The following is a 57,497-nucleotide window of genomic DNA, read 5'->3' as shown; positions in this document are numbered from 1 at the left end:
CACAAGCCCTGCACGCTGCTCCTGCATTGCCTTTCAGGCAGGCGAAGAATTTGACGAAGACGTGCGTGACCATTTCGTCGCTTTCTGCAACCGATACAGTTTGACGCCGCCGGCTGCCGATCAAAAATACTTTGAGGCGGCCTGTGACGGGTTCTCGGTGATCTGGGAACGTCACGCGGAATTCACGGTCTATGTGTTTAAACGCATGGAGCCGTTTGATAACCCGTTCGAAGACCCTGTGATTAATCTGGTGCCGCAGGACTGGCTGTCGGAAACCCCGGGGCAATTAATGGTCGGGCTGCATATCGTGGTCGAAACAGCCGAGCGAAGTGCAGATGAAATTTCACGCCTGTTTGATCACAACGGCCTGACGGGCAGCCGGGTTCTGGGCGGAACCGCACAGGTCTGGACCGATTTTCGTCTGCATGGCGACGGGTTTGGCCGCATTCTGATCAAGGATCAGGGGATGGAGCAGCTTCAGGCTGGTCGCCTTGTTCAGCGGCTTAAGGAAATTGAAGTTTACCGGATGATGGCCTTGCTGGCCTTCCCACTGGCCCATTGCGCGACGCCAAAGGTTTCGGAAATTGATACGCGTCTGTCGGACATCACCGCCGAAATGGCCAGCAAGACACAAACCAATGACGAAGAAACCCTGTCAAAACTGACCGACCTTGCTGCCCAGACCGAAGAAATGGCCGCATCCCTGAATTATCGGTTCAGTGCAGCACGCGCCTATTACCGCATCGTGCAGGCCCGCCTGACCGAACTTCGTGAAGAACGTGTTGAAGGCGTTCAGACCATCACCGAGTTTATGGAACGCCGTTTGGCACCCGCCATGCGAACCTGTCAGAATATCGGGGATCGGCTGGAAGTTCTGTCAAAGCGTGTTGCACGGGCCAATAACCTGCTCCGCACGCGGGTTGACATCCTGCTTGAAGCACAGAACCGCGATCTGCTTGCCAGTATGGATCGCCGGGTCAAATTGCAACTTCGCCTGCAACAAACCGTCGAAGGATTGTCGGTTGCTGCCATTACGTATTATGCGGTCGGTTTGCTGGGCTATCTGTTCAAGGCGGTGAAGGATGCCGGTGTCCCGATCAATGATCGGGTGGCAACCGGGATTGCGGTGCCGGTTGTTCTTACCACGATCTGGCTTGCCATGCGCCGGGTCCGCAAGGCACTGCACCGCGCAGACGATTAGAATTTGCCAATTGGCGCACGGTTGCGTGCCTACGCCACCGTGCGCAATTTATATGCGGCGTAGGTCATTGTACCCACAAGCACAACCGCCCCGGCCTGATGGGCAACACCTAGCGGCAACCAGATCACGCTGAGCAATGTGGAAATTCCAAGGGCGACCTGAAGACAGGCGGCTGACAAAACAAGATGTGTGGCAAAACGCTGGTCTTTTGTCAGGGGCCATTTTCCTGCGCGCCACCAAAATACCAAGACCATGACAAAGGTCAGTTTCGCCAACCAGCGATGATCCCATTGGACGGTCATGTGATCTTCAAACGGGGCCAGCCAGGTCGGGTCAAAGACAAAAAGCCCATCGGGGATCAGTTGACTATCCATCAAGGGGAAAGTGTTAAAGGCATAACCGGCATCAAGCCCGGCAACGAAGCCGCCGGAAAGCGCGGTAAAGACGATCAGGCCAAGCAATTGCCAACTGCGTTTAGACGCAATTGTTCCGGTTGTGCGCGGTGCGCTCTGCTGCAAGCCCACCCAAACAAGGGCGATGAAAATCACAAGTGCCAGACCAAAATGTGCGGTCAGGCGATATTGGCTGACATCGGGGCGATCGACCAGTCCGCTCATCACCATATACCAGCCCATCAATCCCTGAAGCCCGCCCAGAATGAACAGCCCCCAAAGTTTCCATTTGGTCGCACGATCAATCGATTTTTTGGCCAGAAACCAGACAAACGGAATAAAGAACACAATCCCGATCAATCGCCCCCAAAGACGATGAATAAATTCCAGCCAGAAGATGGATTTAAAATCATCAACCGACATCCAGGCATTGACCTTCTGGAATTCGGGATACTGGCTGTATTTCTGATAAAGGGCGCTCCAGTCAGCTTCTGTCAGGGGCGGGATAATGCCGGTAAAGGGCCGCCATTCAACAATCGAAAGCCCCGATTCCGTCAGGCGGGTCAATCCGCCAATCACCACCATGATGAACACCATCGCAGCACAGGAAAATAGCCAGATCGCGACATTTTTGTGGGCAACGGGGGAAATAGTGGGGTGGCCTGAGGCGACAGGGGCGGCACTGCTGGGCATCTGGAAGCTCTCTTATCGTTCGGATCGGCAGCATTATTGATGCTGAAATTTGGCCCAATATAGGGCGATTTTTCAAAAAGTGCAGGAAAAGCTTTACGTCATGAGCAGTTTGGATGGATCACTTGCTGTTTCATTTAATAAACACAGTAATAAGTGTTGTATATGTATAAAACACATAAAAAATGTATTGAATATTTTAATTTCCACACTCATAGTCATGGACAACAGAGAGAAACCCGCATTAGAGGATCGACGATGTTTCCCATCAATCTGGACCTGACGCGACTTTCAGTCGCTTTGGTCGGCAACGGTCAGGCTACCCTGAACCGGTTGCGCCAGTTTGACGGTGATGGGGCAAAGTACGTCACCGTCTATTCAGAACACCCGATGCCCGAACTGGTTGACCAGGCCGGGGATCGTCTGCATCGGTATTTGCCAAATTCCGCAGATGTCAACGCGGCATCCATCATGTTTATTGTCGACCTTGACGAAGACAAGGCCGCCGAACTTGCCGCCATCGCCAAGGCGGTTGGCACCATCGCCAATGTCGAAGATATCAAGGCGTATTGTGATTTTTTCTCGCCAGCCCGCGTTCAGCGCGGTGATTTAATGATCACGGTTTCGACCAATGGTCATAGCCCAAGACTGGCTGGTCGTATTCGCCGTGCGCTTGAAAACTGGCTTGTCCCGACATGGGATAAACGCCTGCGCGAGCTTTCTGATCAGCGCGAAAAATGGAAAGCAGGCGGTGCTGACATGCCAACATTGCTGAAAAAAACCGACGAATATATTGATCGTCGTGGATGGTTGCCATGAATGTAATGCGTGAAGAAGATATCGTTACCGGCGGCTCCATGTCGGTTGAAGAAGCAACAGATCGCGCCGCCGATTTGATGAGCCGCTATGGCCATCTCCAGGGTGTGTCGCTGATCGAGCCCATGGTGCATGAAGAATTCAACGGCAAGATCACAATGACCTCCTCCTTCGGGACAGAGGCAGCAGCGCTGCTTGCACTGGTCGCCGAGGTTGATGCCAATCTGCCGATCATTTTTCTTGATACCCGCAAATTGTTTGGTGAAACCCATACATACCGCGAAACGCTGGTCAACCAGCTTGGTCTGACCAATATCAAGATCATGCGCCCTGACGAGGAAAAGCTCAAAGCAGATGATCCCAACGGGATGCTGTTTGCTTCTGATGTTGCGAAATGCTGCTATTTGCGCAAGGTCGAACCGCTCCAGCGTGCGCTTACGGGCTATGATGCTTGGCTGACAGGGCGCAAACGTTTCCATGGTGGGGAGCGTGATGCGCTTCCGGCAATCGAAACCGCAGGTACGCGGATCAAGATCAACCCGCTGGCTGGCTACGCGCGCGGCGATATCGACGATATTTTCGAACACCGCGCCTTGCCTCGCCATCCGCTGGAGGCCGAAGGTTTCCTGTCGATTGGCTGCATGCCCTGCACCGACCGGGTTGATCCCAGTTCCACGGATGTCCGTGCAGGCCGCTGGGCCGGACAGGACAAAACCGAATGCGGCATTCACTATATTATCTAAGCTCAAAGTAGCTTTTACGAAAAACCCGGCCAACTGGCCGGGTTTTTTGGTTTAGATCGTAATGCCTTGAAGCTTCCTAAACAGCGTCACCGCATAACGGTCCGTCATGCCCGAAATATAATCCATGACCCGCATCAGGCGGCTATACAGGTCGGGCGCGTCTGAAATTTTGCCCGAAAGAAGCTTATCTATCCGATCTGCCTGTGGCGGCAGGCGCCGGCCGTGATTGATATGTTCGTCAATATCGATTGCCGCCCGGACAAAGCTGTTGAGCAGGCCGTTAACCACCTCGAACCCGGCCATCTCAATCGGCAGGACATGGGGGGCATTATAAATCTTTTGAACGGCGAGTTTTTTGCACGCCTTGGCATCGAGGCCAAGCGGGGTATTGGCCAGCAAGTCGCCTTGGATGGTGCCGGTCAAAAGGGCGTCTTCATTTTCAATGAATGCATCAACTGCAGCCTTGACCAGATTGCCAATTGCCTTGCCACGCAGGAACCCGATTCGGTCATTTTCGGATTTCTCGGCGTACCAGCCCTCGGCGCGTAAATCGTTCCAGCGTTGATCCGCATCGCCGTCATATTTATCAGGGTTCCGGGCAATCGGGGCCAGCGCGCGTTCGACTTCTTCAAACGTCACACAGCCCAGTTCCCAGCCATCTTCAAGATCGACCACGGAATAGCAAATATCATCTGCTGCCTCGACCAGATAAACCAGCGGATGGCGGCGCCATGCCCCGTCAAATCCTTCAAGCGGGGATAGGCCACAGGCCTTTGCAATCGCATAGGCAATATCGCGTTCGGCCTGATAATATCCGGGTTTTTTAAGGCCGGTATATGCGCCGCGTTTACTATCAGGGACCGATGTGCTGCGGGGATATTTAATGAAGCTTCCAAGCGTGCCGTAAGTCAGGTTCAACCCACCGTCAAACCGCTTCATTTCAAGCTGGCTTATGATCCGCAACCCTTGGGCGTTGCCTTCAAAATGGCGCAGGTCTTCAAGTTCCGGCCCCGAAAGGCGCGATGTCAGCTCATCTTTGGCAAGCTTCGATGTCGTAAACCATTCATTGATCGCATCTTCGCCGGAATGACCAAAGGGCGGGTTACCAATATCATGCGCAAGGCATGCCGCCTGAACCATATATCCAATATCAGCGACCGTTGTTTCAGACCCTTTTGGCAGGTTCTTGACGATATGCGCACCTGCCATCAGGCCAAGCGACTGCCCAACCGATCCGACTTCAATCGTGTGGGTCAGGCGGGTATGGACGTGATCGTTTTCCGATAGCGGATGAACTTGGGTTTTGTTTTGAAGGCGCCGGAAGGAAGATGAAAAAATCACCCGGTCCACATCGATTTGGAACGGGCTTCTGCCATCTGGCGTTGGATAGGGCGCACCTTCGGGCAGCCGGATTTTGCCGCCTTTAAATTCAAGCCGATGAGATGAAAGAAGATCTTCCCAGCGCATTTTTTCGCCGGGGGCTTGCGACGCCAATGTCATGGCGGTGCGACTCCCTGTCCGTGTCATTTGTTTTACGTGCTGATGACTTTAACGGTCCGGGGAGTCCGGTGCAATCGGACAAAACAGCGTCCAGCCGATTGCACCGCTAAATTTAGTTGATTTTATAGGGCTTAGCCAAAGAACCAGCTTTGCGGATTATCAATCGGGCGGCCATTAACGGCGCATAAAAGACCAATCACATTGCGTCCGATGAACCACGCAGTGGTGTAAAGCCCCATCAGGCCGACAATCGCCCAGCCCAAAAGCGGCACCCAGCCGATCATGAACGTAAAGAACCCGAAAATGATCGCATACAGGATGCTGATCCAAAAAGTTCGGATAACGAAAACGTAATGGCTGTTGGTCCAGTGATTGTCTTCTTCACGCGCAATATAAGACACAATCAGCGCAATAAGCCCGGTGGCAAAGGCCGTAAACAGGGTCGCGATCATAAGGCCATAGCACACAAGCGCTGTGTTGCCGCCGCGTTCATCTGCATGATGCGGTGCCGGGTCAAAAGACGCGTCCTGACCGTGAATATGGTCGTTCATAAACATGATCCTATCAAAGTTATCGCAATCCCCATCGCGTCTGACCCATCATATAGCGCGAAAGTTTAAAAATGCTATCTCTGGTTGGTCAAGTTGGCGCCCAGGTGTGATCTTCACGCCTGATCACATGAATTTTACGCTCAAGTTGCTTGGTTTTGCCTCGACTCTTGAAAATATCGCCCTACATTTGGCGCCATATCGTCAATTGACCGAAAATAAGGATTTCCGCATGTCGGATTATGATTTTGATTTATTTGTTATTGGTGCTGGTTCGGGTGGTGTGCGTGCGGCCCGTGTGGCTTCGGGATACGGTGCAAAGGTCGCCATTGCTGAAGAAAGCCGGGTTGGCGGCACCTGCGTTATTCGCGGTTGCGTGCCGAAAAAACTTCTGGTCTATGGCGCACATTTTGCCGAAGATTTCGAAGACGCATCTGCCTATGGCTGGACCCTTCCGGGCGAACCAAGCTTTAGCTGGAAAACCCTGATTGCCAATAAAGACAAAGAAATTGAACGCCTTAATGGCATTTACAAAAAACTTCTGGCCGGATCAAATATTGAGCTGTTTGAAAATCGCGCGGTCCTAAAAGACGCCCATACCATCGCGGTGGGGGATAAAACGGTAACGGCGGATCGTATCTTGATCGCTGTTGGTGGCACGCCGACCCTGCCTGATATTCCGGGCATCGAACATGCGATTTCATCGAACGAAGCATTCCACCTTGAAGACTTGCCAGAACGGATTGCCGTTGTTGGTGGTGGCTATATCGCGGTTGAGTTCGCCGGGATTTTTGCCGGCCTTGGATCAAACGTGACGGAGTTCTATCGCGGGGAGCAAATCCTGCGCGGTTTTGATGATGATATCCGCAATCATCTTGCCGAAGAAATCGTCAAAAAGGGCATTGATCTTAAACTGCATACCAATGTCACAGCGATTGCAAAGAACGATGATGGCACCTTGTCCCTGACCCTGACGGGCGGCGGCCATCAAACCGTTGATGCCATCATGTTTGCCACCGGTCGGCAGCCTAAAACCCATGGAATGGGCCTGGAACAGGTTGGGGTGGAACTTAAAAATAACAGTGCCATCATCACCAATGCCGCACTTCAAACCAGTGTGCCCAATATCTATGCCGTTGGCGATGTGCGCGATCATGTTCAACTAACCCCGGTCGCGATCAAAGAAGGCATGGCCTTCGCCGATAGCGTCTTTGGCGGCAAGCCATGGTCAATGTCCTATCAGGCCATCCCAACCGCAGTCTTTAGCCAGCCACCAGTTGGCACCGTCGGCCTGTCCGAAGAAGAAGCCCGTGCCAAAGGCGGTGAAGTGGTGATTTACAAATCCACCTTCAAACCGATGCGCCATACCCTTTCGGGCCGCGATGAAAAAACGCTGATGAAACTGATCGTCGATAAAACCACCGATGTGGTCCTTGGCGCCCATATGGTTGGCCCGGATGCCGCCGAAATCATTCAGGGCATTGGCATTGCAGTCCGCATGGGTGCAACCAAAGCCCAGTTTGATCAAACCGTGGCAGTCCATCCGTCAGCCGCCGAAGAATTCGTCACCATGCGGTTCCCGGTTGGGGGGTGAAAATAGATTTCTTGATTTGAGGAAGGTGGCTTCTGAAGTAATCACCTTCCTCGAGAATGAAACTGTCCCATTTTGCCTTTTCCGACTAAAGAAAATTAAGAGCTGGGGTCGTTTCGAACTTTTGCAGAAAAGTCGCGCAGACGCTGAAGTTCAGTAAGGATTCTATCCATAGTTTCCCATAATGCTTCGCCGTCGTTTTTTTGCTGTATGATTTCGTGGTAGGCGTTCATGCCCACATTGATCGTACGCCTAGTCGGTCGGACTGTAGGTGTTCTCATTGAGGCGAGTGCAAGCTGTACTATTTCGACAGCGACACCAAGCTGTTCAGCTATGTCTTGCTCACTCTCCCCGTCCCGCCTCAGGCGTCGCGCCGTTGTAATCTCGTCTTCGTTTAGCCCGACTTCAGGGCGAAGGGCTTGAGTAAGAGGAGCAGGGCCGAACTTCCCCCCTGGCGGTTGGCTTGTAACCATGGCTCAAATTTTCCGTCAAAGTTGTGATATGGCGTGAATAATACAAATTTTATATGAAAATATCACCTAAAAGTTGAAAATTATTCAGGAATAAACTTGCTAGTGGGGCTTTGTTTTTAGTCGGCAGTTCCTTTGTCACAGGAATGATTGCTCTTGCCGCAGACCGCTGGCAATCGACGGATTTCAAGGTGATAATCAAAACCTCCGACGTTTCACGACGAAGGGGAAGCCGTTGCCAGCTTCCCCTTATCATGCAAAACACCACTATTCTGGGGCTTATCCCCCTGCAAGGCCGGGGAAGATGATCAGAAGGGCGACGGCCAAAATTTGCAAGCAGATGAAGGGCAGCAACGCCTTGAAGATATCTCCCAATGATATGTCGGGAGGGGCCACAGATTTTAAATAGAAGGCCGCAGGTCCAAACGGTGGGGACAGGAAGCTTACCTGCATATTCATGGCAAACAGAACGCCAAACCAGACCGGGTCCAAGCCAAGGTCTTTCACGATCGGGACAAAGATTGGCATGGTCAGAAGGGCAATGCCGACCCAGTCAAGGAACATGCCAAGGATAAACAGGATCAGCATCATGAACAGGATGATGGTGGTTGGATCATCCGAAATACCCGTGATCAGGGCGGATACAAATTTGATCCCGCCCATCAGGTTGAACACGCCAACAAGGGCTGATGCGCCAATCCCGATCCAGACAATCATGCCGCAGGTCGAAAGTGTTTGAAGCGCAGCACTTTTAAGCATCGCGAGCGAAAATTCACGCCGCACAATGGTCGATGCGATAACCCCGGCAACACCAACCGCCGATGCCTCGGTGACTGACGCGATCCCACCATAGATCGAGCCAAGAACACAGAACACGACCAGCATCGGCAAGAACAGGCCCTTAAGCAGACGCAGTTTTTCTGCGCGCGGGATATGCTCGGTACGGGGCGGTGGGGCAATGTTTTTGCCGGTATAAGAACGGAACAGGATATAGGCGACATAAAAGCCCGCCAGCATGAAGCCCGGAAGAAAGGCCGAGGTAAACAGATCGCCAATCGATACGTTTGCCGTCAGACCATAAATGATCAGGACAATAGATGGCGGTACCATGGTGCCAAGCGACCCACCGGCACAGACCACACCGATGGCCAAATTCTTATCGTACCCCTGACGCAACATCTGGGGCAGGGCCAGCATGCCAAGCAACACAATCTCGCCGCCGATAATGCCGCTCATGGCAGCAAGGATGACAGCAACAAAGATCGTCTGAACCGCAACGCCGCCCTTAAGCCGACCGCCAAACAGGCGCATGGCATCAAACAGATCGCGGGCAATTCCCGATCGATCCAGAATGGCCGCCATCATGACGAACATCGGGACGGAAACAAAAACAAAGGACGAAACAAATGAAAAAACCCGACTGGTGATCAATGGCACGGCCATCGGGCCAAACCAGCCAAGGGTGAAAATAAGCGCGATCAGCAGGGTTACGAACGCAAGCGGCATGCCTGTCAGAAGAAAACCAAGCAGCAGGACGAACATGGCAAGTGTGCCGTATTCAATGCCTAGGGACTGTAATTCAAACATTTAATCTATCCTGTCGCGCCGATCAGATGGGTGACCGTGCAATGACTGTGGGGGTATCAACTTGAAACGGGGGTCATTCTTTCCCGGTCGTGGGCATGACAGGCGCTTTGCGGGCATACTTGATGGCCTGTATCAGAAACTGCACCACCAACAGGATCAGGATCACGAGTAGAAAGAGCTTCAGGATACCCGGATAGGGTGCGTTAAACGCACTGCCTGTTGTTTCAAAGTGAATGTCACCGGTCGGCGTGAGTGTTGCGCGTTTGACCATAAGCCACGCCGCCCAGGCAAAGAAACCCGATGCAGTCATGCAGACAATCGAAATGCCGACATCAAGGGCTTTGCGGATTTTCGGCCCTACAATGTCGTAGAAAATAACAACCCGGATATGTTTGTCGCGCGCGGCACAATAAAGCCCGCCAAACACAAAGCCGACGGCAGACAGGAAGGTCGTGGTTTCATGGACCCAAAGAGTGGGGCTGTTGAAAACATGACGCATGAAAATTTCAAAAATCAGAATACCCATGGCAAATATAAAGCCAAAGGCAAAAACCGGACTTACCTTATCCACGGCACGGCCCATTAGGCCGGAAACTGCCGGGACCTGTTCTGGAAGTGCATCAGGGACGATGCTTGCGGGGAGATCACTTTGGTTCGGGTCTACAGGGCTGATAGCCATATTCAGCATTCCTTGCGATGCGGGGAATACAATCCGGCAACAGGGAGGACCTCGTCACCCGGTATCGTCTCTTATGCCGGGTGCGGCCGGATTGTATTCAAGTCGTTACCGGCGGACATGATCCAGCCGCCGGTAAACCATCGTGCGATCAAAAGATCAGATCAAGCCCTGTGCGGTCAGGTATTTGACCAAGGTGTCATAAACGCGCTGTGCGTCTTCTGAACGTGCCGCCACTTTTTCCCACTGGCTGGTGGCAATCTGACGGAATTTGGCACGCTCTTCGGCGGACCAGTTATGGATGGTGACACCACCGTCTTTACGGGCGGCAGCAACAGCTTCCATGTCTTTCATCGCAAGACGTGCATCCATGTCATGGGCCAGATCACGGACCGACATTTCCAGAATGGTCTGGATGTCTGCGGGCATGGAATCCCATTTGGTCTTGTTGATCGAAACTTCTAGCATTGGCATGGAATGGAAGCCCGGATAGACCGGATGTTTGGCAATGTCATGCAGGCCCATTGCCTGGTTGGTCGAGAACACGGTCGCATCGGCCGCATCGATCACTTTTTTATCAAGCGAGGTAAAGACTTCGGACTGCGGGATATTCACAGGGGCTGCACCCGCTGCGGCAAATACCTGCTGTACCATGCCTTCTGGCGCGCGCATTTTAAGACCTTTAAGATCGGCAACACCATCAAGCGGTACGGACGATACAAAGGCTTCGAGGCCCGGGGTAACGGCACCGATGAACTGCAAACCACGTGGGTTCAAAAGGCTGTTCATCAGTTCTTTGCCACCGCCATATTCAACGAAACGCAGCATTTCAGATGGTGCGGACCATGCACCGACCGGGTTTGCGATCAGGCCGAAGGCCGGATCTTTACCGGTGAAATAGCTGGTGTCGGTGATGTGGCCGTCAAGAATGCCCGCAGCGATGGCATCTTGTGTTTCGGCATGTTCAACGATCGAATTGACCGGAAGAATTTCAACTTCAACACGGCCGCCGGTCATCACGCCAACGCGTTTTGCCCAGTCCTGCTCCAATTCAAAGTTTGGAACGCCAGCAGAGTCACTCGACTGCATTTTAAGGGTGAATTCCTGCGCATTGGCCGAAAACGGCGCAACTGCGATCAGGCTGGCAATAAAGGTTGCTCCTGCGAGCGATTTAAGGGTCTTGGTCATTTGTCTTCTCCCTGGAATGCCGGTTGTCCGGCGGTCTTATCTTTAGTGATGGAAGATACGTGGTTTCCCTTGGCTGCCAAGCGGGCGGCAACCGTGGACGCCACGACGTCGATTGGGGCGTCAATCGAGACAGACACGCAGTTCTCGTCCGGCCCCGGCGGTTCGAGGTCTGCAAGTTGGCTGTCAAGCAGTGTGGAGGGCATGAAATGCCCGACCCGGTTTTCAAGCCGTGTCAGAATCACTTCACGTGTGCCATCCAGATATACAAAAGTCACCGGATCGAGTTTCCGGCTTAAAAAATCGCGATAGCTGCGCTTAAGGGCAGAACAGGCAATAAAAACAGTATCTGCACCTTGACCATTGTGGCCATTGGCACGTGATGCGGCTTTTTGATGTGCGGCATCGGCAACGGCATCAAGCCAGGGCCAGCGCATGTCATCATTTAGCGGCTGGCCGCGGCGCATGTGTTCGACATTTTGAATGGGATGGTGATCGTCGGCGTCAAGCCAAAGCGCGTTTGTGGCGTCTGCAACACTGCGAACGATTTCGGTCTTTCCCGAACCCGAGACGCCCATAACCACGACATATCCGACCTGCCGGCTCATAAAGATATTTCCACCCGTCTGTTTTTTTCAGGGCTGCTTTACGCTTTATTTCGCCCTGTTATTGTCGATGTTAGCGCTAACATAATGTTAGCGCTAACATCGAGTCAACAGCCTAATTCACAAGGGACTTGTCCATAAGGAGAAGACGTAATAAATGTAAAGGCATGAGGAAACGCAAAGGGGCCGGGCGGCCGACCATTTCTGACGTTGCCGACAAGGCAGGAGTCAGTACCATTACGGTTTCACGTGCGTTGCGCGATCCGTCCAAGGTGTCTGATCACCTGCGCCGAAAAATCAACAATGCCGTGCGCAAACTTAATTATGTGCCGCATTCCCATGCAAGCGCACTGGCTTCAACGCGCTCCAACATTGTTGGTGTGATTGTGCCGTCGCTAACCAACAACGTGTTTGCCGACACGTTGCGCGCCATCTATGACGATTTCGATCAGGGGTTGTTTCAGGTCCAGTTGGGCAATTCGCGCTATGTCGCGGATGAAGAAGAACGTCTGGTGCGTTCCTTCCTTGGTCAGGGCCCGTCGGCAATGATTGTTGCCGGAACAGATCAGACCGATGCCACCCGCGAATTGCTTGAAAATGCGGAATGCCCGGTCGTGCAGATCATGGATATTGGCGATGATCCGATTGATATGATGGTCGGGTTTTCTCATTACGATGGTGGGCGTGCCGCAGGGCATCACTTGGTGCAAAAGGGCTATAAACGCATCGGGTTTCTTGGCGCGCGAATGGATCCGCGATCCCATCGCCGTCTTGAAGGCTTCAAAGAGGCAATGCGATCTGGCGGTCGCTATGACCCGGATTTGATCATGACAACCACCATTTCTTCTAGCGTGTCACTTGGCGCGGAACTGATCGGGCAATTGCGCAAACGCCGCCCTGATCTGGATGCCGTATTCTGCAACAATGATGACATGGCGCTTGGTGCCTTGTTCGGCTGTCAAAAGGCCGGGCTTTCTATCCCGGAAGATATGGGCATTGTCGGGTTTAACGATCTTGAGATGATGGCAGCAGCTTATCCGTCGCTGACCTCTATCCGGACTGATCGCTATGCGATTGGCAAACGCGCAGTTGAAATGATCCGTGCTGTGCTGGATGGCGAAATCCTTGATGACAAAATTGTCGATCTTGGCTTTGAGCTTCAGCAACGTGAAAGCACAACCCGCGCTCGCTAGGTCTTGGTCCGAACTAATCGGTTTCTGGAACTGGAAAACGTTCGGAAAGATCGGTCAAAATGTCGCGTGGTCCGGCAATTTTGATGCGTGTACCCGCGGTATCAAATTGTCGATCAAGGACATCAATTCCGTCCTGACCACAGGCCTGCTCAAGCGTTCCGGCATCGGAAAAGCTTGCAAATAATTCAGCTTCGCCTTGCGGGATATAATCAATGATTTCCGCAAGATTGCAGACGGCATTGGCCGCCCCACTATAGGCCCGTACCAACCCGCCGGTTCCCAGTTTTGTACCGCCGAAATACCGCGTCACAATCACCGCGACATTGATAAGATCACGACCCTGAAGAACTTTCAGGCACGGGACGCCTGATGTTCCCGATGGTTCGCCGTCATCCTTGCCATGTTCGATCAACTGGTCCTGATCATTGAGGTAACGATAGGCGGTGACGTGATGATTGGCCTTGGGATGAAGGACGCGCAGTTCGCTAACCCGCTGTGCCAGATCGTCGTGAAAAACGAGCTCGGCCAGAAATCGCGATTTCTTTTCTTCGGTTTCGGCACATACGGGGCGGGCGATGGTTTTCATGATTGGGTGATAGCAAAGCTTTGATTGCAACGCTAGTCAGTCACTGTTGGTTTACGTGGGTGTGTGCTTAAAGGGCTGCGAATTTTACCACAAGGATCACGCCAAAAATAATCAGCATGATCAGGACCACCTTGCGGAAGGTTTCGGCATCCATGCGGTTGCGGATATTGCTGCCAAGCTTGGTGCCCAGATAAACCGGGACCAGTCCGGCAAGTGATATCCAGACAGTTTCCCATGTCATCAATCCCATGCGCGTCAGGCCAAAGGCCATAACGATGCTTGAAAGACTAAACGAGATATTGATCGCCTGAATGAACCGTTTGGGATCAAGCCGCATGGACAACAAGAACGGCAGAACCGGCATGACTTGCGATCCGGTGATGCCATTGATCAGACCGGTGGCAAAGCCTGAAACCGGGGCGATGCGCCGGGCGATCTTGTCCGAAATTGGCTTGCCATGGCGAAACAGCGTGATCGCGCCGTAATTCATCAAAACCAGACCCAGAACCGCACCGGCCAGAAGGCTGTCGACCATTTTAAGAACGGCAAGGCCGATCAGAAGGCCGGGAATGGTTGCTACAAACATCGGCCAGAACCGGTTGACGGTTTCGCGGAAATGCCCGGCCTGCACCATGATAATCGAATTACTCACAAGTGACGGAATGATCACAAGCGGCATGCCTTCCTTTAATCCCAATCCAAGGGCAAGGATCGGCAAGGCCGATGTGGAAAATCCCAAGCCGGTTGCACCTTTGACAAAAGCGGCAACGAAATAGGCGCAGGCAATGATGGCAAGGGTTTCAATCGACATCGGGGTTCCGGGGCGGTGATGGTGGGCGGGCGCAGTGTGCCTGCAAACAATCGATTGCGCAAATGGTCTGATGATTGTGCGGTCCCGGATTCGCACGTACTTATTTAGTATGAGGATTTAACGATCCCGGCACGGAAAGACGTAAAGGGGGCGCTTGGGGTTGAATTTTGCGTGTAATTTTGGGTGTTTGGCAAAAATTTGCGGGTTTTTCTTATCCATAAGTCGAGAAGGGGTGGAAATGCGTTTGTAAAACCCGTATCAAGTTTGGCCCGGTTAAAAGACGGGACGTGCGGCGGGAGTCCGCTGTAGAACTGGATTTGTGTTATAATGGCGGCATGATGATCAACATGCCGGATTGAGAGGAAGCAAATGAGCAAGAGCTGGAGCACTGATAGTTGGCGCAAACTGCCTGTAAAGCAGATGCCGACTTATCCGGATGCACAGGCCTTAAAGGCCGTAGAGCAAGAGCTCGGCAGCTATCCTCCTTTGGTGTTTGCTGGCGAGGCGCGTGCGCTTAAAGAAAAACTTGGTGCTGTTGCAGATGGCAAAGCCTTCCTGTTGCAGGGGGGCGATTGCGCCGAGAGCTTTAAAGAATTTCATCCCAACAACATCCGCGACACCTTTAAGGTGATGTTGCAGATGGCTGTTGTTTTGACCTATGGCGCAGCATGCCCGGTGGTCAAAGTCGGTCGTATGGCCGGTCAGTTTGCCAAACCACGTTCATCTGATACCGAAACCATTGGCGGTGTCGAACTGCCAAGCTATCGCGGTGATAACATCAACGGGATCGAGTTTACCTCGGAAGCCCGTATTCCGGATCCGCAGCGCCAGATCCGTGCCTATAACCAGTCGGCATCGACGCTGAACCTTCTGCGTGCCTTTGCCCAAGGTGGTTTTGCTGATCTGAGCAAAATCCATCGCTGGAACCTGTCATTTGTCGATGGTAGCCCGGCCGGTGAGCGTTACAGCAAAATGACGACCCAGATTGATGAAGCGGTTGCCTTCATGCAGGCCTGTGGCATCACTGCTGAAACCGCACCACAAATGCGCGAGACCGATTTCTATACTTCGCACGAGGCGCTTTTGCTTGGATACGAGCAGGCCCTGACCCGTCAGGACAGCTTGACCGGCGAATGGTATGACTGTTCGGCGCATATGCTTTGGATTGGCGATCGTACCCGTAATCTCGATGGTGCCCATGTTGAATTCATGCGCGGGGTTAAAAACCCGATTGGCATGAAATGTGGCCCGACCATGGATGAAGACGATCTGATCCGTCTGATCGATGCGCTCAACCCGGCCAACGAAGCAGGTCGTTTGACCCTGATTGCCCGTATGGGGGCAGACAAGGTCATGGATCATCTTCCGCGTCTGGTGCGTCGCGTCAAAGAAGAAGGCCGCAAGGTGGTCTGGTCTTGTGATCCGATGCATGGCAACACGATCAAGGCAACCAACGGGTATAAAACCCGACCGTTTGATGCGATCCTGTCGGAAGTCAAAACCTTCTTTGATGTCCATAAGGCCGAAGGTACCCATGCCGGTGGCGTCCATTTCGAGATGACCGGTACGGATGTGACCGAATGCATCGGCGGGGCACGTGAAGTGACCGAAGATGCGCTGTCGGATCGTTATCATACCCATTGCGACCCGCGCCTGAATGGCGGGCAGGCACTTGAGCTTGCCTTCCTGATGGCGGAAATGATCAAAAAAGAACGCGACAGCGTTCGGGCAGAGCAAATGGCTGCTTCTGCGTGATTGTTTTCGCGATGGCGAAGAATTGATACCAAGGCGTCCGGTTCATTCCGGGCGCCTTTGTTCTTCTTGGCGCAACCAGAAACGGGACTGTTTTCGAAAAAATATCGATTAGATCACGCGAGCATTGATTGCATGATCTGGCATGGTGCGGAGATGGTTTTAAACATGGCCAATGGTAGTATTTGACCGTCATTGGAGGTGTTCGGGCATGCTTTCCCGTACATTCAAGGTCGCTTGATGTAAAAAACCTCTACCAAAGGGGACAAAATATTCTTAAGTATAAATAATTGCAGAGCATTCCCGCGTAAGCATGAAGGATATGAGGTCGCACGACGAATGGTGGACGAAGCAGATTTCTCTGAATGGCAAAAGAAGGTAGAGGGAACCAATATTTCCTCGACCACGCTATTGGCGACGGATTATCTGAACCATTTCAATGAGATCGTCATGCTTCTCGAGATGGTGCCCGACATGCCCGACATGATCGAGGATTGTAAGGAATGGGCCCCGAAAACCTATCAGGACCATTTCCGCGACAGTGCGTTTTCGGACAAAGAACTGGCGATTGAGGCGTATGAACATGTTCCACCCCGATTCCGTCAGCCGTTTGAGGAAACGATAAACCACCTCAATACCATTGTTGCTCACGCAAATACGCAGCTTGAAGCCGTCATTGCCGAAGGGAATGAGGAACTGCTGCGTGAAACGGCGCATGCCATCACGGTGTCGCTGCAAAAGTTCATGGATGTGGCCAGCGGGATTATTCACGGTTCAGCCAAAACCATGAGCCAGGAAGAAATTGATGCGGCACTTGCGCTGTAATTCGGATTTATTTCCAAAATCACATGCCCTGAACAAATCAAAGCCGGGACCATAATTGTAGCCCCGGCTTATCTGTTTTACGGATTGGCGGATGATTTCCGCACTAGTGCGTCAAATCGGCCAGCTCTTCATCCAGACGATTGATTTCCGATTGTATCAGCGGCAAAACATCTGCACGCGCCGTTGAAACGATTTCTTGCATCTTTTTCATGGCATTGCGGGCATATCCGTTGGCGTTTTGCTGCATGAACAAAATGGTCATCTGTGACTGGATGTCACCATAGAAACGGCGCACACCGGTGATGATCTTTGGATTGACTTCAAAGGTGCGCTGGGAATAACGCATGGTTTCCCAAACCATATCGTCGAGTTTATGGGCTTCACGTGGGGCGAGAACGTTGGCATGCCAAGTCATTGGCGCCTCGGGATAGGCGGCAATCCATGCATCAACTTTGTCGAGATTGTCGCTAAATTCAGCTTCGAGGGATCGTTCCAGATTATTGACGTCTGACATACTTTGATAGCGGTCAAAATCAACGGCGATCTGAAAACCGGCGAAGCTCGCAAGATAGACACCCAAAACAGTCGATGCCAAAATCATGCACTGGGTAAACCAAAATTCGGTATTTGGACGGTCGCTTACGCTCAGAAACCGGAAGGGAAGAAAAAATCCACGCATGGGTGTCAGTCTTTCGGAGTTGTGAGGCTAAAATTGCGGGCTTCCTCAGGCGCGCTTGCCGGGATTTCACCGGTACGTACAAGGAAGTCTTCAAAGGCAGCTTGCAGGTTGACAGGTTCCCCCACCGGAAGGTTTTGGGCATTGGCCATGTTATAAAGCCGTTTAACCCGGTCTTCGGGATGGGGATGGGTTGCCAGATAATCCATCACGCTGTGTCCGCCCTGCATCTGGTGGAACTTTTCAAAGGTCGTTGCGACTTCACCGACATGACCATATTTCGCCATCAGGATCTTGAGACTCCATTCATCGGCATCGAGTTCCTGACTGCGTGAATAATCAAGGTCTGACAGCAATTTAGGCCAACCGGCAATCCACGTGGTCAAAACCGCATCGGATTGAAACATCATGGCGGATAAGGCAACGCCGACAACTTCTCGACCCAAGCCTTCGAGGTGATCACGCCCGTTATAGTGGCCGATTTCATGACCAAGAATCGAAAGCAGTTCATTTTCACTTTCGACCAAGTCAATCATGCCCGAATGAACAAGCATCAATCCCCCCGGAAGGGCGGCGGCGTTTGGTGTCGGGTCGGGAACAATGACAATGTCAAAGTCATAAGCCGCTGCGGGTCCAAGCGCCTCTTTGGGGACGGAATTGACCAGATCGACCAGATAATTCTCGGCCAAGCTGCGATCATTCGCTGTGCGATGACCATTGATCAACTCGGGTTCAAGTTGTGACCAGATAGCGACTTCGTCTTCGACAGAGATTGCATGGCTTGCCCATTCGACCAGAAGGCCGCTCGTTGCATAGACAGCCCAACAAATCAGAAGGAATGCAGTGCTGGCGGACAAAAACTCGGCCAAAAGGTTTCGATGGCTGATATTGACCCCGTCATCGGGCAGTGCTGATGGAAAGCCACCCTTTGGCCGGTGGTCCGTATAAAGGGCAGTGCCAGACACGATCATTTCGATCATGCCTCGGCCAATCTGGGCGGAATCAAAGCGAATGCCGATTATGTGGCTGGCACCTTTGGCGTTGGTACGAAGGCGTAGCATGACTTCGCGTTTTGCGCGGGTGATGGATGCTTCATGCGCACCAAGACGTCCGCCGACGAAAATCCGCAGGCGTGCAAGAAGGTTGCGAAAACGATCTTCGGCAATGACGACCTTTCCGGTGACCAAAGCAGTATCATGAAGGATGATGTCATCGGGAATAGTGCTTCCTGAATCAAGAACCTGCCGGGGGAGAAACGACTCATCTCGTTTGAGTGCGCGTTCATGGACCCCATCGGCCACACGGCCGGTGAGATAGGCAATTCCAATCAGGATGGTCAGCAAAATCCCCGGAAGAATGATTTCTTCCATTTGGGAGAACCTAACCGTTAGTTCAGACGAACAGCAGTGCCATACGCAAAGATTTCGGCCGCCTTATAGGCAACCTGCGAAGTGGCAAAATGCACATCAACAACGGCATCTGCATCGAGTTTCTTTGCCTGTTCGAGCATACGGCTCGTGGCTTCGCTTTGGGCGTCTTCCAAAAGACGGGTATATGACCGCACTTCGCCACCGAACAGATTTTTAAAGGCGGCGAAAATATCAAACAGGAAATTGCGGCTTCGGACCGAACTACCAAAAACAATGCCAAGATTTTCGGAGGCTTCGCGCCCAGGGATATAGGAGATGGTAACGGCAGGCATTGTTGCCGTTGTATTTTTGGTGGTGCTCATGAGATTGCTCGTGCCTAAAGTTTTTGATTTTTTGTGTGTTGCATTTTACAGCGCGGGCAATAGAGCGATGTTTGAACGATTTTGCAAGTGATTATCAATTAGAAATTTCTGAACCAAAGTGCTTAAATACAGTGACTTACCGCGATTTTGAACGAAAATTAGTCGGCATTGCAAGTTTGGAACAGGCGATATTCGTTATTCGGCAATTGACACCGCGCGGGGGGGCTCCTATTCCAACATCATGACAAAAATGCTTGCCATTGCGATTGCCCAACTTAACCCGATTGTCGGCGATGTAACCGGGAACCGGGACAAGGTTGTGGCTGCCTGGGAATCTGCGGCTGATCGGGCTGCGGATATCGTATTGTATTCTGAACTGGTTCTGTCTGGCTATCCGCCAGAAGACCTTGTGATGAAGCCTGCCTTCATGCGCCATCTGCATGAAGCGGTTGCTGTGATTTGCGAACATACCGCCAAACGCGATAATGGTCCGGCTTTGCTGTTGACCACGCCGTGGGAAATTGATGGCATTCGCCACAATGCGGTTCTGTTGATTGAACAGGGCAAAATCGTATCTGTTCGTGCCAAGCAGGATTTGCCAAATTACGGCGTGTTTGATGAAAAGCGCGTTTTTGCTGCCGGTCCGATGCCCGACCCGATTTCATTTAAAGGGGTCAAGATTGGCGTTCCGATTTGTGAAGATGTCTGGACACCGAACGTGGTAGCCCATCTTGCCAATGCCGGGACCGAGATTTTCCTTGTCCCCAACGGATCACCGTTTGAGGCCGACAAGGGTGTTCTGCGCCGCAAGCTGATCGAAGATCGTGTGCGCGAGTCCAAAATACCGATGGTGTATTGCAACGAAGTTGGCGGTCAGGACGAGCTTGTCTTTGATGGCGGGTCGTTTGGCCTGAATGGCGATGGATCGCTTGCCGTGGCCTTGCCGGCCTTTGCCGAAGACGTGGTTGTGACCAACTGGGTTCAGGGTGATGCAGGTAAGTGGATGTGTGCATCGGACGCGCCGAAGATCGATTATCCGTCCGGGCTTGATGCGATCTATCAAACGCTTGTTCTGGGTTTGCGCGACTATGTGAACAAAAACGGTTTCCCCGGTGTTGTCATTGGCATGTCGGGCGGGATCGATAGTGCACTGTCGGCGGCGGTTGCCGTTGATGCGCTGGGATCGGATCGTGTGCGTCTGGTGATGATGCCATCGCCATATACCTCGGCCGAAAGCCTTGAGGATGCGCAGATTTGTGCTGATATGCTTGAAACCGGTATTGAAAGCATCAATATCGGCCCGGCCATGGCGGCATTTGATCAGATGCTTGCCCCGGCCTTTGCCGGTCGTGATGCCGATATAGCTGAAGAAAACATTCAGGCCCGTTCGCGCGGGATTATCCTGATGGGGCTTTCAAACAAGTTTGGCCACATGGTCCTGACCACCGGCAATAAATCGGAAATGTCGGTTGGCTATGCGACGCTGTATGGCGATATGTGCGGTGGCTATTCGGTTCTGAAAGACCTTTACAAGACGACTGTGTTCAACCTGTGCCATTGGCGCAATGAACATAAACCTGCCGGTGCCATGGGGCCCGATGGTATGGTGATCCCGGAACGTATTATCACCAAGCCACCCTCGGCTGAATTGCGCCCGGATCAGAAAGACGAAGATAGCCTGCCGCCTTATGACGTTCTTGATGATATTCTTCATCAGATGATTGAAGGCGAGCGGTCTGTTCGCGACATCGTGGATAGCGGTCATGATGAGGCCACGGTTCGCCGGGTCTGGCGTTTGCTGGACCGGGCAGAATATAAACGCCGTCAGGCGCCTCCCGGGGTTAAGATTACCCCGCGTGCCTTTGGCCGTGACCGTCGCTATCCGATTACCAATGGCTTCACGAATTTAGTGACCTGAAAAATATAGATATGACAAAACCTGTTCTTCGATTTGCGCCCAGCCCGACCGGGCTTCTTCACGTTGGTAACGCCCGTGTGGCCCTGATGAACTGGCTGTATGCCCGTAAATCGGGTGGCGAGTTTATCTTGCGCTTTGACGATACCGATCCGGTACGCTCCAAAGACGAATATGTTGATGCCATTCGCGAAGACCTTGAATGGCTTGGCATTGATTGGGATCGCGAAGAACGTCAGTCGCTGCGTCAGGAAAAATATGATGCGGCGATTGCGGGTCTGAAAAAGCGTGAATTGCTGTATCCATGCTATGAAACCGAAGGTGAATTGAACTGGAAACGCAAGGCGGCCCGCCAGCGTCACCAGCCTTTCATCTATGACCGTAAGGCCTTGACCCTTTCAGATGATGAAATCGCCGCCCTTGAGGCCGAAGGCCGCAAGCCGCATTGGCGTTTCCTTCTCACCGATGGCCTGGTTGAATGGGATGACCTTTCGCGCGGTGTATGCTCGTTCGATACCGAACATGTGTCTGATCCGGTTTTGATCCGTGAAGATGGATCACTGCTTTATATGCTGGGCTCGGTTGTTGATGATCTTGAAATGGGTGTGACCCATATCATCCGCGGCGAAGATCATGTCACCAACACGGTTTCGCAGATCCTTTTGTATCTTGCGCTTGGCGGGAAACCCGGTGCGCTTGAATTTGCCCATATGCCGCTTTTGGCGGGTCCGGGTGGATCGCAGCTTTCCAAACGTCTGGGCAGTCTTTCTTTGCGTGAATTGCGCAATGACGGGTTCGAAGTCGAAGCACTGGTTGGTCTTCTGACCGGTCTTGGCGCGTCCGATAAAATCGAACCGGCCAGCCTTTCGGATGTTTTGGCGAAGTTTGATCTGGATCATTATGGCCGTTCGACGCCGAAATTCGATCCGGCCGAACTTGCCAGCCTGAATGAAAAAGTCGTTCATGAAATGTCGTTCGAAGCTGCCCAGCCCAAGCTGATTGCAGCAGGCATGGCAGATGCGGATGAGATGTTCTGGAACGCGGTACGCGGCAATTGCTGGCGCGCATCCGAGGCACTGGAATGGTGGGATGTTATCCATCAGGCCGTGAACCCGGAAATTGACGACGAAGATGCCGAATTCCTGAAACAGGCTGCTGAATTGTTGCCAGAAGGTGATTTGGACGGAACCAGTTGGAAATCCTGGACCGGGGCGGTTAAGGACGCGACCGGTCGCAAAGGCAAGCAGCTTTTCATGCCGCTTCGCAAGGCGTTGACGGCGCGTGAACATGGCCCGGAAATGTCGACCATGCTGGTTCTGATTGGTGGGGATAAGGCCCGTAATCGGCTGTGTGGGAAGGCGGTCTAAGCATATCTGTTTTGATCGCCGAAAAATGCCTGCATCAATCCCATATCACAGCCAAACGGACAGTTATAATGAACAAGACCCTTCGTATATTTGACACGCTCACCCGCGAAAAGCAGGTGTTTGAGCCGATCAATTTTGATGACGTCCGCCTCTATGTCTGCGGGCCGACGGTCTATGACTATGCCCATGTTGGCAATGCACGTCCTGTTGTCGTGTTTGATACGCTGGTCCGCGTTCTGCGCCATATCTATCCAAATGTGACCTATGTGCGCAACGTCACGGATGTTGATGACAAGATCAATGCCCGCGCCAAGGAAAGCGGCGAGCCGATTTCCGAAATCACCAAACGCACCCATCAGGCTTATCTTGATGACATGGGGGCGTTGAACGCGATTAAACCGGATATCGAACCGCGTGCGACCGACCATATTCCTGAAATGATCGCCATGTGCGAAAGCCTGATCGAACAGGGTTTTGCCTATGCCGCCGAAGGCCACGTTTTGTTTGCCGTCGAAAAATTCGATGAATACGGCAAATTGTCGCGCCGTGATCGCAAGGAAATGATTGCCGGTGCGCGGGTTGAAGTGGCCCCGTATAAAAAAGACCCGGCGGACTTCGTTCTGTGGAAACCGGCCGAAGATGACATGCCCGGTTGGGACAGTCCGTGGGGCCGTGGTCGTCCGGGTTGGCATATTGAATGCTCGGCCATGTCGACGCGTTATCTGGGCGAGAATTTTGACATTCATGGTGGCGGTTCGGATTTGGTGTTCCCGCACCATGAAAATGAACTGGCGCAAAGCTGCTGTGCCAATCAGGGGTCAAGTTATGCCAAATACTGGATGCATAACGGTCATCTGATGGTTGAAGGCGAAAAAATGTCCAAGTCCTTGGGCAATTTCGTCACCGTGCATGCCTTGCTGGAAAACTGGTCGGGCGAGGCGATCCGTCTTGCGATGCTGGGCACCCATTATCATCAGCCGATCAACTGGACGGAAGATAACCTGCGTCAGGCTAAAGAGTCGCTTGACCGGTTTTATACCGCCCTTCGTCAAAGTGCCGATGTGACCCCGGAAAACGTTCCGGCGCCGCGGGCGGTTCTTGAAGCATTGTGTGATGACCTTAATACGCCATTGGCGATTGCGGAATTCCACAATCTGGTGACGCGCCTGAACAAGTCTGAAAAGAAATACGAGCGTGCCGAAGCCAAGGGCGAAATTCTCGCTGCGGCCAAGCTGCTTGGCATTCTTGAAGCCGATCCGGAAGCATGGTTCACCGGCAGTGCCGATGAAGATGAAGCCGCCGAGATCGATGATTTGATCATGCAGCGTGCCGATGCCAAAAAGAACAAGGATTTCGCAACGGCGGACAAAATCCGCAATGATCTTTTGGCCCGTGGCATCCTGCTTGAAGACTTCAAAGAAGGTACGAGCTGGAAGCGCGTTTAAGCATCCGCTTTGCATTTGAATTTAAAAGGGCTGCAAGTGTTTTGCTTGCGGCCCTTTTTGTGTCTATGTCTCGTGATTTCATCCAAGATACACCAAAGGTTGCGCATGGGCAGATTTCTGCCCAATTCTTAATGGACTATCGATGACCATTGGCAAGACACAACAACCAGAGTGCTCTCGATCATGTCTGACATTGACCGGCGAAAATTTTTGCAAACCATGGCGGCACTTGGCGCATTGGCAAGTTTTGGTTTGGGGCGGGCTGTATCGGCACAAGCCAAGTCGCCGGGGGATTTCCCCGATATTCTGCGCAAACCGATCCCATCGACGGGAGAAGAAATTCCGGCCATCGGGCTTGGCAGTTGGATCACGTTTAATGTCGGCAACGATCTGGTGTTAAGGGATCAATGTGCCGATGTGATTTCGGCGTTTTTTGCGGCTGGCGGGCGGATGATTGATAGCTCCCCGATGTATGGTTCGGCGCAAGAAGTCATTGGCTATTGTCTTGATAAGCTTGGCGCCCGTAATCAGGTGTTTTCAACCGACAAGGTTTGGACATCCGGTGACGGGATGGCGCAGATTGATCAGACACTTGCGCGGTGGCATACGAAAAAGTTTGATTTGTTGCAGGTCCATAATCTTTTGGGGATTACGGATAACTTGCGGCTGTTGTTCCGTCTGAAAGACGAGGGTTTGCTGCGCTATGTCGGGGTGACCACATCGCACGGGCGACGCACCGATGATTTGATTGCGGTGATGAAAAACGAACGGCTTGATTTTGTTCAGGTCACTTACAATCCGATTGATCGTAAGGTCGAAGAATATCTGTTGCCGATGGCCTATGATCGCGGCATTGCCGTGATTGTGAACCGACCATTTCGCGGGGGCAGTCTGACCGAACGGTTGGAAGGCGAACCATTGCCAGAATTTGCTTCTGATTTGGAAGTGGAAAGCTGGGCGCAGCTTATTTTGAAATATCTGATTGCCCATCCATCGGTGACCTGTCCCATCCCGGCAACAACCAATCCCGGTCATGCGGCCGAAAACATGCGCGCGGCAACCGGATTACTGCCCGATGATAAAATGCGTGAACAGATTGCCGCCGTGATTGGCGTTCTGGTTTAGGCGAAGCGATATGGGAAATCAGGCATGAGTGAATGGTGGGATTACGGGCTGGCAGATTTACTGCTGTTCTCGCCACGGGTTTATTACCGGCTGTTTGAAACGCTTAACACCACATGGTGGCTGGTGGTGGCCAGTGCCTTTGTTGCCGGGCTGATTGCCTTTGGTCTGGCTTTGCGCCACGGGCATCGCGGCAACCGGGTGATTTTGGTGTTGCTGTCCCTGATCTGGGGGTGGGTGAGTTACGGTTTTCTGTGGCAATATTATATGCCGATCAATTGGGCGGTGCCCTATTTCCTGCCGGGGTTTGTTGCCGAAAGTGTCTTGCTTGCTGTGTTTGCCGCACGCCCCTTGCCACTTCGGTTTGGCTGGCGGGGGGATCTTTCATCCTATGTCGGTGTGGGATTAATGGTCTGCGCCTTTGTCCTCTATCCGTTCGCCGGATTGATTGAAGGCCGCAGTTTGATCCAGGCCGAATTGTTTGGCAGTGCAGCCGATCCGACAGCCCTTGGTACATTGGGCTTTGTTTTGATGGCGCGGGGTACTTGGCGTTGGTTGCTGTTACCCGTCCCTTTGATCTGGTGCGTTCTTAGCAGTGCGACCTTGTGGGTGATGGATCAGAATATCGCATTGGTGCCGTTGATTGCGGTTTGGGTAACGGTATTTTGCGGGTGGCTTGATCTTAAGAACGGCGTTACGACGCGGAAGCTTACCGAAGCTGAATTGGCGGATTAAGCGAATTGCCAAGGTTCAGGTACATTGCGCGAAATTTCCCTGTTATTTGGCATCCAAAACCCCACCTATGGTCTGGGCGCGCCTTCTTAAGGGCAGCGGAATTTCTGCTTTTGTCTAAAAAGTAGTGGAAACCCATCTGAATCAATGGTTTCGTGAATTTGCCAGCATATGTTTTCATCCGGCTTGATCACTGTGCAGCAAGTGAATTCATATCGTAGTGCTGTCGTGCATGAAAGGGCGGTCGATGATTAAGGTCTTGTCCAGTGTCTGGGCGCTTTTGCTGGGCATCGTCCTGATCATGCTGGGCAATGGCATGCACTTTACCCTGATCGGTTTGCGCGGCGGGATCGAAGGATTTTCACCGACTGCATTGGCAATCGTAACATCGGGTTATTTCGTTGGTTTTCTATCTGGCGCACGTTTGACACCGGTCATGATCCGGCGCGTTGGCCATGTGCGCGTTTTCGCAGCCCTTGGCAGCTTTACCTCGGCAGGGTTGATAGCTCTTCCCCTTGTTGCGGAGCCGTGGGCGTGGACAATTCTACGTGTCCTTCTGGGCTTTTGTATGTCGGGTATTTATGTCACCGCGGAAAGTTGGTTGAACGATGCCTCGACGAATGAAACGCGTGGGAAGGTCCTGTCGGCCTATATGATTGCGCAGACGCTTGGCATTATCGGTGCGCAGGGGCTTCTGACCTTTGGCGATGCCGCGACTTCGGGATTGTTTATCGTTGCGTCCATTTTGGTGTCGATTTCTTTTGCGCCGATCCTGCTTTCGGCGACTTCGGTTCCGATGACCGAAACGGCCCGCCCGATGCCGCTCAAGGAATTGTTCAGCGGATCCCCTTTAAGTACCGTGGGTATCTTCCTGTTGGGCTGCGTCTATGCGACCCAAACGGGTATGGCCGCTGTTTTTGGCACCCAGATTGAAATGACAACCGGACAAATCGCGACCTTTGTCGCCATGCTGTTTGGCGGAGCTTTGATTTTCCAATACCCGATTGGTTGGTTGTCTGATCGTATGGACCGTCGCAAGCTCATCTTTGGGGCGGCGATGGTGGCGATGGGGGCCTGCACGCTTGGCTGGGTTGCGGGAGACAATTTGCTATTCCTGATGTGTGCAGCATTTGTGGCAGGTGGTATGACGACGCCGCTATACGCCTTGTTTCTGGCTTACACCAACGACTTTTTGTCACTTGAAGATATGCCTGCCGCATCGGGCGGACTGGTCTTAACCTTTGGTATCGGGGCCATTTTGGGGCCGCTGTTGGCTGGCTGGTCGATGGAACAACTGGGCCCACAGTCTTTCTGGCTTGTGCTTGCCTGGACATTTGCGGTGATTGCCGTTTATGCACTTTATCGCATGACATGCCGCGAACCACTACCGGTCGAAGAAACCGAAAGCTATCTTGGTGTCTTGCCAACCGCATCGCCCATGGCAGTTGAAACTGCCGGTGTTTGGGCTGCTGAACAGGCCGAAGCAGCAGCTGAAGAAGAAGCTGTCGAAGCAGCGGAAACTGAAGCCAAAGCAGATTTCGAAGATGAAACCAAGTCATGAGCGGATATTGCCAGCCTAACGGTTAAACAGCAACCTGATCCCGATGACGGTAAAGAACACACCAAGCACACCATTGATCCAACCTGCCGCCCGGCGATAAATCGAAATGGCCGGGGCGGTGGAAAAAGCTGTGGCATAAAGCAGATGAATGGACGTTGAAATTATTCCGCAACCAATCACAATCGCAGCCCCGACCCAAAGTGGTGCACCATCGCTAAACCCGATTGAAATGATCGCAATCCAGGTCAGGATGGCTTTTGGGTTTGTCAGATGGAGCGCAAGGCCGCGTAGGTAATAACCGGGGCCGGTGATTTGGCGGGCGTTTTCGGCGATAGCAGTGCTGTTGACTGCCGGGGCCTTGCGAAAGGCAGTACGAAACGCCCGATATGCCATCCATAATAAATATAGCCCGCCAAAAATCCGAATGGCGGTCATGGCATCGGCATAGGTGGCAAGAACGGCCGACAGTCCGGTCAGGGTTAAAAGACCGATGGAAAAAGATCCTGTGCCGATCCCCAAGGCAAAGCTTTGTCCGGCCAGTCGTCCGCGATCAAGTGATACGCCCATCAACCCCAAAAGAGCCGGTCCGGGGCTGATCAACCCGACAAGCAGGGCGGCATAGGACAGTAGAATTCCGGGTAGGTATTGTGTGAATTCGGCAAAGGGGATCATGGGGCGTTCCTGTCAGAGTTTGGTCGCGGTCAAAGACTATGCCGGTCACGCCCAGCTGTCGAGCAGGCAAAAAAGAACCCCTGCCAAAGGCAGGGGCAAGGGAGCTTGCTAAGTTTCGGTGTGGAACGAAGGGAAAAACACTGAAACCGCAGGGAGTTACTTCTTTTGAAGTTTTGCCTGTTCAAGTGACCAGTATTCCATGTCAAACAAATCGGCATCGTTGATCGGCTGGAACGTTCCGACTTCTTCGGCGGCATTGATGATGCGAGCGGTTTGTTCGCCAAGGTCGCTAGCGATGCGCGCTGCTTTGTCATTAGCACCAAGCCCGACAAGACCAAGACCCTTGATCAGGACCATCCGCGGCCATGCATCAAGCATGACTTTCTCTTCGCTGGCATTTGGCGCATTGCGTTCAAAATAGGCGCGATAGCGGGCTTTGTAATCCTCAAGTGCTGATGCGATATCCTCAAGGCTGGCATCAGCGTCAATAATTAGCGGGAACGGCTTAATGCGGATGACGTGGTCCGGTGTTGCTGTGCCACGCACCGCAATGGTTTCAAGCGCGTCATTTGAAAGATATGTACGGATTGACGGGGTGCTGCGAAAATCCATCGCAAAGGCGTCTGAGAATGGCGAGGTGTCGCTGCTAAGCGCGGTTCTAAGTTTGTCGGCAATGGCTGGGTCAATATCGCGATTCGATGTTTCTGGCCCCGGAAGGGTAATGCCCTTGGCTGCCAGGTAGTTTTCCGCATCGGTCACGAAATCAATCATGCGGTCATAGGATTGTTTAGCCGTGGTGCCAAAGGTGAACAATCCATGGTTTTTAAGCCACAGACCTTCGCAATTGGGGAAGCGATCATAAAGATCAGCACCGGCAATCGACAGGTCATAGCCTGGCATAACATAGGGCAAGAATGCCAAACGGTCGCCGTAGATTTCACGCATGATGTCTTCGGATTTGTCTTGGTTGGCAAGGGCCAAGACAGCGGTGGAGTGGGTGTGATCGACAAAATCAAACGGCAGATACGCATGCAGTAAGGCTTCGACCGACGGGTTTGGCGCGGAGGGGTCAAGCAGGTTGCTGCGCAAAAGCGCAACCATTTCAGGGTCAGACAGCTTTTTTTCTTTGCGTGCGGCGTGAAGTGGGGCGAGCTTCACAGCAGGCAAGCCGGGGGCTTCGATGGTTTCAAGATCCCAGCCGCTGCCTTTGACATGCATGATGGCGTCGCCATCAGGGCAGGTGACTTTGACTGATGTGTTGCCACCGCCATGCAAAACAAGATCGGCAACTTGGCCGATGATGCGCGATGTATAGACGCGCAAGCCCAATGCTTCGGGTTGACCGGCTGTTTTGGCGTCATTGGCATAGCGTGCCGCGTCGTTATCGTTCCAAAGGTTTTCCATCGGGCTTTATCCGTAAATCCATCAAAAAATCAGCAAGAAAATCCGGGTACGGCCCACCCCCAGGAGAGCCGTACCCGTTCATCCAAAGATCAGAAATCGAAATCGTCGATATTGTCTTTGGTAAAGACAGCACGGTTCGGCAGCAAGATGATGCCGTTGCCTTCTGCTTCGTAGTCGTAGCCCTGAACACTGTTCGGGGAGACTTCAACGGTGCCAACACCCGGAATGTCGAGCGTATCGCCAACATTCATCGGGCCGTTATCAAGAACGTGGTTGGCAACATAGACCGAAATTTTACCCTGTTCGGTGACGTCCCAAAGGCCAAAACGCTCGACAGTGCCGCGTTTGACATAAGGGCGCATTACATTCGGGGTCGAGAAACCGACGATGGCGACTTTGCCAGCGCGGTCAAGGTTTTCAGCAGCCTGTGCGGCGGCCGGAAGGGCATTGGCATCCGGTGCGATAATCGCATCAAGATCCGGATAAGCTTTGAGGATGCTTTCGGCTGTCTGAAGCGATTTCTGTGCATCGTTATAGCCATACTGGGTGGTGACAACTTCCCAGTTTGGATGTTCAGCTTCGATTTTGGCCTTGGCAGCATTCGCCCAGGCGTTCTGATCGGTCACGGTCGGACTGGAATAGAAGAAGGCTACTTTTGCCTTTTCTTTGGTGATGCCGTCATTGGCCATATCGACCAGAAGTCCACCTAGCTGTTCCGGCGTGCCTTGGTTGATATAGTAGCTGCGGCATTCCGGTTTTACGTCGCTGTCCCAGGTCATGACCAGAACATCGCGTTTCATCGCACGTTCCAGAGCCGGGCATAGGCCATCGGGGGATACGGACGACAAAATGATGCCATTATAACCCTGATTGACAAAGTTGTTCACGAACTGGACCTGACCGGAAACGCTTGGTTCGGTCGGGCCGTCATAGGTGACATCGATACCCAGTTCCTTGCCCGCAGTGGTCGCACCATTACCACCACTGGTGAAAAAGCCAACGCCAACCAGTTTCGGGATAAACGCGATCTGGTTTTCGGCAAAGGCTGGAGCTGCCGCAAGAAGCGAGCCTGCAAAGGCCGCAGCAGTCATCCATTTAAAAGTTTTTCCTGACATTTCTTTCCTCCTCATGATGCTGCGCGTTTGCGGTTCGTCGCCATTATTCGCGCAGCTATAAAATCGGACAACACTGCGCTTCCGTGGCGCAATGCGACCGCAACCACCAGCAACGCACCGGAGAGCGCACTGGAAATCTGACTGGGAACACCGCTCATTTGCAGGCCTTGCTGCAGATAACCGATGACCAGGGTGGCCAGAAGGGTGCCGATGATCGACCCCTGCCCACCGTAAATAGATGCCCCACCAAGAACGGCGGCCGTGATCGCGGGCAACAATGTTGCCGTGCCAAGATCAACACGTGCCGATCCAAAGTAGGATGACAAAACAAGCCCTGCGACAGCGGCGAAAACGCCGGTCATGACATAGGTGATGGTCTGGATCGTTTTGATGCGAAGGCCGCTATAGCGTGCGGCGTGTTCGCTCAGCCCGCACATAAAGACCGACCGGCCAAAGCGCGAGTAATGCAAAACGATAAACAAGATCAATGCTTCGACCAGCAGCACCAAGAACGGTGCGGGCAGACCTGCCAGTTCAATATAGGCAAAGGATGTAAAGACATCGGGGAAATTGCCGATCCCTTCATAGCCGCCCGCCCCGACAACGCCGGAAAGAACCGTTGCTGCTCCGCCAAACAGATACAGACTGCCAAGGGTGACAACCAGCGGCTGGATGCGTGACACATGGATCATGGTGGCGTTAAACAGGCCCGCCATCGCCCCGGTCAAAAGGGATGCCAGAATGGAAATCGGCAGCGGCATGCCAAAGAAGTTGGCAATGCCAAACACAATCGCGCACAACCCAACGGCAGACGCAAAAGACACATCAATCCCGCCCGCAATGATCACAATGGTCAGCGGCAAGGCAACGATGCCGATCTGGGCAAAGTCGCTGGTGCTGTAGAGCAGGTTAGAAAGATTAAGGAAGCGCGGGTTGATCATGCCAAAGATCGCAAATTCAGCAATCAGCATGAACAGAAGGGCTGTTTCCCAACGCAGAAGATAACGTTTCATTATTCACCTGCCTCCTGCGGGCGCGGCGCGGATGCGCCATCGCGTTTTGATGTGTTGGATTGGTCGGGTTGGTTCGTGTTGCTGTTGTGGTGAACGGCATAGCGTTTGGCACGGATGGCGCGGTCAACAGCCATGCGTACACGTCCATCAAGCAAAAGCACCAAAAGTAAAACCGCACCAGCAATGAAGTCATTCCAAAACGCAGGGATCTTCAGGAAGACCAACGCACTATCGATTGAGGTTAAGAAAATCACTCCAACAAAAATGCCCGGAACAGTACCCGTGCCGCCCAGAAGGCTGACCCCACCCAGAACGTTTGCGGCAATGGCCTTTAGTTCCAGGCCGTTGCCGGCCTGATTGGGGATAAAGCCGATCTGCGCGGCGAAGATAATCCCGGCGATGGCGGCCAACACGCCTGCTGCCACAAAGGCGACGATTTGCACGAGTTTTACCGGGATACCCAAATGGCGCGATGCTTCGCGGTTATCGCCAACCGCATAGAAATAGCGTCCGAAACGCGTCTGGCGGACACAAATTCCGACAATAATCAGCGCAAGAACGACAATTACTGTCAGGATGGAAATGCCCATGGTGCCGTTGATGGCCAAGCCTTTAAGCGATTGTGGTAATTCTTCGATCCAGTTTCCGCCCGTAAGGATCAACATCACGCCACGAAACAGGCCAAGAGTGCCCAGTGTTGCAATGATGGACGGCACGTTGAGCATGGTGACCAAAAGACCATTGATCAGCCCGGCAACTGCACCCGTCACTAGGCAGGCGGCAATCGCAACGCCAAGGCTGTGACCATCATTGAGCATGATGCCAAGCATGACAGCACTGAGCCCAAGAACCGATCCGCTTGAAACGTCAATATTACGGGTCAGGATCACCAGCATGGTGCCAAGAGAGACTGACATCAAAACAAGGCTGTTGGACATTACAACAGACGCGGTCGAGAGCGACAAATATCCAGGTGCCGCCGCCCCGATCAGAAGGAACGCCAGAACGGTGACAGCACACAGGGTCGCCACGCGGTTGCGTGCGAAGAAATCAAGCATGTGAAGGACTCCCGGACTCGAAGGCAAGATGGGCAATGGCATCAACCGTGACAGCATCGCGTTCGAGTGCGCCGCATTGGATGCCATGCGCCATCACGACAACCCGGTCGGCAAGCTGTTCGATTTCGTCAAAATCAGATGAAATCAGAACAACCCCAAGCCCCTTGGCAGCCAATTTGTGGATCAGTCGGTAAATATCGTTACGTGCCGCAACGTCCACACCGCGCGTTGGTTCATCCAAAATCAGAACCTTGGGATCGGCAGCCAGACACTTGGCCATTAAGATTTTTTGCTGATTACCGCCCGAAAGACGGCCTGCGGACTGATCTTCGCCTTCACATTTGATGCCAAGGCTGTCTCGGAACGTGTCAAATGCGGCCGTTTCGGCTCGGCGTTTTGGGAAGAACCCAAGGCGATGCATGGTGTAGCCTGACATGTTCCATGCAAGGGATGCTTCAAGAAATAATCCGTTTTGCTGACGGTCTTCGGGCAAATAGACAAGCCCTGCATCGACACAGTTACGCGGGGAGCGTTTGGTTAGCGGCGCACCATGCAGATATAGTGTGCCACTGCGGGCATCGCGCAAGCCAAACAGGGTTTCAGCCAGTTCTGAACGGCCCGCACCGACAACACCCGCCAGCCCTACGATCTCACCAGCCCGGACATTGAAGGAAATATCGCGAAATCCTTCGCCACTGAAGTTGTTGATTTCAAGAACAACGTCGCGCGTCTCAAAATCGACTTCTGTGTTGGTACGTGTGGAGGGGGCTGCTGACTGCACGGTTTTGGTCATGGCTTCGACGATGTGATTGTCGTCGTAATCGGAAAGCGCACCGGAAAGAACAATCGCACCATCGCGCAAAACGCTGATGACGCTGCATATTTCCCGGATTTCGCGCAGCTTGTGGGAAATAAAGAAGATGCCGACACCTTGTGCCTGTAATTGACGTACACGATCAAAAAGTGCGCCCGCTTCATGCGGGGTCAGGGCCGAGGTCGGCTCATCAAGAATAAGGATACTGGCTTTGCGAATCAGACCGCGCATGATTTCAACAATCTGACGGTCGGCAATTTCAAGAGTTGCGGCCTGCGCATCTAGATCAAGGGAAACGGCAAGATCGCGGAGCAGGGCTTCTGCCTGTTCGCGAAGCGCGCGTGGTTTGGCCTTCAGGCCAAGGCAGATATTTTCCAAGACAGATTGATTGGGCAGAATGTGCGCTTCTTGCGGCACAAGATAGAGACCAAGCGCCTGAGCAGCAGCCGGGGAGGCTGACCCCAGAGCCTGTTCATTGATTACCACCGATCCCTGATCGGCGCTGACCAGACCGGCAATTGTTTTCATCAAGGTTGATTTTCCGGCACCATTCCCGCCCAAAAGCGCGTGAACTTGGCCCGCGAGCAGCTCAATGTTGATTCCCTTAAGGACCGCCGTGCCGCCATAGGATTTCCATATGTCGGTAACACGGACCGATGTCCGGGCTGTTATGTTGTTTTCCATCCCTAGAGGCCTGTTCATTTGTTCTTGTAAAAAACATTTGATCATATGATTTCGGATCCGTCAATAACCATGATTCTAGTGATGGGTAGTGTTTTCGTATATAAATAGTCAACTAATGCACTGCACCGCAGTAAATATAGTGCGGTTTGATGTAGTGCTGACAATGGTTGACGTGATCATTTGTTTTATGAATAATCAAATGAACGATAAATCAAAATACAGGGATATGGAAATGGCGTCGGAAGGAAGTGACTGGAGCTATGCGGACGCGGAGGAGGAAACTCTAACCCGTATTGCATGGTACTACTATAACGACGGCATGACCCAGGGTGAGATCGGCGACAAACTTGGCCTATCGCGGATCAAGGTTTCGCGCATGCTCGAAAGCGGTCGACGCACCGGCATCATTCAGGTGCGGATTAACTCGCGCCATCAAGGATGTCTTGAATACGAGCAGCGTCTTCAGGATGTTTGGGGACTACGAGAGGTGCGCGTGGTGCCAAATCTAGAAAATGGCGATCTGAATGAACGTCTGGGCCAAGCAGCATCGCAGTTCCTGATGCAGCGGCTGGGCAGTGATGATTTATTGGCCGTTGGGTGGGGTTCGACGGTTAGTCACACCATCCAGCGTCTTGGCCATATGGCAAATGAACGCAATGTGTCACTGGTCAGCCTGACAGGTGGTGTTGCAACCTATGTCGATGGGATGCGGACAGCTAACTGGGGCAGCAGTGTGCATCTTTTGCCTGCCCCTCTGGTGGTATCTGACGCATCGGTGGCGTCTGCCCTAATGGGGGAGCCTGGCATTTCCAATGTTCTCGAAATGGCGATGAATGCTGCTTATCAACTGGTGGGGATTGGCGAGCTTAATAGTGATTCGACCGTTGTGCGCAGCGGCTATGTCACGCCCGACGAGGTTGAGCCACTGCGTCGCAAGGGTGCTGTCGGCGATATTTTGTGCCAGTTCTATGATGAAAACGGCGATGTTTTGGATCTTTCGCTTCATGAACGCGTGATTGGTGCACGGCTCGCATCGCTCAATAAATCCAAGAATGTAATTGCCGCAGCAGGCGGCGATGCAAAGGTGCGCGCCATTCGTGCCGCCCTTAAAGGAAAATATGTCGATATCCTGATTACGGATGAAAAAACGGCAGAAAAATTGTTGGAGGACGTCTAGGAAATGTCAGCGGGTGATTACCTGCTTGCGATCGATGCCGGAACAGGCAGCGGTCGGGCAGTAGTGTTTGATCGAGACGGCAATCAGCGCGGGGCGTGTCAACGTGAATGGTGGCACAAGGAAGATCCGCGTTTTCCCGGTTCAATGGATTTCGATGTTGATGGCAACTGGCGGCTGATTTGCGATTGTATCGCGGGTGCGCTGTCAGAGGCCAAGATTGGCAGCGATGATATTGCCGCGGTCAGTGCAACGTCGATGCGCGAGGCGATCGTTGCATTCGACAAGGATGGTCAGGAAATCTGGGCCTGTGCCAATGTTGATGGTCGTGCGGTCAATCAGGTGCGCCAGCTTAAGGATGATTTTCCCGGCGTCGAAGAAAACCTTTATCAGCAAACCGGCCAGACATTTGCACTTGGCGCGTTGCCACGGCTTCTTTGGCTGCGCCAACAGATGCCTGATATCTATGACCGGATTGATTGCATTGCGATGCTGTCAGATTGGGTTGTTGCCCGCCTGTCAGGCGTGATTGTGTCTGATCCATCCAATGCCGGAACGACCGGTATTTTTGGTTTGCGTGAACGCAACTGGCTGCCCGATGCCATGCGTGCGGTGGGTCTGCGCGATGATATTTTCCCGCCCGCCCATGAAACGGGCACGGCGGTTGGACATGTGACGGCAAAGGCCGCGTCTGAAACCGGGTTATCACCAAAAACAACCGTTGTTGTCGGCGGTGGCGATTGCCAGCTTGGCACGGTGGGCCTAGGTGTGACCGGGATTGGCGATTGTGCGGTTCTGGGTGGCACGTTCTGGCAGCAGATTGTGAATGTTGATTCCAGTCTGATTGATCCGTCGATGAATTTGCGGATCAACCCGCATGTCATCACCGGGCTTAATCAGGCCGAAGCCATCAGTTTCTTTGTCGGGGCGGTGATGCGTTGGTTCCGCGATGCGTTCGGCCAGGAAGAGCTGGCCAAGGTCGACGATCCGGGTAAGGCCTATACGCTGCTTGAAAAGCTGTCGACGGACGTGCCGCTTGGTGCGCACGGCGTGATCCCGATTTTTTCCGACGTGATGCGCTATGGCAGTTGGTATCACGCGGCCCCATCGTTCCTGAATCTCAGCATTGATCCGGCGAAATCGGGCAAGGCTGTTTTGTTCCGTGCTCTGCAGGAAAATGCCTGCATCGTTGCGGCCCGAAACCTTGATGCGATTTTCACACTCAGTGGCAAGCGGCCGGACAAAATCGTCTTTGCCGCAGGGGCGGCGAAAAGCCCGCACTGGTCACAGATGCTGGCCGATGTGACGGGCATTCCCGTTGCAACCCCGGTGATTAAGGAAGCAACCGCCCTAGGCTGTGCGGCGGCAGCAGCCGTTGGTGGTGGGCTTCATAACGATCTGGCGGCACTTGGCCGTGAATGGGTGCGTTGGGAAAACACGTTTGAGCCCAATACGGCCCTTAAATCCGAATATGACCAGTTGGGGGATCGCTGGGCGCAGGCATATGCCGCACAGCGCCAATTGGTCGATCAGGGGGTGACGACCTCTATGTGGAAAGCGCCGGGGCTTTAGTCGCGCACAGCAATTGATTTAAACGCAAGAAACAAAAACAGGACACATCATGCTTGTACAAATGGTGCATATCGAAGTTAAGCCGGGCCATGTCGATGAATTCATCGAAGCGTTCCGCATCAATTACGAAGGAACGCGCGCGCACGAAGAAGGTAACCTTCGTTTTGATGTGCTGCGCGATCCTGAAAATGAACACAAATTTATGATCTATGAAGTGTTCCGTTCTGATGACGATTTTCAGGCCCATCGCCAGACCGAGCATTACAAGGAATGTGTGCGCCGGATTGATCCAATCATCACGGGTCCTCGGTCAAAAACCTATTTTAATGCCGAAATGGCCGACTACATTCTCTAAGTTTCGCTCAGGCGTTATGAGCCCATACGAAAAGAAGAGCCTCAGCATTTCGCTGGGGCTCTTCTTTCATGAGTTAGCCGGAAGTGCGGGCTGCTTACTGTTCGGCTTCGGCCTCAGCCAAAACTTCATCACCCTGACGGGCGATTTCAGATAACGCCTGTTCAAAGACTTCTGACGGATGACCGCCGGAAATGGCGAATTTGCGGTTCACAACATATGTCGGAACCGAGCTGATGCCAGCATCGCCAAATTCGTCTTCTTCGGCGCGGACTTCTTGGGCGTATTCGTCACTGGCAAGGATTTCGGCGGCACGTTCGGGGGACAGGCCAACTTCTTCGACGGCACGTTTAAGAACGCCGTGATCGCCGGGATTTTCAGCATCCTGGAAATAGGCGGTAAAGAGATTAAGCTGCAGTGCCGTTTGTTGGCCCGGTTCGCCTTCTTTGCCGGCCCAATAGATCAGGCGATGGGCGTCAAAGGTATTGTAGATGCGGCTGTCCGAGCTGAAATGGATCGGGAAGCCGACATTTTCGCCCATCATGGTAATGCGCGCACGGTTGTCGGCACTTTGATCCGGGGACAGGCCGTATTTTTCTTTGATATGTTCGGCAAGATCCTGCCCTTCTGGCGGCATATCACGGTTCAATTCGAACGGATGCCAGCGCAGGGTAACTTCGATCTCGTCATCAAGGCGGCTGATGGCTTCTTCAAGGTTTTTGTAACCGATGATGCACCATGGGCAAACCACGTCCGAGACAATGTCGATCTGCAGGGGGATGGTGTTCGTCATTAGATTGCCTTGCGTTATGTAATTTCGTTCTGCCCCATCACATAATGGCTATGGCGGCAAACGCAAGAACAGATCGCTTTGCAATGTCAGAAAGGCAGAACCTGTTGGGGCTATGTCGAGAGAAGATGGGCGTCAGTTTGCATCATCCGGTGGTTGACGACGCGCATGGTCAACCATGTATTCGGCAAAGGTTTCAAGGATCGGGCAGGACCAGTCCGCACGGGTGCGGTTGCCATCACGTTCCCATTCACCATACCAACGTTCGTCGATATCACGGAAAATCGTATAGTTGGCAAAGCGATCGGATGCGGTCCAGCAGTTCTTCCCGGTGCGTTCCCAGGTCAACCCGGCAAGCATCATGACATCTACGCTGGTAGCGGCTTCTCGGGCCATCGTTGGTATCCTTAGACGGCAGCAAGGCTACTTGGGGGCTTCAATTTTTGGGACAGTAACCGTGCATTTTACAATGTATGGTAGAGTTAAGCATTGATAGGTAGGGGTTACAATCATTCAAGGGGACAGGTTAGCTATCCTAAAGATTGGGAAAGGAGGGGGTAGGAGTGAAAAAAGCGCGATTGAACCAATTTACGTAATGCTGTTGCGCTATGGGTACTTTTACGGCAATTTGCCAGACCCGCAGCGACCGGAACATGCCGGTTGCACCAGACGATCGATCAGTTGGAATGAATAATGTCAGACAAGCGCGTCTATCTCTATGACAGTACCTTACGCGATGGGCAGCAGACCCAGGGCGTGGATTTTTCGGCCGCGGACAAAACCGCGATTGCCAAGGCGCTGGACGAACTGTCGATTGACTATATTGAAGGCGGGTGGCCGGGGGCCAATCCAACCGATGATGCATTCTTTGCCAATCCGCCCAAACTGAAAAATTCCAAACTGACCGCATTTGGCATGACGCGCCGTACCGGGCGATCTGCCTCGAACGATCCGGGGCTTGCCAGTCTTGCGCAGAATGCGCCGATTGTCTGCATGGTTGGGAAAAGCTGGGATTTTCAGGTGACCGAGGCACTCGGGATCGAGCTTGATGAAAATCTGGCGATGATTTCTGAATCCATCGCACATCTTGGAACCAAAGTTTCCGAAGTGATGTTTGATGCCGAACATTTCTTTGATGGCTACAAAGCCAACCGTGACTATGCATTATCCGCGATCAAATCGGCCTATGATGCCGGCGCGCGTTGGGTGGTTTTGTGTGACACCAATGGCGGCACACTGCCCGACGAGATTTTTGACATCGTCACCGATGTTTGCAGCCTGATCCCCGGAACCCATGTTGGTATCCATTGCCACAATGATACGGAAAACGCCGTTGCCAACTCGCTTGCGGCCGTCCGTGCCGGTGCGCGGCAAGTCCAGGGTACGTTAAATGGTCTGGGCGAGCGTTGCGGCAATGCCAACCTGATTTCGATCATCCCGACCTTAATGATCAAGATGGGATATGATGTTGGCATCTCCAAAGAACAGCTTTTACATCTGCGCCGTATTTCGCATGTTCTGGACGAACGTCTGAACCGCGAACCATTGCGTCAGGCAGCCTATGTTGGCGATAGCGCATTTGCCCATAAGGGCGGATTGCATGTGTCGGCGGTCGAAAAGAACCCTGCCTGCTATGAGCATATCGAACCTGAACTGGTGGGCAATCAGCGCCATATTCTTGTTTCCGATCAGGCAGGACGGTCCAACATCCTTGCACGGTTCCGCGAAATAGGGGTTGAGGTTGATCCGAAATCCGATGCGGTTGGCAAATTGGTCGATGCGGTTAAACAGCGTGAGTTTGATGGTTATGCCTATGACGGTGCCGAAGCCAGTTTTGAGCTTTTGGCGCGCAAGGCACTGGGCGAACTTGATCGCTATTTCCGTGTGACATCGTTCCGCGTGATTGATGAACGTCGCTGGGTGGATGAACAGGACGAACAGGTCATCACCATGTCGGAAGCCACCGTAAAGGTCATTGTCGGCGATGATCAGTTTATGTCGGTTGCTGAGGGTAACGGTCCGGTCAACGCCCTTGATGCCGCCTTGCGCAAGGTTTTGGTCACTGTGCCGGAATACCGCGAGGCGGTCGAACAGATCGAACTGATTGACTATAAGGTCCGCATCATAACCCGTGGCGATGGTACACGTGCCGTGACCCGGGTTATGATCGAAAGCCGCGATAACGAAGGCAATAACTGGTCAACGGTTGGCGTTTCAACCAACATTATCGAAGCGTCCTATAACGCGCTTCGTGATTCCATCACCTATAAACTGTTCAAATCCGGTGTCGGCAGCCAGCACGGATAAGCGGCACGGATTGCCTATGAGATACAAGCGACCAGATGGGGGACTGTCTGGTCGTTTTGCTTTGATGGTCTTGGTCGCACGATGGTTATGGGACAAGGAAGCTGGCGTGAACGGTTGGCTTTTGCTAAAGAAGCGCCAATATTGGCGGGCATGCCTGTAAACACATCTTATTTGACGACCGGAGAAACCACGCGATGAGCGATGCCATCGGCGCAGCACGCCCCGAAACCGGGGGTGTTGCCAATCCACCAGTGATCATTCTGATTGAACCGCAGCTTGGCGAGAATATCGGTAAGGCCGCGCGTGCGATGCTTAATTGCGGCTTGGTTGATCTGCGTCTTGTCCGCCCGCGCGATGGTTGGCCCAATGAACGGGCAACTGCAAATGCGGCCGGTGCCGATATTGTCATTGATAATGCCAAGGTGTTTGAAAGCGACGAAGAGGCGGTTGCGGATTTAAACCGGCTTTACATCACAACCGCACGCACCCGCGATGCGATCAAGCCGGTTTTTACACCCAAGGGCCTTGCACCCGAAATGCGCAGTGTCGTTGCCAAGGGTGAGAAGGTTGGCGTGATGTTTGGGCCAGAACGCACGGGCGTTCGCAACGAACATATTGCCATGGGCGATGCGGTAGTGACCGTGCCGCTTAATCCCGGTTTTACATCGCTTAATCTGGCACAGGCGGTTCTTCTGATCGGCTATGAATGGTGGCAGGCCGGTGTGGATGTGCCCGATTATCAGATGTTGATGAACGATACTTTTCCGGCACGGAAAGAAGACATGGAACGCCTGTTCGAGCATCTTGAAGCCGAACTTGATGCATCCGGTTTTTACCGGGTGGCAGCCAAACGCCCGAACATGGCCCGCAATATCCGTAATATCTTTAACCGGTCCAACCTGACCCATCAGGAAGTCCAGACGCTCCGCGGGATGATTGTTGCGATGCGCGGTGGGAAATACAAACCCAAGGATTGATCGGACTTAAACCCGGTAACTTCCAAAAGGTTATCTGTTCAGCCGATACGGGTTTTGAAGCCGGAAGGCTTGAAATGTCGGATGGCTCTGGAAGTCTGGGGTAAGCATGGGCATGAGAGTGGCAGAAATGCAGGGCTTGCATGCAGACATTGGCGGGCGATTAATGTTTGACTCTTGATCAATCATCTCTATATTGCGCCTCACTTCCGAGAAAGCGGGTCGAAACAGGTGTTTTCGTCCCCGTTCCTTATGTCCGGTTTTTGGGTGTTTGGAAACTATCGGGACAATAAAGCGATTTTAAAAAAGAGAGTTACAAAATGTCGAAACGTATTGCTGCAAAGCATAAGATTGACCGCCGCCTTGGTGTGAACCTTTGGGGCCGTGCAAAATCGCCGCTGAACAAGCGCGAATATGCACCGGGCATGCACGGCGCGACCCGCCGTAAAAAGCCGACCGATTATGGTACCCAGCTGTTCGCTAAACAGCAGCTTAAAGGCTACTACGGTTCCATCTCCGAGAAACAGTTCCTGCGTTATTACAAAGAAGCACAGCGCCGTCCGGGCGATACTTCTGAAACGCTGGTTGGTATTCTCGAGACCCGTCTCGATGCCGTTATCTACCGCATGAAATTCGTTCCGACCGTTTTCGCAGCGCGTCAGTTCGTTAACCACGGCCACATTCTTGTCAATGGCAAGAAAGTTACCATTCCTTCTTTCCTCGTTAAAGAAGGCGACGTTGTTGAAGTCAAACCGGCTTCGCGCGAAGTGCCAATGGTTATGGAAGCTGCCAACCTGAACGAACGCGATGTTCCGGAATATCTCGACGTTGACGCGAAGGCCTTCAAAGGCACCTTCGTTCGCGTACCGAAATTCGCAGAAATTCCTTACCCGGTTGTTATGCAGCCGAACCTGGTTGTGGAATTCTACTCGCGTTAATCCGCTTTCGGATTTCGCGACGATCCATACAAGACGCCCGCTGGAAACAGCGGGCGTTTTTGTTTGTCCGGATGCCAGATTTGACCCAGTCGGGAATGCAGCAATTGCGCCTGAGGCACAGCATGGCGTGTGGTGGGGTAATCTTCGGCGGCAGCGCCATCATGGCAGCGTCGCGTTAGCAGGTCATCAATCCCCACAGGCTGAACAAATCAAAACCCCCGATGCGATGTGATGCATGGGGGTTTTGCGGTTGGTCTAGGTCGCTCAAGCCAGCTTGGCAGGTTATTTTGGCTGATTGAGTTGCTCGGACGCCTGTTGGGCTGCTGCGGCCACCGCTTCCTGTTTTTGTTCGGGCGTTGCGTCTGCTGGTACGTCGACCTTGACGTTGCGCGATGCCATCTGGATGCCGTTTTCCTTGAACATCGCCAGAACGCTTTGATAGACGGTTTTACGGATGGTGAATTGTTCGCCCGGTTTGGAGGTGAATTTTAGCCCGATCACCATGTTGAATTCTTCCATCCGGCGCACGCCCTGCGATTTCAGCGGTTCGATGAAGCTATCGCCGATCAGCGGATCATTGAGCAAATCAGCAGACAGCTTTTTGATCAGCTTTTTGATTTTGTTAACATCGGTGTCAAACGGAACACGGAATTCCAGTTTAAGAATGACCCAGTCGCGGCTGTGATTGACGATGGATTTGATTTCGCCAAAGGGCACCGTTTGAAGCGGGCCACGGTGATGGCGCAACTGCATTGACCGGATCGAGATGTTTTCAACCCGACCGCGCAGGTTTTCAACTTCGATATATTCGCCGATGCGGAAGGCGTCATCAAGCAGGAAGAAAACACCGGCGACAACGTCACGTACCAATGCCTGACTGCCAAAGCCAAGGGCCAAGCCAACAACACCGGCACCAGCAATCAGCGGGCCGATATCAACGCCAAGGGAAGACAGGGTGACCATGGCAACCATGATGACAATCACGGTCAAGGAGAAGTTTTTAAGAAGCGGTAACAGCGTTTCAATCCGCGACAGGCCGGAACCGCCGCCTTCGTCACCGGCATTGCCCTGACTGGTGGCATCCATGCGTTCATCAAGGAACGCCTTGATCAGCGACCAGATCAAATCGGCGATCAACAGGATCATGATGATTTCGGTCGATGAATCAATGATCCGCGCAATGATCCCGGCATCTTCGGCCAGGGCAAGGCGATCAAATCCCCAGATGCGCCACATGCTTGCCAAAACAAACACAAGTGACAGAAGACGCACACCGCGTTTAAGGACCTTGGTAAAGACCGGGAGTTTGGGTTTTACCGGTTCATAAACGTCGTCAGATTCAGCGGCGGCTGCCTGCGCTGCGGCATTTTGTTCGGCGGCCTTCTGTTCGGCGATTTCGGCCTTTTTGCGGTGCTGTGCTTCGATGATGTTACGGCAAATCACATCAAACAAACAGGCCACACCAATGGCCAGAAGTGCCTTTAACAAACGTTCGGCACCAATGATTGCCACCCCGCCCAGCAGGACAAGCCATGTGCAGACAATGATCGGCCACAGGCGGGAAATCGATGTTGGCAGGGCAATGGTTTCCACCATATCGCCAGCGTGATGGGTTCTAAAGAACCGCCCAAGCCATACGGCGGCGACACAAAATGCGACGACCGAAATGACGACCGCGTGGTCAAACAGAATGATGTCACCCTGCACCATGGTTGGTGCGGCACTAAACACGCCTGCCAGCCCAAAGGAAAACAGTGAAATGCCCGCAGCCCAGGTCAGGCTTTTAGTCAGGGCATTGGCCGCATCAGGGGAAACATTGATCATGCGCAATCCTTCGGCCTTTGGCGCGAAGAGGAATTGCAACGCGATCATGAGAACGCGTAAGGCGAAGAACGCCATTAGAAGCGACATAATCGCCGTTTTAATGATCGGCGGCCAATCAAAGATCAGGAACGTCCCGACCGAGCCAATGGCAAACACCACCAGCGAGAACAGTGACAACGCACACAGCAACAGCATGTGTTTCAGTCGGGAGGAGAATTTTTGCGGGGACTGGGCTTCAAGATGGGCGCACATCGGCGCAGCAACCCGGCGATAGACAATTTCGGCAATAATGCCAACAGCAACAAAAATCGCCGTAAACAGGATGACCCGCATCAGGCCGGTTTTACCGACGTCTGAGGACATGAAGTCAAGGGTTGCGTCCACCTCGGCAGGAAACGCTTCAAGGCCCGTAAGGGTCATTTCTATGCGGGCCTTGGTGCGATTAATGCCCTCATCAAGGAAACCATAATAGCTAAATGTATCGGCAACAACATCGTCAGCCGAGGCTGCTGTATCCGCAGCCGCAGGATCATCGTTTCCTGATGCGGTCATGGCGGCAACCGCAGCCAATTGCGCGTGGGCCGGTGCTGCTGGCGTCATGATGCATGCTGCAAACAGCCAAATGGCAAGACATGCCATTGTTTTAATTGCTGGTTTCATCCCCGATACATTCCCCTATGGCGCAAAAAATCTGCATAGGACAAAGATGGGGAAGTCTGAGGCAAGCATCAAGAAATAGTTTCGCGAAGATCGGGAAATGAACGCAAAAGACGTATTTCACCGATATCCAGACACAAAAAACGCGCTGGCACATTCATGCACAGCGCGTTTCTAAATCGGGTTGGTCGCGCCTTAGGCGTCGACTGCAACGCCTTTGTCTTTAAGGTGCTGGGCAAGTTCGCCTGATGCAAACATCTCGCGCACGATATCGCAGCCGCCAAGGAACTCGCCTTTGACATAAAGCTGCGGAATGGTCGGCCAGTTCGAGAAATCCTTGATGCCCTGGCGGATTGCCGGGTCAACCAGAACGTTGATGTCTTTGAATTTAACACCAAGTTCGGCCATGACCTGAACCACAGCAGCAGAGAAACCACACTGCGGGAACATCGAGGTTCCCTTCATGAACACCACGATATCGTTGTCGGTGATGTCCTTCTGGATGCGTTCGAATACCGGATTGTCGGTCATAATGATTGTCCTTGGCTTGGGCGGTGATCTCTTTACCGCAGAAATACAGGTTAAACTTTTATGGCCGAAGATATGGCTGGAACCTGTAGTTCTGTCAACTCTTGGCGCGATTTTGGCGGGCTGTTCGCAGGTTATCCCAACTGTAAACCCCAAGGCCAAGCCATACCAAGGCGTATGTCACCATATGCGCAGAGGTAAATGCTTCGCCAAAGACCAGAACAGCAATAAAGAACTGCAAGGTCGGGTTAAGGTATTGCATCAGGCCAAGGGCGGAAAATTTCATGTTCCGTGCGGCAAAGGCAAACAGCACAAGCGGGATGGTCGTACAGACCCCAAGCCCGATCAAAAGCGCATCGTTTGCAATACCCGTATTGCCAAATGCCGATCCGCCGTGACTGTGAAGCCAGAACATATAAACCAGTGACGCCGGGGTCAGAAGCGCGCATTCCACAAAAAGCCCGGCAATCGGATCAGCCGGCACAAATTTGCGGATTACACCGTAAAAGGCAAACAAAGTGGCAAGGCTGAGCGCGATCCATGGCAGATGGCCGTAAAACACCAACAGGTTCAACACCCCGACCGAACAAATCGCAACCGAAAGCAACTGAATGCGGTTTAACTGTTCACCAAAGAAAGCCCGGCCCAAAACCAACATGACCAATGGCATGATGTAATAGCCAAGGCTTGCTTCAAGCGCGTTGCCGCTATTGACCGCCCAGATGTAAATGATCCAGTTTCCCGCGACCAGAAGACTGCTGAGAAACAGCATGCCAAGCGTTCGGGAAGACGAGATCAGCAGCCAAAGCTGCTTGCGACGGCCCAATGCAAATACCAGAATCAGCGTTAGGACAGCCGACCAGATGATCCGGTGGGACAAAATTTCAAGCGGTTCGGCAAAGGAAACCTGTTTGAAATACAGGCCAAAAACGCCCCAGATGGTAAAGGCGGCAAGTCCGGCGAGCGGACCGGCACCGATAAGGGCCGGTTTTTCCTGTGATGACATAATTGATGAGCCGTGGTCAGTTATTGGGGCTGTGTCCGGGCGGGGAATTCGGGCCATCCGGGCTAAATCGGGTCGTTACGCAAACGGGCGTCGAATTGTCTCCGACGCCCGTGAATGTTCGGTGATGCGCAAAATGGTGGCTGTGCGCAGGACCGCGATATTATGGGGGTTATTCCGGTGCAGAAGTCTGCAGGGCAAGCGCGTGGAGTTCGCCGCCCATTTTGCCTTTCAGCGCGGAATAAACCATCTGATGCTGGATCACGCGGGTTTTGCCGCGGAAGGCTTCAGACACAACAATTGCAGCATAATGATCGCCATCGCCACGCAAATCCTCGATGCGGACTTGTGCATCGGGCAGGGCTTCCTTGATCATGTTTTCGATTTCGTAGGCTTCCATGGCCATGGCGTTTATTCCTTATAATTAATCGCTGGCATCTTCGTGCCGTCGATAAGACCTCTTTTCACTGGTATATGACCTTGTTACGGGGGCTGTCAATTTCTGTGCAATGGGCCGCGCAATCATCGGCATCATCATCTTCAATGCTTGTCCTGCGCGCGATATTGTTCTAATGACGCAATCAAGGTTGCGCACACCTGCCGTCCGCAAGGTTTATGCCTTGGGTAAAGGGGCGCTGATAACATCAATCGGACCCGTTTCCAGATCAGGATACGGCCCGGCAATGCGGACACCCGGCCTCCTGCGTGGAGACGACGAATATGACTTCAAATACGCTTAACATCAGCCGTGCGGATATCGAAACCGACGCGACCGAACAGTTCAAGGCACAGGCAAAACGCCTGCGCAAAGCCTTGGCCGCCCGTGACGTTGCGATATCACATACCGGCAGTCTCGAACTTCTGGCGCAAAGCCACGGTTATCGCGACTGGAACACAGCCATTGCGATGGCAAGGCGCAATATCCCGACCAATGTATCGGACCTTGGTATCGGCAAACGCTTTGCCGGTTCCTATCTTGGCCATGCGGTGACGGGTTTGATCCGCAGTGTGACCACAACGCCGGTTGGCGGGGTTTTCCGGGTCGAGGTGCATCTTGATGAAGCCATCGATGTGGTGGCATCAAAACGCTTCACCGGATTTCGCCAACGCATCGGTGCCCGGATTAACGAGCATTGCGAACCGGTCCTGACCAATGGCACACCCGGACCGGGGCTTTCGATTGATCTGCTGTTGCGGGATCAAGCCGAGGCGTAAATACGCTTTTTGCTGAAATAGATGATGAACTCTCCGGCAACTGGGTGCAGTTGCCGGGGCTTACGTTCTGGTTGTCGAATATGTCGCCAATCTTTCTTTTTTTGTGGCTTTGACTGTAAGCTTAGGGCGAGTTCTGGCATCTGTGATTGCCTAGACAGCTATTCGCATCCCTTAAGGTTGAATGAAATGAGTGTTTCGGTGTCTTATGGTGGATTGAAATACAAAACCAAACTACAGCAATAATTCACTTGGGGCCGAGATGTTTGACAAAAAAACTGTCTTCGTTATTGGGGCTGGTGGAAGTAAAGAGTTCAACTTGCCCGTTGGGCTCCAGCTTCGAGATATCATCTCCGAGAAACTAAATATTTTGTATTCTGATGGAGTGACGCTCTCCAACGGTGACAAAGCGATTGATAATGCGCTGCGCAAGTTTTGTGCAGAAAGCGCTCCAGCCGATGAATACGGCAGATTGATTGAAGCATCTTGGGCCGTGAGAGATGGAGTCAAACAAGCCGTTTCTATCGATTCCTATTTAGATACACATCGAGATAATCAAAGAATCGTCACGTGCGGAAAGCTCGCGATCTTGAGTTCCATAATTGAGGCGGAGAAAAAGAGCAGTCTATTCGTTGAGACTGACTACAAGCCTCAATATCCTTTCAAACGATTGAGCCCATTTGATGAGGTCAGAGGAACCTGGTTGGACTTTTTCTTTCAGAGGCTAAGTGATGGCGTATCACGTGAAAACGTGGGTTCTATTTTCGAAAATGTTTCAATTGTAACTTTTAACTACGACCGCACAATCGAGCATTATTTGTTTCTCTCATTACAAAACTATTTTCGTATAGATGCTGAAGAAGCTGCTGATGTTATGAAAGGACTGAGAATTGTTCATCCTTATGGTTTGATCGCCCCTCTTCAATGGATGGATAAATCTAAGGGGCTCCCGTATGGAAGTTATGGGCATAAAAATCTTCTGGATCTTGTGCAGAACATTCAAACTTACACAGAAAGTGTGAGAGACCCGAGTTTACTGAAAAGTGCTCATGACGAATTTGGCAGAGCAGTAAACATTGTTTTTTTAGGTTTTGCCTTCCACAAGCAAAACATGGAACTTCTGCGAACTCGCATGCAGAACAGACCTCTTCGAGTGTTTTCGTCGTCCTTTGGAGTCTCGTCAGCGGATTGTAAGCAGATCCAAAGTGACCTGAGAGCGCAGTTCAGCAGGCCACCTGAACATGTACAATTCTATATGGGCAACCAACTTAAATGCTGCGATGTATTTACTGAGTTTGGTCGGGGAATGATGAGCTAACCGAGGTTTAACCTCCGGTCATGCTCATATGCCGACCAACGGCCGGTTTCTGGCCTTTGCGGTCGATGACGAAGTCATGGCCTTTGGGTTTGAGTTCCATGGCGGCATCAAGCATTTGATCAAGCGCGCGGGGATCGCCGGTGCGCAGGGCGGCACGCAGATCAACATGGTCTTCCTGACCAAGGCACATATAAAGCGTTCCGGTGCAGGTCACGCGCACACGGTTGCAGCCTTCGCAGAAATTATGGGTCAGTGGCGTGATGAAGCCGAGACGCCCACCAGTTTCGGCAACGGTGGTATAGCGTGCCGGGCCGGGGGTGACGTATTCGGACGGGATCAGGGTATATTCCTTTTCCAGCCGTTCACGCACCACGGTCAGGGGCAAATATTGTTCTGTGCGGTCGCCGTCAATGTCGCCCAGCGGCATGGTTTCAATCAGGCAAAGATCGAAACCTTCTTTGCCGCACCAGGCAACAAGTCGGGACATTTCATCTTCGTTGAAATTGCGCAAGGCCACGGTATTGATCTTGATCTGAATGCCAGCCTGTTTGGCGGCTTCAAGCCCGGCCAGAACCTGTTCAAGGCGGCCACGCCGCGTGATTTCAGTGAATTTCTGAGAATCGAGACTATCAAGCGATATGTTAAGACGCTTCACCCCAAGCCGGGCCAGATCATCGGCATAAGTCGCCAACTGGCTGCCGTTGGTGGTCATGGTCAATTCATCAAGCGCACCGGTTTTAAGATGGCGTGACAGATCGGCAATCAAATCCATGATGCCACGCCGCACCAGCGGTTCGCCGCCGGTCAGGCGCAATTTGCGGACACCGCGTGTGATAAAGGCCGTACAGAGCTGATCGAGTTCTTCAAGGGTGAGAACTTCGGATTTTGGCAGGAAGGTCATGTTTTCCGCCATGCAATAGGTGCAGCGGAAATCGCAGCGGTCCGTTACGGAAACGCGCAGATATGAGACATGGCGGCCATATTTATCGATCAGCGGTTTGGTCATGGCGTTGGCTTAATTAAGCGTCCTAGGGTTCGCGGGGCAATAATCTATACCGTGACTGTTGCACAATGGGCGGGGTGTTGACCAGCTAGTTTCCATCGCGGGTCTTCACCTTTCCGTCAGGTGAAAACGCATAAAGCCGCACGTGATAAAACAAGTGCGGCTTTAGGAATATCGGATCACGGGTAACCGATGGGTAACTGCGAGCTTGGGCGTGGCCCTAGGATTTTGGCAGTCTTGCCTTGTCCGCATCAATTGCCTTGATGACTTCGCGCAGGGTTGCAACATCTTCGCTGCCAAGCTTGGCAACAAGTTCGGCGGAATGTTCAGGAACCGCAAGCGTCTCGCGGACATCGCCAAACAGGGCATCGAGCAAGCGAATGCAATGTTCTTCGGTGAACGACCAGATGGGGTCGCTGATCGGCATATTGTCGTTGACCAGCTGAAGCAGCCATTTCTTGCGATGCTCATAGGATTTGAAATGCAGGGCCATCCGCGCAAAGACAAGGTTGATGCAGGATTTGACTGCCGGTTCCTTGGCCAGATGATCCCAATATTCAATCGGATCGCGCAATTCGTCATCTTCATCGGCATGGGCTTCGATGATGGTGTGAATTTCGCGGTCGATTTCCTGAAGCATATCCATGCCGACCATCATGCGGATGACTTTGAAGAAGGGCTGCAAAATGGTCCGTGACAGTGCACCATCCTGAATGTTGCCTGCTTCGTTGCCTTCCAGAAGATGGTCAAAGCGCGACACCAGAAGACGGCCAAACGGGTCATGGCGAACGGCAGCATGTTCGCGTGCCTTGATGGATTCAAGATCGGTTTCAAGCACCGCCCAAGCCGCGTCAAACAAGTCTTCCTTGTCGCGCAGGCCGTTCAGCGCCTTGAGAATTTGTTCTTCGCTTACCGAACCGCCATTGTTGCGTGCGAAATGGATCAGCCCCTGGGAAAATTGTTCCAGCACCGTAAAGGCAGCAGAAGTATGTCGCTGCTTAAAGCTGTCACGTGGTGGTTTGATGGCTGCAATCATGGAGTTTCCAGACCTTTTCTTAGACGGATGCGCACGTCAAAGCTACATCAAATCGTGCCTGATAGAGTCTCATTCGTACGCCGAATTCATTAACAAATTTATGTCAGCAATTCGTGTGCCAAGCATCTCCGTCACGACACAGCACCCTGTGCGGGCCAGAAGACACATGCCAAACCCGGCCATATGACCCCAAGCGGCATCGGGGTACATCAGATCCGTCTGGTTGTGTCGGGCTTTAAGCTATTCGTAGCCGACGGCAGCTTCGACAATTTCAAGCACGACATAGCGTGGCCGGATGATCTGACGGCCGACTTCTTCGAAATTCACGGCAATGCGATCCCCGTCAACAGCCTGAATGCGACCTAAACCCCAATCGGGCTGGTTGGGATGGCGAACGATGGTGCCAGGGGTCAGCAAAAAATCCATTGGGTTCTCTGTGTTGGTATCTTGGGGTTCGAAGTATCGCCCTTAATATAGGTTGTTCTGCCCAAAGGCACAAATTTGATCAGGTCATATGGCTTTATTGACGTTGCCTTTGCAGGCAGGGCGGCAAAAATTGCCGGGCATCAAAGTTCTAAATTTCGTGCTGGCTAAATAAGCTCTTAACATATGAAGGTCAATCTGAGCCATCTGAAGCCAGCCCTTGTGCGGTAATGCATGCAAGATATCTGTTTCAAGGATGTCGGGCGGGTTTTGGAAATCGGGCATTGTGTTCGGGAACGCAATGCAGTGCAGGAAATATAGAAAGACCTTGGAGAACCCGCGTAATGGTTCAGGATATCGCCCTTGAAATGACGCTGATCGAATTGATTAGTTCGCGCATTTGTCATGATCTTGTCGGTCCGGTCGGGGCCGTCAATGCCGGGGCGGAACTTATGGGCGAAGACGGGGTTGCCGATGACGAGGCGCTGGCGCTTATGCGTAAAAGCGGCCTTGAAGCAGCCCGTCGACTACAATTATTCCGTCTGGCATTTGGCCGGGCAGGCAACAGCGTTGATACGCAATCAATGCGAACCGCGGCACGCCAAACATATGATGCAGAAGGGAAAGTCAGCCTTGATTGGCCCAACCTGCCGTTTGATGCAGCGCATGGACGAGTCGTCTTGAACATGGTCATGCTGGCCCGTGAAGCTTTGCCATTTGGCGGGGGGATCACGGTTACCCACGACTCCGGTAGCACGACGGTTCTTGCCGAAGGTAAGCGCGCAGCTTTGCGCCCGGAAGTAATGACGGTGTTGGAAAAAGATGTTTCTGCCGATGTGCTTGATCCGCGCACTGTGCATGGGTTTTTCGTGCGAAATCTGGCCTATCGGACGGGTGGGGCGCTTTCTGTCTTGCAACAGGAAGGAAATATTGCATTGATCTATGGATAAAAAATTGACCTGTAGGTCTGGTAATAAGGTGTGATAACTTCTACGTAAGTAACCGATGTAGCGCACGTTTCTCGCCATGTTTGCGCATAATGGGAGTTCCAGTTCCGGCAAGCGTATAATTGTTGGAGATTTGGAGGGGGTATATGGACGATCTTTTAAGTGAATTTCTGACTGAGACTTCGGAAAGCCTTTCAACGCTTGACGTTGAGCTGGTGAAGCTTGAGCAGAACCCGAATGATCCGGACATTCTGTCCAATATTTTCCGTTTGGTGCACACCATCAAAGGGACCTGTGGCTTCCTTGGCCTGCCGCGGCTTGAAGCTGTCGCACATGCTGGTGAAAACGTTTTGGGGAAAATCCGTGACGGCGAACTGGTGGTGACACCTGACGCTGTGACGCTGGTTCTCGAATCGATTGATACAATTAAATATCTGCTGGGCGAGCTTGAGCAGAATGAAACCGAGCCAGATGGCAACGATGCCGATCTGATTGCGCGTCTTAACCATTTTGCCGATACCGGTACGATATTAGGCGGGACTGCGGCACCGGCAGCAGCTGTTGAAGAAGCACCTGCGGATGACGCGCCAGAGATGACCGATGACGAACGGTTGCAGGCCATCTTTGATGCGACTGAAGTTGACCCGGAAGTTTTGGAGCCAGAGGCTCCTGCACCTGCTGCTGCACCACCTGCTGCTGCGAAGTCACAGGAAGTTGCCCCGGCGAAAAAACCGGCTGCCGAACAGCAAGCCGACGCACCGCGTGGCGAAGCCAAGGAAAGTTCAGTTGCAGCCCAGACCATTCGTGTGAATGTCGAGCTGCTTGAAAACCTGATGACTTTGGTCTCCGAGCTTGTCCTGACCCGTAACCAGCTTCTGCAGATGGTGCGCGGCAAGGATGACAGTGAATTTACCGTTCCGTTGCAGCGTCTGTCGCACATCACCACCGACCTTCAGGAAGGTGTGATGAAGACCCGTATGCAACCGATTGGTAATGCTTGGGCGAAGCTGCCGCGTATTGTTCGCGACCTTGCCCTTGAGATGAACAAAAAAATCGATCTGCAAATGATCGGTGCCGATACCGAGCTGGATCGTCAGGTTCTTGAATTGATCAAGGATCCGCTGACCCACATGGTGCGGAACTCTGCCGACCATGGTCTGGAAGATATTCCGGGGCGTCGTGAAGTTGGCAAGCCTGAAACCGGTACGGTCACGCTCAATGCGTATCATGAAGGCGGTCACATCATCATCGAGATTTCAGATGATGGCCGTGGCCTGAACCTTGAACGGATCAAAGCCAAGGCCGTTGCCAATGGTCTGGCCACCGAAGGTGAACTGGAAGGCATGGGCGACCAGCAGATCCAGCAATTCATCTTTAAGGCCGGGTTCTCGACGGCTGAGAAAGTTACATCTGTCTCTGGCCGTGGTGTCGGTATGGATGTGGTTCGTACCAACATTGAAAAAATCGGCGGTACGGTCGAGCTGAAATCGGTCGAAGGCCGTGGTTCGACCTTTATCATTAAAATTCCGCTGACCTTGGCAATCGTATCGGCCCTGATCGTTGAAAGTGGTGGCGAACGTTTCGCAATCCCGCAGATCAGCGTTCTGGAACTTGTCCGTGCGTCGAGCAATTCCGAACATTCGATCGAACGTATTCACGACACCCCGGTCCTGCGTCTGCGCAACCGGTTGTTGCCGCTTGTCACGCTCAAGAAAATTCTGGGGCTTGATACCACAGAAGAAGCCGATGACGGGGTTGATGAAGAAGCCTTCATCGTTGTGGCCCAGGTCGGGACATATTCGTTTGGTATCATCGTTGATCGCGTCTTTGATACCGAGGAAATCGTTGTTAAACCGGTCGCGCCGATCCTGCGTGACCTGTCGCTGTTCTCGGGCAACACCATCCTTGGCGATGGTAGCGTGATCATGATCCTTGATCCCAATGGCATTGCTACCCGTACCGGTGAAATCACGGTTGGTGGTTCACAGGGTGTCGAAGGCAAAGCCAAGGCTGATGCCAGCGATCGCGAAACGACGTCGATGCTGGTCTTCCGGGCTGGTGGCAGCGAAATGCGTGCGGTACCACTTGCACTGGTTGCGCGTCTTGAAGAAATCGAAGTCGGAGACATTGAACATTCAAACGGGCGTCCGTTGGTTCAGTACCGTGGGAAACTGATGCCGCTTGTCTTTATCGACGGCAGCTACCAGATGAAAGCCGAAGGTCGCCAGCCGACTCTTGTCTTCCAGGATCGCGAACGGACCATGGGTCTTGTTGTTGATGAGATCGTTGATATCGTTGATGACGTTCTTAATGTTGAACTGACAGCGGATCAGGATGGTCTGGTTGGTTCTGCTGTGATCGACGGCAAGGCAACCGATCTTATTGATGCTGGTTACTATCTTGAACTGGCATTCAGCGATTGGTTTGGCACCGAGGATACTGGTGGCGAGAAAAAACGTGTTCTGTTGATTGATGACAGCCCGTTTTTCCGCAACCTTCTGACCCCGATGTTGTCTGTTGCCGGGTTCCGTATTACGGCGGTTGAGACGGCAGAGCAGGCCTTGGAATTGAAAAACCGCGGCGTTTTGTTTGATGCAATTATCAGCGATATCGAAATGCCGGGTATGAACGGCTTTGAGTTTGCTGAAGCGTTGCAGAATGACGAGCTGTGGGGGGATGTTCCAATTATTGCCCTGTCCTCGCATACCAAAGAAGAAGATTTCGAGCGTGGTCGTCAGGTCGGTTTCAGTGACTATGTCGCCAAGTTTGACCGTGAAGCGCTCGTCTCGACCTTGGTCCAGACTCTGAGCAATATGTAATCGGGAGAAAGTCCAATGAGCGATAGTAACGCACTCGTCCCGAGCCACGAAAAAGGCGGTGCTCTTGATCTTGGTGGTGACAGCAAGGATTTTGTCACTGCATATATCGGCAAGCAGTTGTTTGGTATTCCGGTCCTGACGGTTCAGGATGTTCTGGGACCACAGCGGATTACCCGTATTCCGCTTGCACCGCCAGAAGTTGCCGGTTCTTTGAATCTGCGCGGGCGCATTGTGACGGCCATCGATGTTCGCAAACGTCTTGGTTTGCGCGACAAGGATGATGATGATCCGGGAATGAGCATCGTTGTCGATCAGGGTGGTGAGCTTTACAGCCTGATGGTTGATCAGGTCGGAGAAGTTTTGAGCGTGCCGAAAAAGGCGTTTGAGCAAAATCCGGCAACGCTTGATCCGCGCTGGCGTGAATTCTCGGACGGGATTTTCCGTCTGGATAAGAAGCTTCTGGTTATTCTCGACGTTGCACGGCTGCTTGATTTTACTTCTTCTATCAAGCAGGCTGGGTAAGCGAACTTGCGTGCCGGGGGCACAATGCTCCCGGTATTTTGCCATTATTGGCTTAACGATCTAAGTAAACGAGAAGGAAGTCGATGAAGAGTTGTCTCGTCGTCGATGATTCGAAAGTCATCCGAATGGTAGCGCGCCGCATCCTTGAAGAGATCGGGTTTGCGGTCGTAGAAGCAGTGGATGGTCAGGAGGCATTGGAAAAATGCCACGAAGACATGCCTGATGCGGTTCTGCTTGACTGGAACATGCCAGTGAAAAGCGGAATTGAGTTCTTGCGCGACTTGCGTGCAACGCCGGGTGGTGATGAGCCTGTCGTCGTGTTCTGTACGACAGAAAATGATCTGGAACACATCCAGGAAGCCATCACTGCTGGTGCGAACGAGTACATTATGAAGCCGTTCGATAGCGAGATCATTCAGGCGAAGTTTGAACAGGTCGGACTGATCTAGTCTGGTGTCTGCATCTTACGCCGGTCTAGTATTCTGAGACTGATCTCCTGACTCAAACGGGGACGCTGCTACGTGGAAGAGACGCCTATCCATTCGCCATATAAAGTCCTGATCGTGGATGATTCCGCCATTGTGCGTGGACTTGTCACACGCATGATGACCGAAGACGACGAAATCAATGTCGTCGGATCGGTAAGCAATGGCGAAGAAGCATTGGCAGTGATGGAAGGCGGCGGCATTGAAGTCGTTGTTCTTGATATCGAAATGCCGGTGATGGATGGATTGACGGCCCTTCCCAAGCTGTTGGAAATTGACCCGACAGTGCGCGTGATTATGGCGTCCACCCTGACCAAACGAAATGCCGATATCAGTTTTCAGGCGATGACGCTTGGCGCGGTGGATTATATTCCCAAGCCAAGTTCGTCAAAAGATCTGAACGTTGGTGAAGGGTTCCGTGCCGAGCTTCTAGACAAGGCGAAAGCATGGGCTGAACAGCGTCGCAAGATGCTTGAGGCTGAACAGGTCGGGATTGCGCCAGCCGCGCCTCAGCCCAGCCCCGCGACACCTGCGGCAGAAACGGCACCAGAAGCAGCTCCTGCGCCTTCTGAAAGCGCGGATGGTCAAGCAGATGCATCATCTGCTGCGCAAAAACCGGCCGAGCAACAACACCCGCACAAACCGGGTCGTGTTCAACGCAAAACATTTACCGCCGAGTTGCGGCCACGCCCAACCCAGCAGCATGCACGCCCGCAAGCAATGCAAATGCGACCCATGCCGCAACAACCAAGCCCGGCACCGGGTACATCGCCGGCTACGGGTGGTGCAGGTGCGGCCAAGGCAAGTCCAGGGAACACGTCTGTAGGTGGTGATTCCACACGGTTACAAAGCCCGTCGGCAGCATCCCGTGATCCCGGCAGGCTTATTCGCGACGCTGCAATTGCAGCGGGCGGGGCGAAACCTGCTGCGTTGAAAACAATCCGTCCGGCACCTGCAACACCGGCAACGCAGAATATTGCAACGGCAAAGCGTGCGGCACCGGGTGGATCGGCAGCAAATAAAGTTGCACGTGGTGGTGGCGCACCTGCACCGGCACCGGTAAAGCGTGTTTCAACGCGCGGTGCCGTTTCGTTGCTGCCAGAAAAGCGTCTTACTGTCGAAGCGATTGCGA

At 52.7% G+C, this 57,497-nt stretch carries 53 protein-coding genes (2 of these 53 running past the window's edge); 26 read left to right on the top strand and 27 right to left on the bottom strand.

Features of this window, described 5'->3' with window-relative positions:
- On the top strand, positions 1–1,201 hold the 3' portion of the coding sequence (locus tag ACQ0MK_RS12985; RefSeq protein WP_430476030.1) for a DUF3422 family protein. It extends 68 nt beyond the left edge of the window; 1,201 of the gene's 1,269 nt are visible here — the last part of the coding sequence; its start codon lies off the left edge, out of view; it ends in the stop codon at positions 1,199–1,201.
- A gap of 29 nt (positions 1,202–1,230) precedes the next feature.
- Here the strand turns inward: ACQ0MK_RS12985 and ACQ0MK_RS12980 are convergent, their stop codons facing one another.
- Entirely contained in the window at positions 1,231–2,286 is a 1,056-nt protein-coding gene (locus tag ACQ0MK_RS12980; RefSeq protein ID WP_430472969.1) for a COX15/CtaA family protein, read from the bottom strand.
- 255 nt (positions 2,287–2,541) lie between these two features.
- Between ACQ0MK_RS12980 and ACQ0MK_RS12975 the strand changes: the two genes are divergently transcribed.
- Positions 2,542–3,102, top strand: a complete 561-nt coding sequence (locus tag ACQ0MK_RS12975; RefSeq protein ID WP_350047963.1) for a precorrin-2 dehydrogenase/sirohydrochlorin ferrochelatase family protein — start codon at positions 2,542–2,544, stop codon at positions 3,100–3,102.
- Entirely contained in the window at positions 3,099–3,842 is a 744-nt protein-coding gene (locus ACQ0MK_RS12970; RefSeq protein ID WP_430472968.1) for a phosphoadenylyl-sulfate reductase, read from the top strand. Before ACQ0MK_RS12975 ends, ACQ0MK_RS12970 begins: the two co-directional genes overlap by 4 nt.
- A 51-nt stretch (positions 3,843–3,893) precedes the next feature.
- Here ACQ0MK_RS12970 and ACQ0MK_RS12965 read toward each other — a convergent pair whose 3' ends face one another.
- Both ACQ0MK_RS12965 and ACQ0MK_RS12960 read right to left on the bottom strand, forming a co-directional pair.
- A complete protein-coding gene (locus ACQ0MK_RS12965) occupies positions 3,894–5,342 on the bottom strand; it encodes a deoxyguanosinetriphosphate triphosphohydrolase (protein ID WP_430472967.1) in 1,449 nt (482 codons plus the stop codon).
- A 131-nt stretch (positions 5,343–5,473) separates the two neighbouring features.
- Positions 5,474–5,893 (bottom strand): DUF4870 family protein, encoded by a 420-nt coding sequence (locus ACQ0MK_RS12960; RefSeq protein ID WP_430472966.1) that lies wholly within the window; start codon positions 5,891–5,893, stop codon positions 5,474–5,476.
- A 229-nt stretch (positions 5,894–6,122) separates the two neighbouring features.
- Here ACQ0MK_RS12960 and gor point away from each other — a divergent pair, with 229 nt between their 5' ends.
- Positions 6,123–7,484: a glutathione-disulfide reductase gene (gene gor, locus ACQ0MK_RS12955; protein WP_430472965.1), complete on the top strand. Its 1,362-nt coding sequence runs from the start codon at positions 6,123–6,125 to the stop codon at positions 7,482–7,484.
- 746 nt (positions 7,485–8,230) lie between these two features.
- Here the strand turns inward: gor and ACQ0MK_RS12950 are convergent.
- From ACQ0MK_RS12950 to ACQ0MK_RS12935, 4 genes are all read right to left on the bottom strand, one after another.
- Entirely contained in the window at positions 8,231–9,538 is a 1,308-nt protein-coding gene (locus ACQ0MK_RS12950; protein ID WP_430472964.1) for a TRAP transporter large permease, read from the bottom strand.
- A gap of 73 nt (positions 9,539–9,611) precedes the next feature.
- On the bottom strand, positions 9,612–10,217 hold the full coding sequence (locus ACQ0MK_RS12945; RefSeq protein WP_430472963.1) for a TRAP transporter small permease subunit: 606 nt from the start codon (positions 10,215–10,217) through the stop codon (positions 9,612–9,614).
- Positions 10,218–10,373: 156 nt separating this feature from the next.
- Positions 10,374–11,402: a TRAP transporter substrate-binding protein gene (locus ACQ0MK_RS12940; RefSeq protein WP_430472962.1), complete on the bottom strand. Its 1,029-nt coding sequence runs from the start codon at positions 11,400–11,402 to the stop codon at positions 10,374–10,376.
- On the bottom strand, positions 11,399–12,007 hold the full coding sequence (locus ACQ0MK_RS12935; RefSeq protein WP_430472961.1) for a gluconokinase: 609 nt from the start codon (positions 12,005–12,007) through the stop codon (positions 11,399–11,401). The genes ACQ0MK_RS12940 and ACQ0MK_RS12935 overlap by 4 nt, the downstream gene beginning before the upstream one ends.
- Positions 12,008–12,171: 164 nt before the next feature.
- Between ACQ0MK_RS12935 and ACQ0MK_RS12930 the strand changes: the two genes are divergently transcribed.
- Positions 12,172–13,197, top strand: a complete 1,026-nt coding sequence (locus tag ACQ0MK_RS12930; protein ID WP_430472960.1) for a LacI family DNA-binding transcriptional regulator — start codon at positions 12,172–12,174, stop codon at positions 13,195–13,197.
- Between the two features lie 13 nt (positions 13,198–13,210).
- On the opposite strand, the gene ACQ0MK_RS12925 is transcribed toward ACQ0MK_RS12930, so the two are convergent.
- Both ACQ0MK_RS12925 and ACQ0MK_RS12920 read right to left on the bottom strand, forming a co-directional pair.
- Positions 13,211–13,783 carry an IMPACT family protein gene (locus ACQ0MK_RS12925; protein ID WP_430472959.1) on the bottom strand — a complete coding sequence of 191 codons (573 nt, stop codon included), beginning with the start codon at positions 13,781–13,783 and terminating at the stop codon, positions 13,211–13,213.
- A 67-nt stretch (positions 13,784–13,850) separates the two neighbouring features.
- The gene (locus ACQ0MK_RS12920; protein ID WP_430472958.1) at positions 13,851–14,594 is read right to left on the bottom strand and encodes a sulfite exporter TauE/SafE family protein; all 744 of its coding nucleotides are present in this window, start codon (positions 14,592–14,594) and stop codon (positions 13,851–13,853) included.
- A 369-nt stretch (positions 14,595–14,963) separates the two neighbouring features.
- Between ACQ0MK_RS12920 and ACQ0MK_RS12915 the strand changes: the two genes are divergently transcribed.
- Together ACQ0MK_RS12915 and ACQ0MK_RS12910 are read left to right on the top strand one after the other, a co-directional pair.
- Entirely contained in the window at positions 14,964–16,349 is a 1,386-nt protein-coding gene (locus ACQ0MK_RS12915; protein WP_430472957.1) for a class II 3-deoxy-7-phosphoheptulonate synthase, read from the top strand.
- A 336-nt stretch (positions 16,350–16,685) separates the two neighbouring features.
- The gene (locus ACQ0MK_RS12910; protein WP_430472956.1) at positions 16,686–17,171 is read left to right on the top strand and encodes a hypothetical protein; all 486 of its coding nucleotides are present in this window, start codon (positions 16,686–16,688) and stop codon (positions 17,169–17,171) included.
- Between the two features lie 103 nt (positions 17,172–17,274).
- On the opposite strand, the gene ACQ0MK_RS12905 is transcribed toward ACQ0MK_RS12910, so the two are convergent.
- From ACQ0MK_RS12905 to ACQ0MK_RS12895, 3 genes are read right to left on the bottom strand one after another with little or no spacing between them, the layout of a single operon-like run.
- A complete protein-coding gene (locus ACQ0MK_RS12905; protein ID WP_430472955.1) occupies positions 17,275–17,850 on the bottom strand; it encodes a hypothetical protein in 576 nt (191 codons plus the stop codon).
- A gap of 5 nt (positions 17,851–17,855) precedes the next feature.
- Entirely contained in the window at positions 17,856–19,217 is a 1,362-nt protein-coding gene (locus ACQ0MK_RS12900) for a M48 family metallopeptidase (RefSeq protein WP_430472954.1), read from the bottom strand.
- Positions 19,218–19,234: 17 nt separating this feature from the next.
- On the bottom strand, positions 19,235–19,579 hold the full coding sequence (locus ACQ0MK_RS12895; RefSeq protein ID WP_430472953.1) for a YbjQ family protein: 345 nt from the start codon (positions 19,577–19,579) through the stop codon (positions 19,235–19,237).
- A 241-nt stretch (positions 19,580–19,820) separates the two neighbouring features.
- Between ACQ0MK_RS12895 and ACQ0MK_RS12890 the strand changes: the two genes are divergently transcribed.
- From ACQ0MK_RS12890 to ACQ0MK_RS12865, 6 genes are all read left to right on the top strand, one after another.
- A complete protein-coding gene (locus ACQ0MK_RS12890; protein ID WP_430472952.1) occupies positions 19,821–21,497 on the top strand; it encodes an NAD+ synthase in 1,677 nt (558 codons plus the stop codon).
- An 11-nt stretch (positions 21,498–21,508) separates the two neighbouring features.
- Complete coding sequence (locus ACQ0MK_RS12885) at positions 21,509–22,861, top strand: glutamate--tRNA ligase (RefSeq protein WP_430472951.1); 1,353 nt, start codon at positions 21,509–21,511, stop codon at positions 22,859–22,861.
- Positions 22,862–22,929: 68 nt separating this feature from the next.
- A complete protein-coding gene (gene cysS / locus ACQ0MK_RS12880; protein WP_430472950.1) occupies positions 22,930–24,306 on the top strand; it encodes a cysteine--tRNA ligase in 1,377 nt (458 codons plus the stop codon).
- Between the two features lie 183 nt (positions 24,307–24,489).
- Positions 24,490–25,431, top strand: coding sequence for an aldo/keto reductase (locus tag ACQ0MK_RS12875; protein WP_430472949.1), 942 nt, complete (start codon positions 24,490–24,492; stop codon positions 25,429–25,431).
- Between the two features lie 24 nt (positions 25,432–25,455).
- A complete protein-coding gene (locus tag ACQ0MK_RS12870; RefSeq protein WP_350042490.1) occupies positions 25,456–26,163 on the top strand; it encodes a hypothetical protein in 708 nt (235 codons plus the stop codon).
- Between the two features lie 244 nt (positions 26,164–26,407).
- Entirely contained in the window at positions 26,408–27,721 is a 1,314-nt protein-coding gene (locus ACQ0MK_RS12865; RefSeq protein WP_430472948.1) for an MFS transporter, read from the top strand.
- Between the two features lie 15 nt (positions 27,722–27,736).
- Here ACQ0MK_RS12865 and ACQ0MK_RS12860 read toward each other — a convergent pair whose 3' ends face one another.
- The 6 genes from ACQ0MK_RS12860 to lsrA all read right to left on the bottom strand — a co-directional run bounded on the left by ACQ0MK_RS12860 (position 27,737) and on the right by lsrA (position 34,481).
- A complete protein-coding gene (locus tag ACQ0MK_RS12860; RefSeq protein ID WP_430472947.1) occupies positions 27,737–28,393 on the bottom strand; it encodes a LysE family translocator in 657 nt (218 codons plus the stop codon).
- 156 nt (positions 28,394–28,549) lie between these two features.
- The gene (locus ACQ0MK_RS12855; RefSeq protein WP_430472946.1) at positions 28,550–29,797 is read right to left on the bottom strand and encodes a class II aldolase; all 1,248 of its coding nucleotides are present in this window, start codon (positions 29,795–29,797) and stop codon (positions 28,550–28,552) included.
- A gap of 89 nt (positions 29,798–29,886) precedes the next feature.
- On the bottom strand, positions 29,887–30,912 hold the full coding sequence (gene lsrB / locus ACQ0MK_RS12850; RefSeq protein ID WP_430472945.1) for an autoinducer 2 ABC transporter substrate-binding protein LsrB: 1,026 nt from the start codon (positions 30,910–30,912) through the stop codon (positions 29,887–29,889).
- Between the two features lie 11 nt (positions 30,913–30,923).
- Positions 30,924–31,925, bottom strand: coding sequence for an ABC transporter permease subunit (locus tag ACQ0MK_RS12845; protein ID WP_430472944.1), 1,002 nt, complete (start codon positions 31,923–31,925; stop codon positions 30,924–30,926).
- The gene (lsrC, locus tag ACQ0MK_RS12840) at positions 31,925–32,983 is read right to left on the bottom strand and encodes an autoinducer 2 ABC transporter permease LsrC (protein WP_430472943.1); all 1,059 of its coding nucleotides are present in this window, start codon (positions 32,981–32,983) and stop codon (positions 31,925–31,927) included. Before lsrC ends, ACQ0MK_RS12845 begins: the two co-directional genes overlap by 1 nt.
- Positions 32,976–34,481 carry an autoinducer 2 ABC transporter ATP-binding protein LsrA gene (lsrA, locus tag ACQ0MK_RS12835; protein ID WP_430472942.1) on the bottom strand — a complete coding sequence of 502 codons (1,506 nt, stop codon included), beginning with the start codon at positions 34,479–34,481 and terminating at the stop codon, positions 32,976–32,978. Before lsrA ends, lsrC begins: the two co-directional genes overlap by 8 nt.
- 199 nt (positions 34,482–34,680) lie before the next feature.
- On the opposite strand from lsrA, the gene ACQ0MK_RS12830 reads away from it, so the two are divergent.
- From ACQ0MK_RS12830 to ACQ0MK_RS12820, 3 genes are read left to right on the top strand one after another with little or no spacing between them, the layout of a single operon-like run.
- Positions 34,681–35,658 carry a sugar-binding transcriptional regulator gene (locus tag ACQ0MK_RS12830; RefSeq protein WP_430472941.1) on the top strand — a complete coding sequence of 326 codons (978 nt, stop codon included), beginning with the start codon at positions 34,681–34,683 and terminating at the stop codon, positions 35,656–35,658.
- A gap of 3 nt (positions 35,659–35,661) precedes the next feature.
- Positions 35,662–37,227 (top strand): autoinducer-2 kinase, encoded by a 1,566-nt coding sequence (lsrK, locus tag ACQ0MK_RS12825; protein ID WP_430472940.1) that lies wholly within the window; start codon positions 35,662–35,664, stop codon positions 37,225–37,227.
- Between the two features lie 49 nt (positions 37,228–37,276).
- Positions 37,277–37,582, top strand: coding sequence for an antibiotic biosynthesis monooxygenase (locus ACQ0MK_RS12820; protein WP_430472939.1), 306 nt, complete (start codon positions 37,277–37,279; stop codon positions 37,580–37,582).
- Between the two features lie 94 nt (positions 37,583–37,676).
- Here ACQ0MK_RS12820 and ACQ0MK_RS12815 read toward each other — a convergent pair whose 3' ends face one another.
- Both ACQ0MK_RS12815 and ACQ0MK_RS12810 read right to left on the bottom strand, forming a co-directional pair.
- Complete coding sequence (locus ACQ0MK_RS12815; protein WP_430472938.1) at positions 37,677–38,372, bottom strand: DsbA family oxidoreductase; 696 nt, start codon at positions 38,370–38,372, stop codon at positions 37,677–37,679.
- Between the two features lie 132 nt (positions 38,373–38,504).
- On the bottom strand, positions 38,505–38,765 hold the full coding sequence (locus ACQ0MK_RS12810) for a hypothetical protein (protein WP_350042494.1): 261 nt from the start codon (positions 38,763–38,765) through the stop codon (positions 38,505–38,507).
- Positions 38,766–39,062: 297 nt separating this feature from the next.
- Here ACQ0MK_RS12810 and cimA point away from each other — a divergent pair, with 297 nt between their 5' ends.
- The 3 genes from cimA to rpsD all read left to right on the top strand — a co-directional run bounded on the left by cimA (position 39,063) and on the right by rpsD (position 42,588).
- Entirely contained in the window at positions 39,063–40,676 is a 1,614-nt protein-coding gene (gene cimA, locus ACQ0MK_RS12805) for a citramalate synthase (protein WP_430472937.1), read from the top strand.
- Between the two features lie 194 nt (positions 40,677–40,870).
- The gene (locus ACQ0MK_RS12800; RefSeq protein ID WP_350042496.1) at positions 40,871–41,653 is read left to right on the top strand and encodes an RNA methyltransferase; all 783 of its coding nucleotides are present in this window, start codon (positions 40,871–40,873) and stop codon (positions 41,651–41,653) included.
- Positions 41,654–41,970: 317 nt separating this feature from the next.
- Positions 41,971–42,588 carry a 30S ribosomal protein S4 gene (gene rpsD, locus ACQ0MK_RS12795; RefSeq protein ID WP_350042498.1) on the top strand — a complete coding sequence of 206 codons (618 nt, stop codon included), beginning with the start codon at positions 41,971–41,973 and terminating at the stop codon, positions 42,586–42,588.
- Positions 42,589–42,870: 282 nt separating this feature from the next.
- On the opposite strand, the gene ACQ0MK_RS12790 is transcribed toward rpsD, so the two are convergent.
- The 4 genes from ACQ0MK_RS12790 to ACQ0MK_RS12775 form a co-directional block, all read right to left on the bottom strand.
- Entirely contained in the window at positions 42,871–45,072 is a 2,202-nt protein-coding gene (locus ACQ0MK_RS12790) for a mechanosensitive ion channel family protein (protein WP_430472936.1), read from the bottom strand.
- A gap of 192 nt (positions 45,073–45,264) precedes the next feature.
- Complete coding sequence (grxD, locus tag ACQ0MK_RS12785) at positions 45,265–45,600, bottom strand: Grx4 family monothiol glutaredoxin (RefSeq protein WP_430472935.1); 336 nt, start codon at positions 45,598–45,600, stop codon at positions 45,265–45,267.
- Between the two features lie 94 nt (positions 45,601–45,694).
- Positions 45,695–46,603, bottom strand: coding sequence for an EamA family transporter RarD (rarD, locus tag ACQ0MK_RS12780; RefSeq protein WP_350048015.1), 909 nt, complete (start codon positions 46,601–46,603; stop codon positions 45,695–45,697).
- A gap of 169 nt (positions 46,604–46,772) precedes the next feature.
- Positions 46,773–47,006 (bottom strand): BolA family protein, encoded by a 234-nt coding sequence (locus ACQ0MK_RS12775; RefSeq protein ID WP_350048017.1) that lies wholly within the window; start codon positions 47,004–47,006, stop codon positions 46,773–46,775.
- A 314-nt stretch (positions 47,007–47,320) separates the two neighbouring features.
- Between ACQ0MK_RS12775 and ACQ0MK_RS12770 the strand changes: the two genes are divergently transcribed.
- Complete coding sequence (locus ACQ0MK_RS12770) at positions 47,321–47,815, top strand: glyoxalase superfamily protein (protein WP_430472934.1); 495 nt, start codon at positions 47,321–47,323, stop codon at positions 47,813–47,815.
- Between the two features lie 259 nt (positions 47,816–48,074).
- On the top strand, positions 48,075–49,130 hold the full coding sequence (locus ACQ0MK_RS12765; protein WP_430472933.1) for a hypothetical protein: 1,056 nt from the start codon (positions 48,075–48,077) through the stop codon (positions 49,128–49,130).
- A gap of 7 nt (positions 49,131–49,137) precedes the next feature.
- Here ACQ0MK_RS12765 and moaA read toward each other — a convergent pair whose 3' ends face one another.
- The 3 genes from moaA to ACQ0MK_RS12750 form a co-directional block, all read right to left on the bottom strand.
- A complete protein-coding gene (moaA, locus tag ACQ0MK_RS12760) occupies positions 49,138–50,136 on the bottom strand; it encodes a GTP 3',8-cyclase MoaA (protein ID WP_350042895.1) in 999 nt (332 codons plus the stop codon).
- Between the two features lie 217 nt (positions 50,137–50,353).
- Positions 50,354–51,169, bottom strand: a complete 816-nt coding sequence (locus ACQ0MK_RS12755) for a hypothetical protein (RefSeq protein ID WP_350042896.1) — start codon at positions 51,167–51,169, stop codon at positions 50,354–50,356.
- A 240-nt stretch (positions 51,170–51,409) separates the two neighbouring features.
- Positions 51,410–51,595, bottom strand: coding sequence for a DUF3553 domain-containing protein (locus ACQ0MK_RS12750; RefSeq protein ID WP_350042897.1), 186 nt, complete (start codon positions 51,593–51,595; stop codon positions 51,410–51,412).
- Between the two features lie 341 nt (positions 51,596–51,936).
- Between ACQ0MK_RS12750 and ACQ0MK_RS12745 the strand changes: the two genes are divergently transcribed.
- The 5 genes from ACQ0MK_RS12745 to ACQ0MK_RS12725 all read left to right on the top strand — a co-directional run.
- Complete coding sequence (locus ACQ0MK_RS12745) at positions 51,937–52,542, top strand: histidine phosphotransferase family protein (protein ID WP_430472932.1); 606 nt, start codon at positions 51,937–51,939, stop codon at positions 52,540–52,542.
- Positions 52,543–52,685: 143 nt separating this feature from the next.
- Entirely contained in the window at positions 52,686–55,358 is a 2,673-nt protein-coding gene (locus ACQ0MK_RS12740) for a hybrid sensor histidine kinase/response regulator (RefSeq protein WP_430472931.1), read from the top strand.
- 15 nt (positions 55,359–55,373) lie between these two features.
- Positions 55,374–55,880: a chemotaxis protein CheW gene (locus ACQ0MK_RS12735; RefSeq protein WP_350040574.1), complete on the top strand. Its 507-nt coding sequence runs from the start codon at positions 55,374–55,376 to the stop codon at positions 55,878–55,880.
- Between the two features lie 83 nt (positions 55,881–55,963).
- On the top strand, positions 55,964–56,329 hold the full coding sequence (locus ACQ0MK_RS12730; RefSeq protein WP_350040575.1) for a response regulator: 366 nt from the start codon (positions 55,964–55,966) through the stop codon (positions 56,327–56,329).
- A gap of 72 nt (positions 56,330–56,401) precedes the next feature.
- Positions 56,402–57,497, top strand: the 5' portion of a protein-coding gene (locus ACQ0MK_RS12725) for a chemotaxis protein CheB (protein ID WP_430472930.1). Its footprint extends 554 nt past the window's final position; only the first 1,096 of its 1,650 coding nucleotides appear in the window; its start codon is at positions 56,402–56,404; the stop codon falls past the right edge of the window.

The sequence above is a fragment of the Thalassospira lucentensis genome (genome assembly GCF_050516545.1).
Lineage (GTDB): Bacteria > Pseudomonadota > Alphaproteobacteria > Rhodospirillales > Thalassospiraceae > Thalassospira > Thalassospira lucentensis_C.
This window is presented reverse-complemented; position numbering and strand designations above follow the sequence as displayed.

Coding starts and splice junctions, on each gene's coding strand:
- ACQ0MK_RS12915 (WP_430472957.1), top strand. CDS start 14,964: ATGAGCAAGAGCTGGAGCACTGATAGTTGGCGCAAACTGCCTGTAAAG.
- gor (WP_430472965.1), top strand. CDS start 6,123: ATGTCGGATTATGATTTTGATTTATTTGTTATTGGTGCTGGTTCGGGT.
- ACQ0MK_RS12950 (WP_430472964.1), bottom strand. CDS start 9,538: ATGTTTGAATTACAGTCCCTAGGCATTGAATACGGCACACTTGCCATG.
- ACQ0MK_RS12860 (WP_430472947.1), bottom strand. CDS start 28,393: ATGATCCCCTTTGCCGAATTCACACAATACCTACCCGGAATTCTACTG.
- ACQ0MK_RS12815 (WP_430472938.1), bottom strand. CDS start 38,372: ATGACGAACACCATCCCCCTGCAGATCGACATTGTCTCGGACGTGGTT.
- lsrA (WP_430472942.1), bottom strand. CDS start 34,481: ATGGAAAACAACATAACAGCCCGGACATCGGTCCGTGTTACCGACATA.
- ACQ0MK_RS12755 (WP_350042896.1), bottom strand. CDS start 51,169: ATGATTGCAGCCATCAAACCACCACGTGACAGCTTTAAGCAGCGACAT.
- ACQ0MK_RS12735 (WP_350040574.1), top strand. CDS start 55,374: ATGAGCGATAGTAACGCACTCGTCCCGAGCCACGAAAAAGGCGGTGCT.
- ACQ0MK_RS12965 (WP_430472967.1), bottom strand. CDS start 5,342: ATGACATTGGCGTCGCAAGCCCCCGGCGAAAAAATGCGCTGGGAAGAT.
- ACQ0MK_RS12910 (WP_430472956.1), top strand. CDS start 16,686: ATGGTGGACGAAGCAGATTTCTCTGAATGGCAAAAGAAGGTAGAGGGA.
- ACQ0MK_RS12930 (WP_430472960.1), top strand. CDS start 12,172: ATGAGGAAACGCAAAGGGGCCGGGCGGCCGACCATTTCTGACGTTGCC.
- ACQ0MK_RS12830 (WP_430472941.1), top strand. CDS start 34,681: ATGAACGATAAATCAAAATACAGGGATATGGAAATGGCGTCGGAAGGA.
- ACQ0MK_RS12970 (WP_430472968.1), top strand. CDS start 3,099: ATGAATGTAATGCGTGAAGAAGATATCGTTACCGGCGGCTCCATGTCG.
- ACQ0MK_RS12885 (WP_430472951.1), top strand. CDS start 21,509: ATGACAAAACCTGTTCTTCGATTTGCGCCCAGCCCGACCGGGCTTCTT.
- ACQ0MK_RS12980 (WP_430472969.1), bottom strand. CDS start 2,286: ATGCCCAGCAGTGCCGCCCCTGTCGCCTCAGGCCACCCCACTATTTCC.
- ACQ0MK_RS12855 (WP_430472946.1), bottom strand. CDS start 29,797: ATGGAAAACCTTTGGAACGATAACGACGCGGCACGCTATGCCAATGAC.
- ACQ0MK_RS12875 (WP_430472949.1), top strand. CDS start 24,490: ATGTCTGACATTGACCGGCGAAAATTTTTGCAAACCATGGCGGCACTT.
- ACQ0MK_RS12740 (WP_430472931.1), top strand. CDS start 52,686: ATGGACGATCTTTTAAGTGAATTTCTGACTGAGACTTCGGAAAGCCTT.
- ACQ0MK_RS12765 (WP_430472933.1), top strand. CDS start 48,075: ATGTTTGACAAAAAAACTGTCTTCGTTATTGGGGCTGGTGGAAGTAAA.
- ACQ0MK_RS12800 (WP_350042496.1), top strand. CDS start 40,871: ATGAGCGATGCCATCGGCGCAGCACGCCCCGAAACCGGGGGTGTTGCC.
- ACQ0MK_RS12925 (WP_430472959.1), bottom strand. CDS start 13,783: ATGAAAACCATCGCCCGCCCCGTATGTGCCGAAACCGAAGAAAAGAAA.
- ACQ0MK_RS12890 (WP_430472952.1), top strand. CDS start 19,821: ATGACAAAAATGCTTGCCATTGCGATTGCCCAACTTAACCCGATTGTC.
- lsrC (WP_430472943.1), bottom strand. CDS start 32,983: ATGCTTGATTTCTTCGCACGCAACCGCGTGGCGACCCTGTGTGCTGTC.
- ACQ0MK_RS12770 (WP_430472934.1), top strand. CDS start 47,321: ATGACTTCAAATACGCTTAACATCAGCCGTGCGGATATCGAAACCGAC.
- cysS (WP_430472950.1), top strand. CDS start 22,930: ATGAACAAGACCCTTCGTATATTTGACACGCTCACCCGCGAAAAGCAG.
- ACQ0MK_RS12900 (WP_430472954.1), bottom strand. CDS start 19,217: ATGGAAGAAATCATTCTTCCGGGGATTTTGCTGACCATCCTGATTGGA.
- ACQ0MK_RS12865 (WP_430472948.1), top strand. CDS start 26,408: ATGATTAAGGTCTTGTCCAGTGTCTGGGCGCTTTTGCTGGGCATCGTC.
- ACQ0MK_RS12940 (WP_430472962.1), bottom strand. CDS start 11,402: ATGACCAAGACCCTTAAATCGCTCGCAGGAGCAACCTTTATTGCCAGC.
- ACQ0MK_RS12750 (WP_350042897.1), bottom strand. CDS start 51,595: ATGGATTTTTTGCTGACCCCTGGCACCATCGTTCGCCATCCCAACCAG.
- ACQ0MK_RS12845 (WP_430472944.1), bottom strand. CDS start 31,925: ATGAAACGTTATCTTCTGCGTTGGGAAACAGCCCTTCTGTTCATGCTG.
- ACQ0MK_RS12820 (WP_430472939.1), top strand. CDS start 37,277: ATGCTTGTACAAATGGTGCATATCGAAGTTAAGCCGGGCCATGTCGAT.
- lsrB (WP_430472945.1), bottom strand. CDS start 30,912: ATGTCAGGAAAAACTTTTAAATGGATGACTGCTGCGGCCTTTGCAGGC.
- ACQ0MK_RS12790 (WP_430472936.1), bottom strand. CDS start 45,072: ATGAAACCAGCAATTAAAACAATGGCATGTCTTGCCATTTGGCTGTTT.
- ACQ0MK_RS12895 (WP_430472953.1), bottom strand. CDS start 19,579: ATGAGCACCACCAAAAATACAACGGCAACAATGCCTGCCGTTACCATC.
- ACQ0MK_RS12870 (WP_350042490.1), top strand. CDS start 25,456: ATGAGTGAATGGTGGGATTACGGGCTGGCAGATTTACTGCTGTTCTCG.
- lsrK (WP_430472940.1), top strand. CDS start 35,662: ATGTCAGCGGGTGATTACCTGCTTGCGATCGATGCCGGAACAGGCAGC.
- ACQ0MK_RS12905 (WP_430472955.1), bottom strand. CDS start 17,850: ATGCGTGGATTTTTTCTTCCCTTCCGGTTTCTGAGCGTAAGCGACCGT.
- ACQ0MK_RS12960 (WP_430472966.1), bottom strand. CDS start 5,893: ATGAACGACCATATTCACGGTCAGGACGCGTCTTTTGACCCGGCACCG.
- ACQ0MK_RS12935 (WP_430472961.1), bottom strand. CDS start 12,007: ATGAGCCGGCAGGTCGGATATGTCGTGGTTATGGGCGTCTCGGGTTCG.
- cimA (WP_430472937.1), top strand. CDS start 39,063: ATGTCAGACAAGCGCGTCTATCTCTATGACAGTACCTTACGCGATGGG.
- ACQ0MK_RS12920 (WP_430472958.1), bottom strand. CDS start 14,594: ATGTCGATTGAAACCCTTGCCATCATTGCCTGCGCCTATTTCGTTGCC.
- ACQ0MK_RS12975 (WP_350047963.1), top strand. CDS start 2,542: ATGTTTCCCATCAATCTGGACCTGACGCGACTTTCAGTCGCTTTGGTC.
- rpsD (WP_350042498.1), top strand. CDS start 41,971: ATGTCGAAACGTATTGCTGCAAAGCATAAGATTGACCGCCGCCTTGGT.
- ACQ0MK_RS12810 (WP_350042494.1), bottom strand. CDS start 38,765: ATGGCCCGAGAAGCCGCTACCAGCGTAGATGTCATGATGCTTGCCGGG.
- ACQ0MK_RS12945 (WP_430472963.1), bottom strand. CDS start 10,217: ATGGCTATCAGCCCTGTAGACCCGAACCAAAGTGATCTCCCCGCAAGC.
- grxD (WP_430472935.1), bottom strand. CDS start 45,600: ATGACCGACAATCCGGTATTCGAACGCATCCAGAAGGACATCACCGAC.
- moaA (WP_350042895.1), bottom strand. CDS start 50,136: ATGACCAAACCGCTGATCGATAAATATGGCCGCCATGTCTCATATCTG.
- ACQ0MK_RS12745 (WP_430472932.1), top strand. CDS start 51,937: ATGGTTCAGGATATCGCCCTTGAAATGACGCTGATCGAATTGATTAGT.
- ACQ0MK_RS12775 (WP_350048017.1), bottom strand. CDS start 47,006: ATGGCCATGGAAGCCTACGAAATCGAAAACATGATCAAGGAAGCCCTG.
- rarD (WP_350048015.1), bottom strand. CDS start 46,603: ATGTCATCACAGGAAAAACCGGCCCTTATCGGTGCCGGTCCGCTCGCC.
- ACQ0MK_RS12730 (WP_350040575.1), top strand. CDS start 55,964: ATGAAGAGTTGTCTCGTCGTCGATGATTCGAAAGTCATCCGAATGGTA.